Annotated in this window: 48 protein-coding genes (1 of these 48 only partly in view); 24 read left to right on the forward strand and 24 right to left on the reverse strand. The window is 66.5% G+C overall.

The window, feature by feature from the left end; translation table 11 throughout:
- The first annotated feature begins 118 nt into the window (after positions 1-118).
- On the forward strand, positions 119-2,875 hold the full coding sequence (ppc, locus tag R4P95_RS09785; protein ID WP_317744992.1) for a phosphoenolpyruvate carboxylase: 2,757 nt from the start codon (positions 119-121) through the stop codon (positions 2,873-2,875).
- A gap of 324 nt (positions 2,876-3,199) precedes the next feature.
- Here ppc and pgl read toward each other — a convergent pair whose 3' ends face one another.
- Genes pgl through tkt form a run of 5 tightly spaced genes read right to left on the reverse strand, consistent with a single transcriptional unit; the run spans position 3,200 to position 9,637 of the window.
- A complete protein-coding gene (pgl, locus tag R4P95_RS09790; RefSeq protein WP_213571980.1) occupies positions 3,200-3,943 on the reverse strand; it encodes a 6-phosphogluconolactonase in 744 nt (247 codons plus the stop codon).
- A complete protein-coding gene (gene opcA, locus R4P95_RS09795) occupies positions 3,936-4,847 on the reverse strand; it encodes a glucose-6-phosphate dehydrogenase assembly protein OpcA (protein WP_213571981.1) in 912 nt (303 codons plus the stop codon). Before opcA ends, pgl begins: the two co-directional genes overlap by 8 nt.
- Positions 4,848-6,392 carry a glucose-6-phosphate dehydrogenase gene (gene zwf, locus R4P95_RS09800; RefSeq protein ID WP_213571982.1) on the reverse strand — a complete coding sequence of 515 codons (1,545 nt, stop codon included), beginning with the start codon at positions 6,390-6,392 and terminating at the stop codon, positions 4,848-4,850. It lies immediately after the preceding gene.
- A 3-nt stretch (positions 6,393-6,395) separates the two neighbouring features.
- Complete coding sequence (gene tal / locus R4P95_RS09805) at positions 6,396-7,520, reverse strand: transaldolase (RefSeq protein ID WP_317744991.1); 1,125 nt, start codon at positions 7,518-7,520, stop codon at positions 6,396-6,398.
- 8 nt (positions 7,521-7,528) lie between these two features.
- A complete protein-coding gene (gene tkt, locus R4P95_RS09810; RefSeq protein ID WP_213571984.1) occupies positions 7,529-9,637 on the reverse strand; it encodes a transketolase in 2,109 nt (702 codons plus the stop codon).
- A 215-nt stretch (positions 9,638-9,852) separates the two neighbouring features.
- On the opposite strand from tkt, the gene R4P95_RS09815 reads away from it, so the two are divergent.
- A complete protein-coding gene (locus R4P95_RS09815; protein ID WP_213571985.1) occupies positions 9,853-10,836 on the forward strand; it encodes a heme o synthase in 984 nt (327 codons plus the stop codon).
- Between the two features lie 10 nt (positions 10,837-10,846).
- On the opposite strand, the gene R4P95_RS09820 is transcribed toward R4P95_RS09815, so the two are convergent.
- A complete protein-coding gene (locus tag R4P95_RS09820) occupies positions 10,847-11,812 on the reverse strand; it encodes a quinone oxidoreductase (RefSeq protein ID WP_317744990.1) in 966 nt (321 codons plus the stop codon).
- Positions 11,813-11,887: 75 nt separating this feature from the next.
- On the opposite strand from R4P95_RS09820, the gene R4P95_RS09825 reads away from it, so the two are divergent.
- Complete coding sequence (locus R4P95_RS09825) at positions 11,888-12,253, forward strand: hypothetical protein (protein ID WP_109330218.1); 366 nt, start codon at positions 11,888-11,890, stop codon at positions 12,251-12,253.
- Here R4P95_RS09825 and R4P95_RS09830 read toward each other — a convergent pair.
- The 5 genes from R4P95_RS09830 to mptB form a co-directional block, all read right to left on the reverse strand.
- The gene (locus R4P95_RS09830) at positions 12,250-13,212 is read right to left on the reverse strand and encodes a COX15/CtaA family protein (RefSeq protein WP_213571987.1); all 963 of its coding nucleotides are present in this window, start codon (positions 13,210-13,212) and stop codon (positions 12,250-12,252) included. The two genes, R4P95_RS09825 and R4P95_RS09830, sit on opposite strands and share 4 nt — an antisense overlap.
- 108 nt (positions 13,213-13,320) lie before the next feature.
- A complete protein-coding gene (locus R4P95_RS09835; RefSeq protein WP_213577965.1) occupies positions 13,321-14,766 on the reverse strand; it encodes a hypothetical protein in 1,446 nt (481 codons plus the stop codon).
- A 2-nt stretch (positions 14,767-14,768) separates the two neighbouring features.
- The gene (locus R4P95_RS09840) at positions 14,769-15,569 is read right to left on the reverse strand and encodes an ABC transporter permease (protein WP_213571988.1); all 801 of its coding nucleotides are present in this window, start codon (positions 15,567-15,569) and stop codon (positions 14,769-14,771) included.
- Entirely contained in the window at positions 15,566-16,504 is a 939-nt protein-coding gene (locus R4P95_RS09845) for an ABC transporter ATP-binding protein (RefSeq protein ID WP_109330210.1), read from the reverse strand. The genes R4P95_RS09840 and R4P95_RS09845 overlap by 4 nt, the downstream gene beginning before the upstream one ends.
- Before the next feature lie 6 nt (positions 16,505-16,510).
- On the reverse strand, positions 16,511-18,295 hold the full coding sequence (gene mptB, locus R4P95_RS09850) for a polyprenol phosphomannose-dependent alpha 1,6 mannosyltransferase MptB (RefSeq protein WP_397517636.1): 1,785 nt from the start codon (positions 18,293-18,295) through the stop codon (positions 16,511-16,513).
- A 132-nt stretch (positions 18,296-18,427) separates the two neighbouring features.
- Here mptB and R4P95_RS09855 point away from each other — a divergent pair, with 132 nt between their 5' ends.
- The 7 genes from R4P95_RS09855 (at position 18,428) to R4P95_RS09885 (ending at position 24,967) form a co-directional block, all read left to right on the forward strand.
- Entirely contained in the window at positions 18,428-19,177 is a 750-nt protein-coding gene (locus R4P95_RS09855; RefSeq protein WP_283254004.1) for a helix-turn-helix transcriptional regulator, read from the forward strand.
- Between the two features lie 82 nt (positions 19,178-19,259).
- Entirely contained in the window at positions 19,260-20,720 is a 1,461-nt protein-coding gene (gene sufB, locus R4P95_RS09860) for a Fe-S cluster assembly protein SufB (protein ID WP_213571990.1), read from the forward strand.
- Positions 20,720-21,949, forward strand: a complete 1,230-nt coding sequence (gene sufD, locus R4P95_RS09865) for a Fe-S cluster assembly protein SufD (RefSeq protein WP_213571991.1) — start codon at positions 20,720-20,722, stop codon at positions 21,947-21,949. Before sufB ends, sufD begins: the two co-directional genes overlap by 1 nt.
- Before the next feature lie 41 nt (positions 21,950-21,990).
- A complete protein-coding gene (sufC, locus tag R4P95_RS09870) occupies positions 21,991-22,797 on the forward strand; it encodes a Fe-S cluster assembly ATPase SufC (RefSeq protein WP_159922627.1) in 807 nt (268 codons plus the stop codon).
- Between the two features lie 6 nt (positions 22,798-22,803).
- Positions 22,804-24,063 carry a cysteine desulfurase gene (locus tag R4P95_RS09875; protein ID WP_213571992.1) on the forward strand — a complete coding sequence of 420 codons (1,260 nt, stop codon included), beginning with the start codon at positions 22,804-22,806 and terminating at the stop codon, positions 24,061-24,063.
- Positions 24,060-24,557, forward strand: coding sequence for a Fe-S cluster assembly sulfur transfer protein SufU (gene sufU, locus R4P95_RS09880; protein ID WP_213571993.1), 498 nt, complete (start codon positions 24,060-24,062; stop codon positions 24,555-24,557). The genes R4P95_RS09875 and sufU overlap by 4 nt, the downstream gene beginning before the upstream one ends.
- Positions 24,554-24,967, forward strand: a complete 414-nt coding sequence (locus R4P95_RS09885; RefSeq protein ID WP_213571994.1) for a metal-sulfur cluster assembly factor — start codon at positions 24,554-24,556, stop codon at positions 24,965-24,967. Before sufU ends, R4P95_RS09885 begins: the two co-directional genes overlap by 4 nt.
- 66 nt (positions 24,968-25,033) lie before the next feature.
- On the opposite strand, the gene R4P95_RS09890 is transcribed toward R4P95_RS09885, so the two are convergent.
- Both R4P95_RS09890 and R4P95_RS09895 read right to left on the reverse strand, forming a co-directional pair.
- Positions 25,034-25,927: a Ku protein gene (locus tag R4P95_RS09890; RefSeq protein ID WP_213571995.1), complete on the reverse strand. Its 894-nt coding sequence runs from the start codon at positions 25,925-25,927 to the stop codon at positions 25,034-25,036.
- Positions 25,928-25,958: 31 nt separating this feature from the next.
- Positions 25,959-27,107, reverse strand: a complete 1,149-nt coding sequence (locus R4P95_RS09895) for a lycopene cyclase family protein (RefSeq protein ID WP_213571996.1) — start codon at positions 27,105-27,107, stop codon at positions 25,959-25,961.
- A gap of 881 nt (positions 27,108-27,988) precedes the next feature.
- Between R4P95_RS09895 and R4P95_RS09900 the strand changes: the two genes are divergently transcribed.
- Both R4P95_RS09900 and R4P95_RS09905 read left to right on the forward strand, forming a co-directional pair.
- Positions 27,989-29,620 (forward strand): ABC-F family ATP-binding cassette domain-containing protein, encoded by a 1,632-nt coding sequence (locus R4P95_RS09900; RefSeq protein ID WP_109335128.1) that lies wholly within the window; start codon positions 27,989-27,991, stop codon positions 29,618-29,620.
- Positions 29,621-29,692: 72 nt separating this feature from the next.
- Positions 29,693-29,908, forward strand: coding sequence for a helix-turn-helix domain-containing protein (locus tag R4P95_RS09905; protein WP_109335127.1), 216 nt, complete (start codon positions 29,693-29,695; stop codon positions 29,906-29,908).
- 15 nt (positions 29,909-29,923) lie between these two features.
- Here R4P95_RS09905 and R4P95_RS09910 read toward each other — a convergent pair whose 3' ends face one another.
- Entirely contained in the window at positions 29,924-30,490 is a 567-nt protein-coding gene (locus R4P95_RS09910) for a TetR/AcrR family transcriptional regulator (RefSeq protein WP_109330192.1), read from the reverse strand.
- 180 nt (positions 30,491-30,670) lie between these two features.
- On the reverse strand, positions 30,671-33,475 hold the full coding sequence (acnA, locus tag R4P95_RS09915) for an aconitate hydratase AcnA (RefSeq protein WP_213571998.1): 2,805 nt from the start codon (positions 33,473-33,475) through the stop codon (positions 30,671-30,673).
- A gap of 305 nt (positions 33,476-33,780) precedes the next feature.
- Here acnA and R4P95_RS09920 point away from each other — a divergent pair, with 305 nt between their 5' ends.
- From R4P95_RS09920 to R4P95_RS09955, 8 genes are all read left to right on the forward strand, one after another.
- Positions 33,781-34,386, forward strand: coding sequence for a DUF6676 family protein (locus tag R4P95_RS09920; RefSeq protein WP_213571999.1), 606 nt, complete (start codon positions 33,781-33,783; stop codon positions 34,384-34,386).
- 409 nt (positions 34,387-34,795) lie between these two features.
- Entirely contained in the window at positions 34,796-36,316 is a 1,521-nt protein-coding gene (locus R4P95_RS09925) for an NlpC/P60 family protein (RefSeq protein ID WP_249354652.1), read from the forward strand.
- Between the two features lie 129 nt (positions 36,317-36,445).
- Positions 36,446-37,690, forward strand: a complete 1,245-nt coding sequence (locus tag R4P95_RS09930; protein ID WP_397517635.1) for an AAA family ATPase — start codon at positions 36,446-36,448, stop codon at positions 37,688-37,690.
- Positions 37,687-38,661, forward strand: a complete 975-nt coding sequence (locus tag R4P95_RS09935) for a DUF58 domain-containing protein (protein ID WP_317744989.1) — start codon at positions 37,687-37,689, stop codon at positions 38,659-38,661. The genes R4P95_RS09930 and R4P95_RS09935 overlap by 4 nt, the downstream gene beginning before the upstream one ends.
- Complete coding sequence (locus R4P95_RS09940) at positions 38,658-39,638, forward strand: VWA domain-containing protein (RefSeq protein WP_159922606.1); 981 nt, start codon at positions 38,658-38,660, stop codon at positions 39,636-39,638. Before R4P95_RS09935 ends, R4P95_RS09940 begins: the two co-directional genes overlap by 4 nt.
- Before the next feature lie 57 nt (positions 39,639-39,695).
- Positions 39,696-40,445, forward strand: coding sequence for a 3-oxoacyl-ACP reductase FabG1 (gene fabG1, locus R4P95_RS09945; protein ID WP_317756800.1), 750 nt, complete (start codon positions 39,696-39,698; stop codon positions 40,443-40,445).
- Positions 40,446-40,490: 45 nt separating this feature from the next.
- Positions 40,491-41,288, forward strand: a complete 798-nt coding sequence (gene inhA / locus R4P95_RS09950) for an NADH-dependent enoyl-ACP reductase InhA (RefSeq protein ID WP_213572000.1) — start codon at positions 40,491-40,493, stop codon at positions 41,286-41,288.
- Between the two features lie 48 nt (positions 41,289-41,336).
- Positions 41,337-42,422, forward strand: coding sequence for a ferrochelatase (locus tag R4P95_RS09955; RefSeq protein WP_213572001.1), 1,086 nt, complete (start codon positions 41,337-41,339; stop codon positions 42,420-42,422).
- Here the strand turns inward: R4P95_RS09955 and R4P95_RS09960 are convergent.
- Positions 42,388-43,197 carry a hypothetical protein gene (locus tag R4P95_RS09960; RefSeq protein ID WP_213572002.1) on the reverse strand — a complete coding sequence of 270 codons (810 nt, stop codon included), beginning with the start codon at positions 43,195-43,197 and terminating at the stop codon, positions 42,388-42,390. The genes R4P95_RS09955 and R4P95_RS09960 overlap by 35 nt on opposite strands.
- A 67-nt stretch (positions 43,198-43,264) precedes the next feature.
- Here R4P95_RS09960 and R4P95_RS09965 point away from each other — a divergent pair, with 67 nt between their 5' ends.
- Genes R4P95_RS09965 through R4P95_RS09975 form a run of 3 tightly spaced genes read left to right on the forward strand, consistent with a single transcriptional unit; the run spans position 43,265 to position 45,738 of the window.
- Positions 43,265-44,104, forward strand: coding sequence for a DUF3097 domain-containing protein (locus R4P95_RS09965; RefSeq protein WP_317744988.1), 840 nt, complete (start codon positions 43,265-43,267; stop codon positions 44,102-44,104).
- Positions 44,105-44,112: 8 nt separating this feature from the next.
- A complete protein-coding gene (locus R4P95_RS09970; RefSeq protein WP_159922598.1) occupies positions 44,113-44,544 on the forward strand; it encodes an NfeD family protein in 432 nt (143 codons plus the stop codon).
- Positions 44,545-45,738 (forward strand): SPFH domain-containing protein, encoded by a 1,194-nt coding sequence (locus R4P95_RS09975; protein ID WP_213572004.1) that lies wholly within the window; start codon positions 44,545-44,547, stop codon positions 45,736-45,738.
- On the opposite strand, the gene R4P95_RS09980 is transcribed toward R4P95_RS09975, so the two are convergent.
- From R4P95_RS09980 to R4P95_RS10015, 8 genes are all read right to left on the reverse strand, one after another.
- The gene (locus R4P95_RS09980) at positions 45,647-47,917 is read right to left on the reverse strand and encodes an MMPL family transporter (protein WP_317744987.1); all 2,271 of its coding nucleotides are present in this window, start codon (positions 47,915-47,917) and stop codon (positions 45,647-45,649) included. The genes R4P95_RS09975 and R4P95_RS09980 overlap by 92 nt on opposite strands.
- Positions 47,911-48,684 carry a thioesterase II family protein gene (locus R4P95_RS09985; RefSeq protein ID WP_317744986.1) on the reverse strand — a complete coding sequence of 258 codons (774 nt, stop codon included), beginning with the start codon at positions 48,682-48,684 and terminating at the stop codon, positions 47,911-47,913. Before R4P95_RS09985 ends, R4P95_RS09980 begins: the two co-directional genes overlap by 7 nt.
- Positions 48,685-48,688: 4 nt before the next feature.
- Positions 48,689-53,047, reverse strand: coding sequence for a type I polyketide synthase (locus R4P95_RS09990; protein WP_317744985.1), 4,359 nt, complete (start codon positions 53,045-53,047; stop codon positions 48,689-48,691).
- Positions 53,044-53,328 (reverse strand): acyl carrier protein, encoded by a 285-nt coding sequence (locus R4P95_RS09995; protein WP_213572008.1) that lies wholly within the window; start codon positions 53,326-53,328, stop codon positions 53,044-53,046. The genes R4P95_RS09990 and R4P95_RS09995 overlap by 4 nt, the downstream gene beginning before the upstream one ends.
- A gap of 37 nt (positions 53,329-53,365) precedes the next feature.
- Positions 53,366-55,198 carry a fatty acyl-AMP ligase gene (locus tag R4P95_RS10000; protein WP_317744984.1) on the reverse strand — a complete coding sequence of 611 codons (1,833 nt, stop codon included), beginning with the start codon at positions 55,196-55,198 and terminating at the stop codon, positions 53,366-53,368.
- 150 nt (positions 55,199-55,348) lie between these two features.
- A complete protein-coding gene (locus R4P95_RS10005) occupies positions 55,349-55,876 on the reverse strand; it encodes a hypothetical protein (protein ID WP_213572009.1) in 528 nt (175 codons plus the stop codon).
- Positions 55,873-56,454: a hypothetical protein gene (locus R4P95_RS10010; RefSeq protein ID WP_109330161.1), complete on the reverse strand. Its 582-nt coding sequence runs from the start codon at positions 56,452-56,454 to the stop codon at positions 55,873-55,875. The genes R4P95_RS10005 and R4P95_RS10010 overlap by 4 nt, the downstream gene beginning before the upstream one ends.
- A 59-nt stretch (positions 56,455-56,513) precedes the next feature.
- Entirely contained in the window at positions 56,514-57,209 is a 696-nt protein-coding gene (locus R4P95_RS10015) for a TVP38/TMEM64 family protein (RefSeq protein WP_249353724.1), read from the reverse strand.
- A gap of 401 nt (positions 57,210-57,610) precedes the next feature.
- On the opposite strand from R4P95_RS10015, the gene mutA reads away from it, so the two are divergent.
- Positions 57,611-57,671 carry the beginning of a methylmalonyl-CoA mutase small subunit gene (gene mutA, locus R4P95_RS10020; RefSeq protein ID WP_213572011.1) on the forward strand. It continues 1,856 nt past the right edge of the window, so 61 of the gene's 1,917 nt are visible here — the first part of the coding sequence; the start codon lies at positions 57,611-57,613; its stop codon lies off the right edge, out of view.

Here is a 57,671-nt window from a genome sequence, read left to right on the forward strand (position 1 = left end):
GACCCCGCAGTTTCATCGTGCGGACCCCGCAGTTTCATCGTGCGGACCCCGCAGTTTCATCGTGCGGACCCCGCAGTTTCATCGTGCGGACCCCGCAGTGGCAGTCGATACTGGGTGCATGACCGAAACCCCCCGTGAAGCCACCGAACCACTCCGCGAAGACATTCGGCTGCTCGGCGGCATTCTCGGTCAGATCGTCCGCGAACAGGCCGGCGACAACATCTTCGATCTCGTGGAGAAGGCCCGGGTCGAATCGTTCCGTGTTCGGCGTTCGGAAATCGACCGCGCCGAACTGGCCGACATGTTCACGCACGTCGCCACCGGGGACACCATCCCCGTCATCCGCGCCTTCAGCCATTTCGCTCTTCTCGCAAACCTCGCCGAGGACATTCACCGGGAACGCCGCCGGGCTGTGCACGTGGCAGCAGGCGAACCGGCTCCCGACAGCACTCTCGCGGCCACGTTCGCGAAGCTCGATGCCGCCGACCTCGACCGAGAAGTGGTCGCGACAGCCCTACGTGGGGCGCTCGTCTCACCGGTGATCACTGCCCACCCCACCGAAACGCGTCGACGGACGGTGTTCGACACCCAGACGCGGATCACTGAGTTGATGCGGTTCCGGGAGCGGACCGCGCTCACCGAGTCGGAAATCGCCGACGTCGACGTGCGGCTTCGGCGCCAAATCCTCACCCTGTGGCAGACCGCACTGATCCGGCTGTCCCGCTTGCGTATTCAGGACGAGATCGAAGTCGGACTGCGCTATTACGACGCCGCGCTCTTCGAGGTCGTGCCCGCGATCAATGCCGAACTCCGCAACACCCTCCAAGCCCGGTGGCCCGACACCGATCTCGGGCGGGAACCCATTCTCCGGCCGGGGTCGTGGATCGGTGGCGACCGGGACGGCAATCCCAACGTCACCGCGGACGTCGTCCGGGAGGCGACGAGCCGCGCCGCCGCAACCGCCGTCGAGCATCATCTGTGCGAACTCGCGACGCTCGAACGGGAACTGTCGATGTCTGCCCGCCTGGTAACGGTCACTCCCGACCTCGATCTTCTGGCAGCCGCCTCGCAGGACGACTCACCGTTCCGTGCCGACGAGCCGTACCGGCGTGCGGTCCGCGGGATCCGTGGCCGACTGACCGCCACCGCGCTCCGTATCCTCGGGGAGATGCCCGCGTACGCCCTCGACCTCGGGCTCGCGCCCTACGACTCACCGCGGGAAATGCTCCACGAACTCGATGTGGTCGACGAGTCCCTGCGCCGCGGCGGCGACGGCACGATCGCCGACGACGGCCTCGCCCGCCTCCGCGAATCGGTGGACGTGTTCGGGTTCCATCTCTCGGGCCTCGACATGCGCCAGAACTCGGAGGTGGACGAAACGGTCGTCGCCGAACTGCTCGCCTGGGCCGGCGTGCATCCCGACTACACGTCGCTGTCCGAGGACGAACGGGTGGAGTTGCTCACCGCGGAGCTGTCGACGAGGCGCCCACTGACGGCAGCGAAGGCGGAGTTCAGCGAGCTGACCACCAAGGAGCTCGCCATCCTCGAGGCCGGGGCCGAGGCGGTGCGGACGCTCGGGTCCGGAGCGGTGCCCAATTACATCATCAGTATGTGTACCTCGGTCAGCGACATGCTCGAGGCGGCGATCCTGCTGAAGGAAGTGGGGCTGTTCGATCCCGGGCCGGGGGAGAACCCGTCGTGTCCGGTGGGGATCGTGCCGCTCTTCGAGACGATCGAGGACCTCCAGCACGGCGCGTCCACGCTCGAGGCGACACTCGCGATTCCGCTTTACCGCGCCCTCGTGGCGTCCCGGGGCGACTCGCAGGAAGTGATGCTCGGATACTCCGATTCCAACAAGGACGGCGGGTATCTCGCTGCGAACTGGGCGCTGTACCGGGCCGAGCTCGACCTGGTGGAGGCGGCCCGGAAAACGGGAATACGATTGCGCCTCTTCCACGGTCGCGGTGGCACCGTCGGGCGTGGCGGCGGACCCAGCTACGAGGCGATCCTCGCGCAACCGCCGGGAGCCGTCGCAGGCTCCCTGCGGATCACCGAGCAGGGCGAGGTGATCGCCGCCAAGTACGCGGAACCCCGGCTCGCGCAGCGGAACCTCGAAACACTTCTCGCCGCAACCCTCGAGGCCACCCTGCTCGACGTGGAGGGACTCGGCGCCGCCGCCGAACCCGCCTACCGCGTCCTCGACGAACTCGCCGCACTCGCGCGCCGTGCGTACAGCGAACTTGTCCATGACACACCAGGATTCGTTCAGTACTTCGAGATGTCGACGCCCGTCGCGGAGATCGGGGCCCTCAACATCGGCAGTCGGCCCGCGTCCCGGAAGCAGACGACATCGATCGCCGACCTGCGCGCGATCCCTTGGGTGCTGTCCTGGAGCCAGTCGCGGGTGATGCTGCCAGGGTGGTACGGCACCGGCTCCGCGTTCGAGCAGTGGACCGCCGGCGACCCCGAGAAGGTTGCCACCCTGTCACGGCTCTATGACACGTGGCCTTTCTTCCGCACGGTCCTGTCGAACCTGGCGATGGTGATGTCCAAATCCGACATGGGTCTGGCGGCACGCTATTCGGAGTTGGTTCCCGACGAGGGGCTGCGGCAACGGGTGTTCGGGAAGATCACCGAGGAGCACGAACGCACCATCCGGATGTACAAGACGATCACAGGAAACGACACGTTGTTCGCCGACAACCCGGGGCTCGAACGGTCGGTGCACAATCGCTTTCCGTACCTCGAACCACTGAACCACCTTCAGGTGGAGTTGCTGCGCCGATACCGTGCCGGCGACGACAGCGACCAGACCCGCCGCGGTATCCAGCTCACGATGAACGGGCTGGCCACCGCGCTCCGGAACAGCGGTTAGCTGTCCTGCACCAACGCCGCCACGCGACTTTCGGTCCGGGGGAACCGATTGTCGGCCCACCGCGTCAAACGGGGAAAGGGGTCGAAACGGGACAGACCGTGACCCTCTCGAGGCGGAATGGGGTTACAGGATGGGGCGCTGCGCGGGGAAACCTCAGCACTGGCGAGGGGGCTTCGGACAGAGGGGGACGGGTCGGTCGAGCGCGCACCGCGGCGGCCGGATCAGTACCGCATGCCACGTGACGCGGATCGAGGCGGAGAAGGGCCCTCGTCCCTCGGCGACGTTGCCGGCCGAGGACGACGAGGATCCCCACCTGTGAATGGATCAGCTCGGCAGTCGGGATGCGGCCGAAGAATCGAGCAGCCAACGTGTGGCGGTCAGTCCCCGCGCGCCGGAGGCTGGTATCTCCACCGGGGGTGCGCCCGCGACGGCGGCGGCCACCGCCTCGGCCTTGGCTTCCCCGGAGACGACCAGCCACACTTCGTCGGCGTGTCGCACAGCGGGAAGGGTGAGGGTGATGCGCACGGGCGGCGGCTTGGGGGAGTCCGTCACCGCAACGACGAATCGGTGTTCTTCGCGTACCGCGTCGGTGTCGGGGAAGAGGGAGTTGACGTGACCCTCGCCGCCCATTCCGAGGAGGTGGACATCGAACACCGGAACCTGCTTGCCGTCGGCGTGCGCGCCCAGTACTTGCGCGTAGGCGACCGCAGCGGCCTCTGGGTCGTCGGTGTAGATACCGTCGGACACGGGCATCGTGTGGACCCGGTCGGGGTCGACATCGACGTGGTCGAGGAGCGCGGCCTGCGCCTGCACGTCGTTGCGTTCCGGATCGCCGGTGGGCAGAAATCGTTCGTCGCCCCAATAGATGTCGAGTTCACGCCAGTCGATGTCACCGGGATTCTTCCGCACCTCCTCGAGCATCCCGATCCCGGTTCCGCCACCGGTGAGAACCACCGACGCCGACCCACGAGATTTCTGGGCGGCGACGACCGTGTCGACGAAACGTCGGGCGGCCGCAGCCACCAGCGTGTCCGTGTCGGGATGGACCTCTACGTGAATGTCACTCATACGTCACCTTCGTCAGGCCGGACAATGCGGCTTCGTAGACCTCGTCGGCGTCGAGTCGGCGCAGTTCCTCCGCCAGGCAGTCGCGCGTTTCCCGTCGGCCGAGGGCCACCAGCGCATCCGGTTTCCCGGTCCGCGACAGTGTGGCGGTCGTTCCCGTTTGAGGACGACTGATGGTCAGCGATCCGCCGTCGGCAAAGGTCAATTCCACGAACAGCGGGCCGGTCCTGCGGCTCACCGGTATGTCGACCCGGCTCGCCAACCACCCGGCGATCAGATCGACAGCGGGTTCGTCCACCAGACCCGACACCACGGCGGAGGTGATCGCCGAGTGCGGCGGCTGATCGACCGCGGACGTGAGCAGCGCGCGCCAGTACGTGATGCGACTCCATGCGAGATCTGAGTCACCGGACGTGTACGACGTGAGCCGGCCCTTGATCTCCGCCGTCGGATCGTCGCGGCCCGTGGCGTCGGTGATGCGCCGGATCGCAAGCCTGCCTACGGGGTCCTGTGCAGGAACGGCCGGAGCGATCTCGGGCCACCAGACGACCACAGGTGTGTCCGGCAGGAGGAAGGGGACCACCACGCTGCTTTCGTGGTCGGCCAATTCGCCGAAGAGCCGGAGCACGACGACCTCGGATGCGCCGGCGTCGCCACCGACACGGATCTGAGCGTCCAACCGCGCCGCCGCTTCCCGCTCACCGCGGGCCACGACGATCACACGGCAGGGATGTTCCCGGCTCGCCTCGTTGGCGGCATCGATGATGTACTCGGAGTTGTCGCTGTCGCGCGTGCACACCACGAGGGTGAGCACGCGGCCGAGCGTGACAGCACCGCCGGTCTTACGTAGCTCGACCAGCTTCTTGTTGACCTGGCCGGTGGTAGTCGAGGGAATGTCGATGATCATCTACGGCCTTCTCCATTCGCGGCCGGTGCGGCGCATCATCTCGTCCGCCGAGTGTGGGCCCCACGTTCCGGCCTCGTAGGGTTCCGGTTTGCCCTCCGCGGCCCAGTGCGCGAGTACCGGATCGAGGATCTCCCACGACAGCTCGACTTCCGCATTGACGGGGAAGAGCGACGGCTCACCGAGCAACATGTCGAGAATGAGACGTTCGTACGCTTCCGGAGACGACTCGGTGAAGGCCTGCCCGTAGCTGAAGTCCATGTTGACGTCCCGGACTTCCATGCTCGACCCTGGAACCTTGGACCCGAATCTCATAGTCACACCCTCGTCCGGCTGCACCCGGATGACGAGAGCATTCTGGCCGAGTTCCTCCGTCATCGTCTGGTCGAACGGAAGGTGCGGTGCACGCTTGAACACGACGGCGATCTCGGTGACCCGCCTGCCCAGTCGCTTTCCGGTTCGCAGATAGAAGGGCACTCCCGCCCACCGCCGGGTATCGACCTCGAGCGTGATCGCGGCGAAAGTCTCGGTAGTGGAGTCGGCAGCGAAACCCTCCTCCTCCAGCAGACCGACCACCGGAAGCCCGCCCTGCCAGCCGCCGGCGTACTGGCCGCGGGCGGTGGTTTCGTCGAGCGGCTCCGCGAGCCGGGTTGCTGAGAGAACTTTGATCTTCTCCGCCTGCAGTTCGGACGGTTCGAAACTGATCGGCTCCTCCATCGCGGTGAAGGCGAGGAGTTGAAGGAGATGGTTCTGGATGACGTCGCGCGCCGCCCCGATTCCGTCGTAGTAGCCGGCCCGTCCACCGAGACCGATGTCCTCGGCCATCGTGATCTGGACGTGGTCCACGTAGTGGGCGTTCCAGATCGGATCGAACAATTGGTTGGCGAATCGCAGTGCCAGGATGTTCTGAACGGTTTCCTTGCCCAGGTAGTGATCGATCCGGAAGACGGTGTCCTCGGGGAAGACCTGGTTCACGACCGTGTTGAGCTCGCGAGCGCTGTCGAGATCGTGGCCGAACGGCTTCTCGATCACTACTCGTTTCCACTGGCCCTCGTCGGACTGGGCGAGCCCGGCTTCCGACAACTGTTTGAGAACCACCGGGAACGCGGCCGGCGGAATCGCGAGGTAGAACCCGTGATTGCCGCCGGACCCACGTTCGCGGTCGAGCGTGTCGAGGGTGGACGCAAGCTCCGAGAACGATGCCGGGTCGTCGAAGGAGCCTTGCACGAACCGCAGGCCCTCCGACAGCCGATCCCACACATCTTCCCGGAACGGGGTGCGCGAATGCTCGCGCACCGCGTCGTGCACGACCTTGCCGAAATCCTGGTCGTCCCAGTCCCTCCGGGCGAACCCGACGAGGGCGAAGCCGGGGGGAAGGAGACCACGATTGGCCAAGTCGTAGACGGCCGGCATCAGCTTGCGCCGCGCGAGGTCGCCGGTGACACCGAAGATCACCAGCGCACACGGCCCGGCGATGCGCGGTAGGCGCTTGTCCCTACCGTCGCGGAGCGGATTGACCCAATCGTCTGACGCTGCGGGCACCCTCACGAATCAGCTCTTCTGCCCTGCTGTACGGAGCTGCTCCGCCGTGGCCTCGAGCAGCTCGTTCCACGACACCTCGAACTTGTCGACACCCTCGTTCTCGAGGACGAGGAAGACGTCGGTCAAGTCGACGCCGACGGCGGCGATCTTGTCGAAGACCTCCTGCGACTGCGCTCCGGTGCCGGACACCGTGTCACCGGTGATGTCACCGTGGTCGGCGACGGCGTCGAGCGTCTTCTCGGGCATGGTGTTCACCGTGTTCGGTGCCACCAGCTCGGTGACGTAGAGAGTGTCGGCGTAGTCGGGGTTCTTGACACCCGTCGACGCCCAGAGCGGACGCTGGGGCCGCGCGCCGTCGCCGAGAAGCCCCTGGAACCGCGGCTGGACCTCGAACACCTGCTGGTAGGCCGCGTACGCCAGTCGTGCGTTGGCGAGCGCCGCCTTGCCGCGGAGTGCGAGTGCCTCCGGCGTACCGATCGCCTCGAGTCGCTTGTCGATCTCGGTGTCGACGCGGGAGACGAAGAACGACGCGACCGAGTGGATGCGGGAGAGGTCGTGTCCTGCTGCCTTGGCCGCCTCGAGCCCGTCGAGGTAGGCGCCCATGACGAGTTCGTACCGCTCGACCGAGAAGATCAGGGTGACGTTGACGCTGATGCCTTCGCCGATGACCTTCGCGATGGCGGGGATGCCGGCCTCGGTGGCCGGGATCTTGATGAACACGTTGGGCCGGTCGACGATCTTCCACAGCTCCACCGCTTGCGCGACGGTCTTGTCGGCGTCGTCCGCCAGCCGCGGATCCACCTCGATGGAGACCCGGCCGTCGACTCCGTGGCTCGCTTCGTACTGCGGGGCGAGGATGTCGCAGGCGGCGCGCACGTCGTCGGTGGTGACCGTGCGGATGGTGGCTTCGACGTCGGCGCCGCGCTCGGCCAGCTCGTTGACCTGCGCGTCGTAGACGTGGCCCTTGCTCAGCGCGGCCTGGAAGATGGACGGGTTGGTGGTGACGCCGACGACACTCTTGGTGGCGACGAGTTCGGCCAGGTTGCCCGACTCGATGCGGTCACGCGAGAGGTCGTCCAGCCACACGGAGACCCCGGCCTCGGAGAGCTTCTGAAGATTCGGATTCTGAGTCATGACGTTTTCTATCCCTTCACTCGGGAGAGCGAGCGCTGTGCGGCCGCGGTGACGGCTTCGTCGGTGAAACCGAACTCGCGGAACAAGGTCTTGTAGTCGGCAGAGGCGCCGAAGTGCTCGATCGAGACGATTTCGCCGTCCGAGCCGACGAAGCGGTACCACGGCATCGCGATGCCGGCCTCGACGGCGACGCGGGCCTTGACGGTCGGAGGCAGCACACCGTCCCGATAGGCCTCGTCCTGGGCGTCGAACCACTCGACGCACGGCATCGACACCACCCGCGTGGGAATGCCCTCGGCCTCGAGGGTCTCGCGGGCAGCCACGGCGATCTGGAGTTCGGAACCGGTGCCGATCAGGATGACCTCGGGAACACCGGAGGAGGCATCGGCGAGGACGTACCCACCACGGGACACTCCCTCGTAGCTGGTTCCTTCGAGGACGGGCAGATCCTGGCGAGTCAAGGCCAGGCCGGAGGGCGCGCGGGTCGCCTCGTCGGCGCCCTTCTCGAGGACGGCCCGCCACGCGTGGGCGGTTTCGTTGGCATCACCGGGGCGCACGACATTCAGGCCCGGGATGGCGCGCAGCGCGGCGAGGTGCTCGATCGGCTGGTGGGTCGGGCCGTCTTCGCCCAGACCGATGGAATCGTGAGTCCAGACGTAGGTGACCGGGGTCTTCATGATTGCCGCAAGCCGCACGGCGGGACGCATGTAGTCGCTGAACACCAGGAAGGTGCCGCCGTAGGGGCGGGTAGGCCCGTGCAGGGCGATGCCGTTGAGGATCGACCCCATCGCGTGCTCGCGGACACCGAAGTGCAGGGTCCGGCCGTAGGGGTCGGCGTTCCACATCGACGTGGAGATGGAGGCGGGGCCGAACGAGTCGGACCCCTTGATGGTGGTGTTGTTGCTTTCGGCGAGGTCGGCGGAACCGCCCCAGAGTTCCGGGAGCACCGGGCCGACAGCGTTCAGGACCGCTGCGGACGCCTTGCGGGTGGCGACACCCTTGGGGTCCGGCTCCCAGGTCGGAAGTACGTCGGCCCAGCCGGCGGGCAGGTCGCGACCGGTGAGGCGGTCGAGGAGCTTCTTGCCCTCGGGGGCGCGCACAGCCCACTCGTCGAAGCCGGCCTGCCACTCCTTGTGCGCCTGGGCGCCGCGCTCGACGACCTTGCGGGTGTGCGCGATGACCTCGTCGGTGACCTCGAACGTCTTGTCGGGGTCGAAGCCGAGTGCCGTCTTCACTGCGGCAACCTCGTCGGCGCCGAGCGCCGCACCGTGGGCGGCACCCGTGTTCATCTTGGTGGGCGCCGGGTAGCCGATGATGGTGCGCAACAGGATCAGTGACGGGCGGTCCAGGACGTCGCGAGCCTTCTGAAGCGCTTCCTCGATCGCGACGACGTTCTCGCCGCCCTCGACGACCTGGACATGCCAGCCGTACGCCTCGTAACGAGCGGCGGTGTCCTCGGACAAGGCGATCGCGGTGTCGTCCTCGATGGAGATCTTGTTGTCGTCGTAGATCAGGGTGAGGTTGCCCAGCTGCTGGACGCCGGCGATCGACGACGCCTCGGAGGTCACACCTTCTTCGATGTCACCGTCGGAGGCGATGACGTAGATGTGGTGATCGAACGGGCTCTCACCGGGTGCGGGCTCCGGGTCGAACAGGCCACGTTCGCGGCGAGCCGCCATCGCCATGCCGACGGCAGAGGCCAGACCCTGACCGAGTGGACCGGTGGTGATCTCCACGCCGCGGGTGTGACCGTGCTCGGGGTGTCCCGGGGTCTTCGAGCCCCACGTGCGCAGCTGCTTCAGGTCGTCGAGTTCGAGGCCGTAACCGGCGAGGTAGAGCTGGATGTAGAGCGTCAGGCTCGAATGCCCACAGGAGAGGACGAAACGATCGCGGCCGATCCAGTCGGCGTCGGTGGGGTCGTGGCGCATGACGCGCTGGAAGAGCGTGTAAGCGAGGGGTGCGAGGCTCATGGCAGTGCCGGGGTGGCCGTTACCCACCTTCTGCACCGCGTCCGCGGCGAGTACGCGGATGGTGTCGACGGCCTTGGTGTCCAGTTCGGTCCAGTCTGCTGGGTGAACCGGTTGCGTGAGGACGTGGATGTCGTCTGTGATCGACACGGGCAGAAGTCTCCTGACATGGGTGAACGTGGAGCCTGAGGATGCGTGAGCCTCTTGTGCCACCCCAGCCTAGTGTGCAGTCCTATCCGGGTCGATTCGGTTCGTGCAATAGGGCGGTCTACCATCGGTTGTAGTAGACCCGGCTGCCTTTGGGCGGCGTGCGGGCAGACACCCGGCTATCAGATGTGGAATTACGCGTGGTGCGAGGAGAGAACGTGCGGACAGGGCATCAGCCGAGCGGACACGGCTTCGGTAGCCCCAGCGCCGCCCCCCGCGTGACCAACACTCGCACGGTGATCGGCCGCGCCACGGGCAAGGTTCTGGCCTATATCGCGCTCACCAAACCGCGGGTCATCGAGCTCCTCCTCGTGGCCACCATTCCTGCGATCCTCCTCGCGGATCGCGGCAACGTCGACATCCTGCTCATCCTGAGCACACTGTTCGGCGGCTGGATGGGCGCGGCGAGCGCGAACGCGCTCAACTGCGTCGTCGACGCCGACATCGACAAGGTCATGAAACGCACGGCCCGCCGCCCGCTGGCGCGCGAAGCTGTGCCCACGTCGCACGCCTTCGTGTTCGGCATGACCCTCGGTCTCGCGTCGTTCCTGTGGTTGTGGTGGCGGGCCAATCTCCTCTCCGGGTGCCTGGTCGTTCTCACCATCGCGTTCTACGTGCTGATCTACACCATGGTGCTCAAGCGTCGGACCTGGCAGAACGTCGTGTGGGGCGGCGCGGCCGGCTGCATGCCCGTAATGGTCGGATGGTCGGCCGTCACCGGCTCGCTCGACTGGGAACCACTCGTCCTGTTCCTCGTCATCTTCTTCTGGACGCCGCCGCACACCTGGGCGCTTGCAATGCGCTACAAGGAGGATTACAAGGCGGCGGGCGTGCCCATGCTCCCGGTCATCGCGACCGAGGAGCACGTCACCAAACAAATCCTGCTGTACAGCTGGGCAATGGTCGTCACGTCCCTTGCGCTGGTACCCGCAGCGGGGGTCGTGTACGCCGCCGTCACACTCGTCGCCGGCGCCTGGTTCCTCCTGATGGCGCACCAGCTGTATCGCAGCGTGCGAGGCGGAGCGGCCGTGAAGCCGCTCCGGCTCTTCCTGCAGTCCAACAACTACCTGGCCGTCGTCTTCGTCGGTCTGGCTGTCGACTCCGTTCTCGGGCTGCCGACCGTCAGCAGCTTGTTCACCTGATCTGTCCCGGTCAGGGCCGAAGCACGATCGACCCCGTCGTCGCCCGTCCCTCCAGATCGCGGTGTGCATCTGCCGCTCGCTCGAGCGGGTATTCGGCGCCGACCCGCACTGTCAGCGCGCCGTCCGCCACACCCGCGAAGACGTCGCCCGCTCGCCACACCAATTCCTCGCGGTCGCGGATGTGATGCGCCAGCGTCGGGCGGGTCAGGAACAGCGAGCCTGCCGGATTGAGCCGTTGCGGGTCGAACGGCGGCACCGGACCGCTCGCGGCACCGAACAGTGCGAGCGTGCCCCGGATGCGGACCGAAGCCAGGCTCGCCTCGAATGTCGAGGCGCCGACGCCGTCGTAGGCGGCCGCGACGCCCTCACCGCCGGTCAGCTCCCGCACCCGGGCGGCGATGTCCTCGTCGTATCGCAGTACTTCCTGCGCGCCCGCGCTCCGGGAAATCTCTTCCTTCGTATCCGATGACACCGTCGTGATGACGCGCGCCCCGAGACGGGTCGCGATCTGGGTCAGCAGCAGGCCCACACCACCCGCTCCGGCATGTACCAGCACGGTGTCCCCTTCGCGGATGGGGTAGGTGGAGTACGCCAGGTAGTGCGCCGTCATGCCCTGCAACAACGCGGACGCAGCCTGCGATGCCGGCACGACGTCGGGGACGGCGATCGCTGCTGCGGCCGGCACCCGCACTTTTTCGGCGTAACTACCGGGAGCGGCGCACCAGGCCACTCTGTCCCCGGGCTCGAAGTCCGTCACCTCGGTGCCTACCGACTCCACCACACCGGAGCCTTCGTCACCGGGAACGTAGGGGAGCGTGCGCGGGTAGAGGCCGGACCTGAAGTAGGTGTCGATGTAGTTGATGCCGATCGCCTCGGTGCGAACGAGGAGATCCGAGGACCCGATCCGAGGTTCGGGGACGTCGGCCGGTTCGAGGACGTCGGGACCACCGAGACGTGAAACCTGTATTGCGCGCATGGTTTCTGTTCTACACGTGCGACCAGCCCGGAGCCTGACCGGCAGGTGGCGGCTACCGCCCAGTATTCTCAGGGCATGAGTACCGATACCCACGCCGAAGAGGCGTCAGCCGGCGCGGCGCCTTCACTGCCGTCCCACACGGTCGATGCAATCAAGAAGTTCGTCAGCGAGCACGGTGGTTCCGCCAGCGCCGTGATCCAGCCGGTCGGTCTCGCCAGTGTCCGGATCACGCTCGTCGGAGCCGACGGCATCCTCGGCGATCAGTTGGTGAACGATCTGGCAACCGCAAACGCAGTGGTCGCCGCTGTCGACAACGTGACGATCGGCGAATGGGACCGGTCCCTCACCAGCATCGTGACTCCCCGGAAGGGGCACTTCCAGAAGATGGCCGGCTGGGTCGCGCGGCAGACACGATTCCCCAAGGCGCGTAACGAGCGTTAAACCCTTGCCGTCGCGGGCTGCGGAACGTGCTCCCTGGTGCGTCCCGCAGCCCACACCGCGGCCGTGGCTGCGGTGCACAGCCCAGCCCCGGCCACATGGAAGGCGACGAGGGCGGCGGGAACGTCTGTGAAGAACTGCACGACTCCGATCAGCGCCTGCGCCACCACGAGGGCGAGCAGGACCTGCAGTCGGACCTTCACCGTGCGGTCGGCCCCCACGGCATAGAGGCCGAAACACAGGCCGACCAGCAATGCGAGGTAGCCGACCAGCAACTGCGAGTGCAGGTGCACGAGGGTGACGATTTCCACTTGGAGGCGGGGAACGACGCGATCCAGACTCTTGTCACCAGCGTGCGGGCCGGCTCCGGTGACGAGGGTTCCGGCGACCAGTACTCCGGCCAGCGCGACACCGGACAGTGCAGTGAGCCACCTCAGCGGCGCGGGAATCGCGGCGATGACGTGGCCGTCGTCGGGTTCGGAGATTTTTGCATACATGACGGTGGCAACCCAGACCATCGCCATGGAGACGAGGAGATGCACTGCGACCGTCCACCAGAGCAGGCCGGTCAAGACGGTCACGCCGCCGATGACGGCTTGCACCACCGTGCCGAGCGGCATGAGCCAGGCGTAGACAAGCACTTCCTTGCGGCGGCGTGCGCGAGTCACTGCCAGGACGATCAGTGCGGCGGCGACCACGACGACGAAAGTGAGCATCCGGTTGCCGAATTCGACGGCCTGATGGAGCACCGCGACCTCACCGTGCCCGACCGGGACGAAACTTCCCGGAAAACACTGCGGCCAGGTGGGGCAACCGAGGCCTGAGGCCGTGACCCGCACTACGGCGCCGGTGACGGCGATTCCGCCCTGCGTGAGGATCACCGCGAAGGCGATGACACGCTGCACGGCGAGCGACGGAAGTGGGAGTCGGTCGACCAGGCTCAGAAACCCGCGAGATAGCACGATGTCGATGGTAGAGGGCGATCAACTACACGCTGTCGTTGGGCTGGGGGTCGAGAACTCGGTTCGTCGTCGCACCGCTTTCGCGCCGGCACCTCCGGCGACGGCGAGCTACTCCGCGCGGATGCGCAGTATGCCGGTCACGGTGCCCTGCCAGAAGTCACCGGTGTCGGTGACGAGACCGGACATCTGGAGGGTGTCGTTGACGGCTGTGCCCGGCAGTGGACTGGTGTGTTCGAGCGACCCGTCGGCGGGATCGATCACGGCGAAGGAGAAGCCGTCCAGCGGTGTGGTGACCGCAGGGCCTTCACGGATCACTGTGTAGAGGTGGCCGTCGCCGGTCGAGAGGCGGGGGACCGCAGCGCTGCGGACGTCGTTGCTCCATACCTCGTGACAACCGATGGGATCGATGTCGATCCGGGCCATACCCCCGGTGAAGGGCGCACTCGCGGGTTCGGCCGGACCGGCACCGTCGGGAACCACCGGATACGGGTAACCGTAGGTTCCGGCCACGTACACCGAGTTGCCGACACCGACAGGAGAGTTCTCGCTTCCGCCGGGATCGGCCAGCACGGGCAGGGTGCACACCTCGTCGCCGGACTCGGTGTGGAACACGCGCAGCTGCGCGCGGGGCTGGGCGTTGTCCACGATCGCGACGAAATCGCTGCCGGTGGACGGCCCGAAATAGGTGGGAGTGGAACCGGTACCCCAGCTGAGCTGTCCCGGATTGCGGGAGCCGCCTCGGTCGTAGTCGCGCCGCCAGTCGAGGTGAAGGTCACCGTCACGGAGGGACCATTGGTAGAGCGCGTGTGTGCTGGCCACGGCGGTTCCGGCGGGTGAGCTGGAAATGCTGTTCTGTACCTCCTCTCCGGCGGGAAGGGCGCGAGCATGGGCGATGCCTGCGCGGTCTACCGCACCGACCACTCCGCCTCCGGTGGCGAACCACACGTTGCCGTTCCAGTCGGGCGTCAGGCCGGTCACGTTGTCGCCCGGGGGGACGCTGCCGGACAGGTCGACCCGGGAATCAACGGTGAGCCGCCAGGCGCCGCCGGCGTCCCTCGAGTGGCCGAGTCGTAGGAGTTGCCGGTTACCGTCGACCACGACCAGGCGATTGTCGTTGTCGAGATACGCGTAGACGCCGCCGAGGAGACTGCCTTTCGCGAGTTCGAATCGAGCGAGCGAGCGACCGAACGGTGCAGCCGGGGCTGCCGGGTCGATGAGGTGAACCGTGGGAACCTGCCCGGCCACTGCGGTGCAGAGTGCGACGACGAGCCGGTCGGATCCCTGGAGCAAGGTCGGGCAGGCCGATACCAGCGGATACGCGGAGAGCGAATGCCGACCGGTGCCGGGGCCTGGAAGCGGGGTGACGTCCGTGGAACCGGCGTCACCGTGCATGGTCGAGGTGCCTGCTGGGCCCAGATACGGATTCGGTGGTGCCGGCGGCCCCCAGTGAGGTGCGGCACCGGCGGGCGGAGCGACACAGGCCAGCAGCGCACCCAGCACCACGAGAACTGTCGCAGCGGAACGGGCCCGACCTGAGATTCGGCGCGCGAACATCCTCATGTGAACCGAAACGTCCTCGCCGCGAGAACCCCGGCGGCGACGCCCCATACCAGGAGAACAACGACGCTGACTACGTCGATCGCTCCTCTGAGCGCGGCGTCCAACGCCAGGGCAAGAGCGCCGGACGGGATCAGCCTGGCGCCTGTGTGAAGGAACGCGGAGAGCTCACCGGTGACGAAGACGACGCTTCCCACGCCGATCATGATGAACCACAGAATGTTCGCCAATGCCAGAACGATCTCGGCCCGCAGCGTTCCGCCCAGGAGTAGTCCCATGGCGGCGAAGGTCACCGTGCCCAGCGCGATGACCACCGCCCCGAGTGCCAGTCCCCACACGCTCGGCCGCCATCCGAGGGCGGCGCCGATCGCACCCAGCAGAACCGACTGCAGTGCCACGACGAGGACGACCGCGGCGCTTTTTCCCGCAATGATTCCCCAGGTAGGAAGGGGAGTGGCGCCCAACCGCTTGAGGGCGCCGTAGCGGCGGTCGAAGCCGACTGCGATTGCCTGGCCTGTGAAGGCGGTGGACATGACGGCCACCATCATCACAGCCGGGACCACCTTGTCGACCCGGGTCGCTCCGAGATCACCGATAGGCAATAGACACAGACCGACCAGCAAGGTGATCGGGATGAACATCGTCAGCAGAAGCTGTTCGCCGTTGCGCAGCAGGAGCTTCAGTTCGAGAACGGTTTGTGCTCGAAGCATGACTGCGGCCGAGCTGGGACGCGGATCGGGGGAAAAAGTGCCCGGCGCGAATCGGTTGTCCGTCAGACGGTCGCTGGCGTTCATGGTCATCCCCTCAGTTCCCGGCCGGTGAGTTCGAGGAACACGTCTTCGAGACTGCGCTGGTCGACCCGGATGTCATGGATCAATGCGCCGAGATCAGCGCACCAGGAGGCGACCGCGGCCACCACGGCCGGATCGATCGGGCCCTCCACAAGGTAGGTCCCCGGTGTGGACTCGAAGACACGGAACGTGTCCGGAAGAGTGAGCCGGGCGAGGTCGAGGCCGGCCGGCGCGGTAAGTCGGAGCTGCCCCTCGGCGCCGCGGCTCGTCACCTCGCTTGGCGTGCCGGCCGCCACGACCGACCCGTGGTCGATGATGACGAGTTGATCCGCGAGTTCTTCGGCTTCATCCATGACGTGCGTCGTCAACAGCACACCGACTCCATCGCGGCGCAGGGCGTCGATGAGTTCCCACACCATCAGCCTCGCCTGGGCGTCGAGCCCGGCGGTCGGTTCGTCGAGGAATACCAGTTCGGGGCGACCGACCAGGGCGCACGCCAACGACAACCGTTGCTGCTGCCCACCCGACAACCGGCGGTACGGGGTACGACGGGAATCCTCGAGACCCAGGCTGCGCAACAGCCAGTCGGGGTCGAGCGGATCCGCGGAGTAAGCGGCGACGAGGTCGAGCATCTCCCCGGCCCGCGACCCCGGGTAGGCGCCGCCACCTTGCAGCATCACGCCGATCCGTGCGCGGACCTTCCCCGCGTCGGCGATCGGGTCGAGGCCGAGTACCTGGACGCGTCCACTGTCGGGCCGGACGAAGCCCTCACACATCTCGACCGTGGTGGTCTTGCCTGCCCCGTTCGGACCCAGCAGTGCAACGACCTGCGCCTGTTCGACGAGCAGATCGAGGTTGTTCACTGCCCGCACGCCGTCGAAGGTCTTCACCACGCCTTCGAGGCGTACAGCGGGTTGCGCCGATCCGGGCGTTCGCGAGGTCACGGGGAATCAGCGTAAGCCTTGGCCTGGTGTGACCCGGCCGGTGCCCCGGCTTTCGGCGTCGGCGCCTGCGGCGGGCTGTCGGAGTGTGCCGGCGACGGCGCGGACAGGCTCCGGCCCGACACGCCAGGGCAGCCGGTTGCGCGTGATGACGATCAAAGTTCCCGCCGTGAAGACGGTCGCGATGGCCGCCTGGACGATGACGAACGGCTGGTACTCGCCGCCGTTGGGCATCAGGATGACGCTGACCACCGAGGAGAACGCAATGGCGGGCACCCGGAAGGCCGGTGCCGTCGCCCACGCCGCGAGCGGGAGGACTGCCCACAGGAGATACCAGGGCTGTACCACCGGGAACAGCAATACCACCGCCCCGAGCGACACACCGAGTGCGCCGACCGGATGGATGCGTCCCATGAGGACGGCCACCAGCATGCGGAGCGTGATGAACGCGGCCACTACCGACGCGATCGGCCGGGTGAGACTCAACACCGCGGTCGTGTGGTCGCCGAGGCCGAGGAGGACCCCGGCGAGTCCGGTGCCCAGGCCGAGAAGGGTGGGGATCGACATCCAGCTGCGAACCGCATTCGCCGTCCCGAGCGTGTGGACCCACCCGATCCCGAGCCCGCTGGATGTGCTGATGGCGAGTGTGACGACGAGTGCGACGCCGCCGAGCAGGGCTGCCGCGGTGAGTACCGCTCGCAGGTTCGCACCCCAGCGCCGCGCCAACGCCATCCCGACGAAGCCCAGTGCCAGCAGGGACGGGATCTTGATCGTCGACGACAGGGCGATGAGCGCCGCGCCCGACAGCAGCAGTAGTAGTGATCGGCCGCGAATCGGTCCGGCGTGTTCGATGGACCGCAGCGCGAGTTCGATGCCCGCGAGCATCAATCCGAGCATCAAGGCCTCGTTGTGGATGCCGGCGACGAGGTGGAACAGCAGGAGTGGGTTGGCGGCGCCCAGCCACAACGCGCTCACCTCGGCGACGCCGCAGCGCCGCGCCAGCCGCGGTAGTGCCCACACGATCATCGCTACGCCGGCCAGTGCGAGCAGCCGGTGCAGGAAGATGCCGGCGACGATGTTGTCATCGGTCAGAGCACTGATTCCCCGGCCCATCCAGAGGAACAGAGGACCGTACGGTGCGGGGGTGTCGCGCCAGATGGTGGGAACGGTCCGGGTGAGGACGTGGTCGACGCCGAGTGCGCCCGCCGGACCGATGGCATACGGATCGAGCCCCCGTGACGCAATCTCACTCTGCGCGAGGTAGGAGTAGACGTCCTTGCTGAACATCGGGGGCGCCACGGACAGTGGGATCACCCACAAGAGCAGGGTGCGATCGAGTTGCGAGCGGTTCAACCGCCGGACCGGACCTGACTGCAGGTTGCCGATCGCGAATCGCCCCAGCAGCAGCCAGGCGAGGACGATCATCACGGTTCCGGTCATGGTCAGTGTCAGTGCGACACTCGGGATTCTCGCCGGAAGGCCGATGAATCGCAGCCCTTGCACAGGGTTCTGCAGCACCGGTTGGGCGCCGGCGCCGAGCGCACCCACCGCCATCAACACGGCTCCGGTGGCGCCGAATCTGCGAATTCCGCGCAGCTGCGCGGTTTCCTGCGTGTTGAGTCCGGCGGTTTCCACCTCGTCACCGTGGAGAACGGCTGCGACGGACGGACGGGGCGACCGGCCGTCGATTCCCAGTGCCCGGCGTCCGAGTTCGGCGGAGTGTCGGAGAGCCACGCGAGCCGCGCGGATCGGCTGGACGCGGGACGAGTCCGGGTTCTCGGGGATCTGCGGCACACAGGAAGCGTAGCGGTGGTTCGAACACAGTTCGTCCGGCCAGTATTCCCGCCGGGAACGGGTACATAATCACAGGTGTAAGGCAGGGCACCCTTAGTAGACCTGCGGTCGGAATTCCGTCACACTGGTGTTGTGAAAACGGATGCGACGACCCGAGCGAGCAAGGAAAGCGCTGTTCAGGCGCGTTCCTCCGCGCTGTCGGCCGGTACCGCATCTCCCGTCGCCGCGGGCCACGAAGGCCACACCAGGGCGGCCGTGGTGAAGCTCTTGCTCGAGGACGGGCCTATTACCGCGTCGGAGATCGGCACTCGGCTCGGTCTCAGTGCCGCGGGTGTACGTCGCCACCTCGACGCGCTCCTGGAGTCGGGCGAGGCCCGGGAAGCGTCCGCAGGTGCGGCGCGCCATCGTGGTCGCGGACGCCCTGCCAAATACTTCCAGATCACCGCCAAGGGTCGCGGGCGGCTCGGCCACGCCTATGACGATCTTGCCGGTGCAGCGATGCGTCAACTGCGCGAAGTTGGTGGAGACGCTGCGATCACCGACTTTGCCCGGCGCCGCGTCCAGGCAATCGTCGGTGAGGTCGAGCCCGCCTCCGCTCAGACCCCCGAGGATCTCGAACAGACCGCGGATGCCATTGCGGATGCGTTCACGAGCGCCGGATTCGCGGCGTCCACGCGCCCGGTCGGAAACGGTGTCCAGATCTGCCAGCACCACTGCCCGGTCTCGCATGTCGCCGAGGAGTTCCCCGAATTGTGCGACGCCGAGCAGGAAGCGTTCGCGCAGTTACTGGGCACACACGTTCAGCGGCTCGCCACCATCGCGAACGGTGACTGCGCCTGCACCACGCACGTTCCACTCGTACCGCCGGCGGGGCCGAAATAGTGCCGCCGATACACCCCATAGCCACCGATCCCCGGCGACCAGCCCTCGCCGGTCACGTAACAAGACTCCGGAAGGAGCTCGCATGACCGTCACATCAGACCAGGTGACATCCGCTGCGTCGGCAAATGCCGAGCCGCTCACGCAGGAAGAGACCATCGCCTCACTCGGGCATTACGGGTACGGCTGGTCCGATTCGGACGCGGCAGGTGCCAGCGCCAAGCGCGGTCTGTCCGAGGACGTCGTGCGCGACATCTCCGCGAAGAAGAGCGAGCCCGACTGGATGCTGGACATCCGCCTGCGCGCGCTGAAGACCTTCGACAAGAAGCCGATGCCGAACTGGGGTTCCAACCTCGAGGGCATCCACTTCGACAACATCAAGTACTTCGTGCGCTCGAGCGAGAAGCAGGCCGAGAGCTGGGAAGACCTGCCCGAGGACATCAAGAACACGTACGACAGGCTGGGCATCCCCGAGGCGGAGAAGCAGCGCCTCGTGGCAGGTGTCGCAGCACAGTACGAGTCCGAGGTGGTGTACCACTCGATCCGTGAAGACCTCGAGTCGCAGGGTGTGATCTTCCTCGACACCGACACCGGATTGAAGCAGCACCCCGAGCTCTTCCGTGAGTACTTCGGCACGGTCATTCCCGCCGGTGACAACAAGTTCTCCGCCCTGAACACGGCCGTCTGGTCGGGTGGATCGTTCATCTATGTGCCGCCGGGCGTGCACGTGGACATCCCGCTTCAGGCGTATTTCCGTATCAACACGGAGAACATGGGCCAGTTCGAGCGAACACTGATCATCGTCGACGAAGGTGCGTCGGTGCACTATGTCGAGGGTTGCACTGCGCCGATCTACAAGTCGGATTCGCTGCACTCCGCCGTGGTCGAGATCATCGTGAAGAAGGGCGGCCACTGCCGCTACACGACCATCCAGAACTGGTCGAACAATGTCTACAACCTGGTGACCAAGCGCACCAAGGTGGAAGCCGGCGGATCCATGGAATGGGTCGACGGCAACATCGGCTCCAAGGTCACGATGAAGTACCCGGCCGTGTGGATGATGGGCGAGCACGCTCGTGGCGAGGTTCTCTCCGTGGCGTTCGCGGGAGAGGGACAGCACCAGGACACCGGTGCGAAGATGCTCCACCTCGCGCCCCATACGTCGTCCACCATCATCAGCAAATCGGTGGCTCGCGGCGGTGGGCGTGCGTCCTACCGCGGACTCGTTCAGGTCAACAAGGGAGCGTACGGGTCGAAGTCGACCGTCAAGTGTGACGCTCTGTTGGTCGATCAGATCAGCCGTAGCGACACCTACCCCTACGTCGACATCCGCGAGGACGACGTGACGATGGGCCACGAGGCGACCGTCTCCAAGGTGAGCGACGACCAACTGTTCTACCTCATGAGCCGCGGGCTGACCGAGGACGAGGCCATGGCAACCGTGGTGCGCGGCTTCGTCGAGCCGATCGCCAAGGAGCTCCCGATGGAGTATGCCCTGGAACTGAACCGCCTGATCGAACTGCAGATGGAAGGGGCGGTGGGTTAGTGACCACGCCAGAAACCGGTGTTGAGAAGCTCGGCGTCGAAGGCGCTGTCGCGGGAGAGAATCCGCGGATAGGGCGAACCGCGACCGGCTCGCCGATCGTTAACAAGGGTGAGGTTTTCACCTCCTTCGACGTCAAAGCCTTCGAAGTTCCGGGGGGTCGCGACGAGGTCTGGCGATTCACTCCGCTGCGTCGCCTGCGCGGGTTGCACGACGGAACGGCCGTCGCGAACGGTGCCGTCACAGTTGATGTCGCGGCTCCGGACACGGTGCAGGTCGAGACCGTCGGCCGAGACGATTCCCGGCTCGGCAAGGCCGGCGTGCCCGCCGACCGTGTCGCCGCGCAGGCGTACTCGGGATTCGAGTCGGCCACCGTCGTGACCGTCGGCCGTGAGGTCGAGGTTCCCGAGACGATCAACATCACGGTCACGGGTCCCGGTGAAGGCAACGTGGCGTTCGGCCACCTGCAGATCCGGCTCGAGGCGTTCGCCAAGGCCACTGTCGTGCTCGACCAACGGGGCAGCGGAACCTTCGCCGAGAACGTCGAGTTCGTTCTCGGCGACAGCGCCCGCCTCACCGTTGTCGCCGTGCAGGACTGGGCCGACGACGCCGTCCACGTGGCAGCGCACCACGCGCTCCTCGGGCGCGATGCGGTGCTGCGGCACAACGCGGTCAGCCTCGGTGGAGACTTGGTGCGTCTGTCTGCAACCGTCAAGTACGACGGTCCCGGTGGCGATGCCGAACTGCTCGGCCTGTACTTCGCCGATGCCGGACAGCACTTCGAGCAGCGCCTGCTGGTGGATCATTCACAGCCCCACTGCAAGTCGAATGTGGTGTACAAGGGTGCGCTGCAGGGCGACCCGAACTCGGGCAAACCCGACGCGCACACCGTGTGGATCGGCGACGTGCTGATCCGGGCAGCTGCCGAGGGTACGGACACGTTCGAGCTGAATCGCAACCTCGTCCTCACCGACGGAGCGCGAGCCGACTCGGTCCCGAACCTCGAGATCGAGACCGGCGAGATCGTCGGCGCCGGGCACGCGAGTGCCACCGGTCGATTCGACGACGAGCAGCTGTTCTACCTCCGCGCCCGGGGTATCCCGGAAGACCAGGCGAGGCGACTCGTCGTGCGTGGGTTCTTCCACGAAATCATCAACAAGATCGCCGTCGCCGAGATCCGCGAGCGTCTAGAAGCCGCCGTCGAGGCCGAACTCGCCGCAGTCGGCGTCTGACGCGGCTCGACCACTACTGCCCATTTCTTCGAAGGATTCCCATGTCTACCCCTGACGCTTCCCCCGAAATCTCTGTCCTGGAAATCAAGGACCTCCACGTCGACGTTGCGAACACCGACGAGAACGCGGAACCCATCAACATTCTCAAGGGCGTCAACCTGACGGTGCGCTCCGGCGAGACCCACGCGATCATGGGGCCCAACGGCTCCGGCAAGTCGACGCTGTCTTACGCCATCGCCGGGCACCCCAAGTACCAGGTGACCTCCGGGTCGATCACCCTCAACGGTGAGAATGTCCTCGAGATGACAGTCGACGAGCGTGCCCGCGCAGGCCTGTTCCTCGCCATGCAGTACCCGGTCGAGGTTCCCGGTGTGTCGATGTCCAACTTCCTTCGTACCGCGGCCACCGCCGTGCGCGGGGAGGCGCCGAAGCTGCGCCACTGGGTGAAGGAAGTCAAGGAGGCTCTCACCGAGCTCGACATCGACCCGTCCTTCGGGGAGCGCAGCGTCAACGAAGGGTTCTCGGGTGGCGAGAAGAAGCGTCACGAGATCCTGCAGCTCGGTCTCCTGAAGCCGAAGATCGCGATTCTCGACGAGACCGACTCAGGCCTCGACGTGGACGCTCTGCGTGTCGTCTCCGAGGGAGTCAACCGCTACAAGGAGCGCGACCACGGCGGAATCCTGCTCATCACGCACTACACCCGCATTCTGCGGTACATCAAGCCCGAATACGTGCACGTGTTCGTCGGCGGACGTGTCGTCGAGTCGGGCGGGCCGGAACTGGCCGACGAGCTCGAGGCCAACGGCTACGAGCGCTTCACCCAGGCTGCCGCAACGCAAGGAGCATAAACGCAGATGACCACCTCGGTGAGCGTGTTCGACGTCACCAGGATCCGGGAGGATTTCCCGATCCTGGCTCGAACGGTGCGCGACGGAAAACCGCTGGTGTACCTCGATTCGGGCGCGACATCGCAGCGCCCGACTCAGGTGCTCGACGCCGAGAGGGAGTTTCTGACGACCTGTAATGCGGCGGTGCACCGCGGCGCGCACCAACTCGCGGAGGAGGCCACCGATGCCTACGAGAACGCGCGTGCGGCCATCGCGGCGTTCGTCGGTGCAGACAGCGACGAATTGGTGTTCACCAAGAACGCGACGGAGTCGCTGAACCTCGTCACGCACGTGCTCGGTGACGACCGCTTCGATCGGCACGTCGGACCGGGCGACGAGATCGTGATCACCGAACTCGAACACCACGCGAACCTTGTGCCCTGGCAGGAACTTGCCCGGCGCACGGGCGCCACGCTGCGCTGGTACGGAGTCACCGACGACGGTCGGATCGATCTCGACTCCCTCGAGTTGACCGAGGCCGTCAAGGTCATCGCGTTCACGCACCAGTCGAACGTCACGGGAGCAGTCGCGCCGGTCGAGGAGCTGGTCCGGCGTGCCCGCGCCGTCGGCGCTCTCGTCGTGCTGGACGCATGCCAATCTGTGCCGCACATGGCTGTCGACTTCCATGCGCTCGGTGTCGACTACGCGGCGTTCTCCGGTCACAAGATGCTCGGGCCTTCCGGGGTGGGCGTTCTCTACGGCAAGCGCGAGCTGCTCAACGCGATGCCGCCGTTCATCACCGGCGGATCGATGATCGAGACCGTCACCATGGAGCGCACGACATACGCGCCACCGCCGCAGCGGTTCGAGGCGGGCGTGCCCATGACGTCGCAGGTAGTCGGTCTCGGCGCAGCGGTGCGCTACCTCGAGGACATCGGGATGGACGCCGTCGCGGCGCACGAGCACACGCTCGTCGGAGCCACGCTCGAGGCTCTCGGAGCCATCGACGGAGTACGGATCATCGGTCCGACCTCGTCAGCGGACCGGGGTGGCGCCGTCTCCTTCGTGGTCGACGGGATTCACGCACACGATCTCGGCCAGATTCTGGACGACGAGGGCGTGGCCATCCGCGTCGGACACCATTGCGCGTGGCCACTGCACCGGAGGTTCGGAGTCGCAGCCACCGCCCGGGCGTCGTTCGCGCTGTACAACACACTCGACGAGGTCGCGGCGCTGGCTGCTGCGATCCGTCGAGCGCAGGACTTCTTCGGGGAGGCGCCCGCGTGAGAATGGAACAGATGTACCAGGAAGTGATCCTGGACCATTACAAGCACCCTCACGGTCGCGGCCTGCGGGAGCCGTTCGGTGCGGAGGTGCACCACGTAAATCCCACGTGCGGCGACGAAGTGACCTTGCGGGTGCACGTGACCGATGACGGCACGGTCGCCGACGTGTCCTACGACGGTCAGGGTTGTTCCATCAGCCAGGCATCCACCTCCGTTCTCACCGATCAGGTCGTGGGAATGCCGGTGGACCGGGCGTTGCAGACGGTCGCGGCGTTCAGCGAGATGGTCGGCAGTCGCGGTACCGTCGAGGGAGACGAGGACGTCCTCGGTGACGGCATCGCCTTCGTCGGCGTCTCGAAGTACCCGGCCCGCGTCAAATGCGCGCTGCTGGGATGGATGGCATTCAAGGACGCCGTTGTTCAGATTGTGGCCGAGAAAGATTCGGTCGCGACAGAAGACGGCGAACCAGCTCGAATCGGAGGACAGGCATCATGAGCGAGACGCAGACCCCGGATACGGATGTCGCTGCCGGAACGGAGCAGCCGACTGCCGACCAGGCCGAGAAAACCTCCACCGCAGGGGTGGTTCCCGCCCCTGAGCGGCTCGAGGAACTCGAGGAGGCGATGCGCGACGTCGTCGATCCGGAGCTCGGCATCAACGTCGTCGATCTGGGACTCGTCTACGGCATCACCGAAGACGAGGACGTGGTCATTCTCGACATGACCCTCACCTCGGCGGCGTGCCCGCTGACCGACGTCATCGAGGATCAGGCGCGTGGCGCACTGGTGCGCAGCGGCTTGTGCAACGACTTGCGGATCAACTGGGTGTGGCTGCCGCCGTGGGGTCCGGACAAGATCACGGAGGACGGGCGCGAGCAACTACGCGCTCTCGGCTTCACCGTCTGAGTTACCGTCATTCACGCGCAGGGCCCGGCGAGATCTTCTCGCCGGGCCCTGCGCGTGAATGCCCGTTCAAGCGCGCTTGCGCTCCGAGGCAGTGGACTTCGACGCGGTTTTCTTCGCCGCGGTCTTCGCGGGAGCTTTCTTGGCAGGCTTCTTCGCGGGAGCCGCCTTCTTGCCGGCGGCGTCGACACTGCGTTGTAGCGCTGCTACCAGGTCGACCACCTCGGCGTCTTCGCCGGCCTTCTCGGTTTCCGCAACAGGAATGACTTTCTTGCCACCCGAGCTGATCATCTCGTCCAGCAGCTCCCGTAGCTGAACCTGGTAGTCGTCGGTGAACTCGGTGGGATCGAAATCCTCGGCCATGCTGTCGACCAGCGTTTCCGCCATCGCCAGTTCTTTCGCCTTCGGTTTGTCGACGTTGTCGAGCGACGGAAAGGACGCTTCACGTACTTCGTCGGGCCACAGCAGCGTCTGAATGACCAGGACGCCGTCCCGGGAGCGCATCGCCGCCAGACGAGTGCGTTGACGCAGCGTGAAGTGCACGAGCGCCGTACGGTCGCTTTCGGAGAGCGCGGTCGCCAGCAGCACGTACGCCTTCGGCGAGCTGGAATCCGGTTCGAGGTAATAGCTCTTTTCGAACAGAATGGGATCTATCTGATCGGTGGGGACGAATTGCAACACCGGAATTTCGTGTTTCTCGGCGGCGGGAAGCTTCCCGAAGTCGTCGTCCGTCAGGACTACTCGGACACCGTCGTCGGAATCGTAGGCCTTGTCGATATCGGCGTACTGAACGACATTGCCGCATTCTGTGCACACCCGGTTGTATTTGATCCGCCCGCCGTCCTTGGCATGGACCTGGTGAAACTTGATGTCGTGATCCTCGGTTGCCGAATACACCTTGACCGGCACGTTGACGAGACCGAACGCTATCGAGCCCTTCCATATCGACCGCATGCGTTCCATAATGGTCCCCTTTCAGGCTTCGCGCGACACTTCATCGAACTTCCCGGGGAAGCACCGAGCGCAGCATTGCACCGCGAATATCCGCGGACGAAGCGAGGAACATCCGTCGCATGGCCGACAACGTCGCGGCCGGATGTGCACGGTCGGACAGATAGGCCACCTGTACATGCGGGGGAAGATCGAAAAAATGCTCGAAGAATTCCGGTACCGATTCCGCGTCGAGTCGGAGGAGTGCGCGTAACCCGATCGACCGCAGCGACGCCACTGTTCGTGCCCTCCAGGGCCAGAGCCGGCCCGAAGTGCCCTCCACGAGGTCGCGGGTCAGGGCGTCCGCGCAACTGAGCGATGCGGCAACGCTGTATCCGGTGCCCGGATGCATCAGGCCTGCACGGGCGCCGAAACGGACCTGCCCCGATCCCACCGTACGGCCGGCGTCTTGGGGCGGTTCGACCGCAAACCGGACGCGTTCCACGTTGGAGCGTGGCGGAACGGAAACTCCGCGGTGTCGCAGCCGCCGGTGGAGCCTTGTCGCGAGCTCCGACACCGGTAGAGCTGGACGACCGACGAGACATGTTTCCTCGAGAAGGAACCGATCGGCGGACAGCGGCACGGCGTAGAGAAAGGACGGCGGATCTGACGACGAGGTGCCGTTGTCGGTTCGCCAGTCCATGAACAGGGCGCGCTCGCCGTCCAGAGCGCCGGCCGCCGTGCCCGTGTCGACTACAACGCCGTACGCGGTCTGCTGGGCAAGGTCGGGGCTGTCTCCGGTCCCGCGCGCGTCCACCACCACGCGCGCGTCCACGGTCGTCCCGTCACCGAGGAACACGGAAGTGGGGGAGAGGTCGACTGCTTTACCTGCGATTACGGTCGCTGTTCCGTCTGACAGCATTGACTGCAGCAAAGGTGTATTCAAGACACAGTAGGTGCGGCTTATTGCCTGTCGGCGTGTAGTCCATGCCGTCGGCCGAGGGGTCCGGGTAGCGATCGATGCTTCCGGCAACCAGTGGGGGAGCTCGTCCTCCCACGCACCGTAGGTCGCGGTCCAGCTACGCCGAGGGTGGGGGTCGATCGCCACCACGGCGAGGCCACGGAGTGCCGCCCGGTACGCGAGTGCGCGGCCGGCAGGGCCGAGCCCGACGATCGCGACGTCCCAGTTCGGCGGATGTGATGTGGCTGCCACAGTGCCAGCTTTTCATGAACACCGGGGTGAGAGCGCTTTCGAGTCCGCCCAGGACGGAACGCCCGAATTACCCGATTACGGAAGTTGTAAACGTCCAGATGCGGGGCAGTAGCGGCACCCATTCGACATCGCTGCACCTTACGTATATCACCAGTCCGAAAAGCCACTGCCGGTGCCGGACCTGAATGGGGGAGGCCGAAGGCGCACGCGCTGCATTGCCGGCGGGGTAGGGGAGTCAGCAGTGCAGTAGTCGCGCCGACGCGACAGCGGACCTCTTGCGCTTGCCGTGCGTCGGCACGGCGAGCGCAAGAAGGCATTTTGCGGAGGTGACTTCGTCGAATCCACCGTACGACTCGGAACGGGACGGAACACCTTAATATCCCGAATTTATATCACGGCCCACCTATTCTTGAACCATCATCATCACCCTCAGAAGCCCCATTTCCGACTCGACGTACTACCGCCAGCATCAGCAATGACCGCCCCCGTGTCTGTTCGCTCGGCGGCGTCGCTCTGTACTCGAAGTGTGGCAGTGCGGCGGCCTACGCCGTGCGGCCCTACGGAATGCTGCCGTCTGGGGGAGATGCAACGGCACCGATCTGAGAGCTAGCGGTTCCGGTTTGCGGGCCGTGATCACGACGTCAGCGCCCGCGGCCGAGCAACTCTGCCGATCCCTCGGCTCGCGCCCGTCATGAGGGCGGTGAGTTCCGTGTAGATCCTTCGAGGAGTCCACTCCTGTGTCCGTTGCCATGGGCGCGCGTTAGCGGAATCACTGGTGCGCGTGTTCTGGCTGGGTCGAAGCTCGAGGTAAAATTACGGGTTCGTGCGTTCTGCGCGCGCCTCTCTCATCGAAATTTTGAGCTTTTTTCCTAGGAGTTTTGTTGATCACCGCTACCGACCTGGAAGTTCGAGCCGGAGTGCGGACGTTGCTGTCTGCGCCCGGGCCGGCCTTGCGGGTGCAGCCCGGCGACCGGATCGGTCTGGTCGGCCGTAACGGTGCCGGTAAGACGACGACGCTTCGCATCCTCGCCGGGGAGGGCGAACCCTACGCCGGTTCCGTCGTCCGGACCGGCGACCTCGGTTACCTCCCGCAGGATCCCAAGGAGGGCGATCTCGACGTTCTCGCGAAAGATCGCGTTCTGTCGGCGCGGGGCCTCGATGCGTTGCTGCGTGACATGGAGAAGCAGCAGATTCTGATGGCCGAAGTGGTCGACGACGCCGAACGGGACAAAGCCGTGCGCAAGTACGGGAATCTCGAGGAACGGTTCTCCGCGCTGGGCGGATACGAAGCGGAGAGCGAAGCAGCGCGTATCTGCAACAGTCTCGGTCTCGCCGACCGCATCCTCGGCCAGCAGCTGCACACCCTGTCGGGCGGGCAACGCCGCCGTGTCGAGTTGGCCCGGATTCTGTTCGCGGCCTCGGATGGCAGCGGCGGACGGTCGGACACGACGCTTCTGCTCGACGAGCCGACCAACCACCTCGACGCCGATTCCATCACGTGGCTGCGCGGGTTCCTGCAGAGCCACGAGGGTGGACTGATCGTGATCAGCCACGATGTCGAACTGCTCAACGACGTCGTCAACCGGGTGTGGTTCCTCGACGCCGTGCGCGGTGAGGCAGACGTCTACAACATGACCTGGAAGAAGTATCTCGACGCGCGGGCCACGGACGAGCAGCGTCGGCGCCGTGAGCGGGCCAACGCCGAGAAGAAGGCCGGTGCCCTGCGCGCTCAGGCCGCGAAGCTGGGCGCGAAGGCCACGAAGGCCGTTGCTGCGCAGAACATGGCGAAGCGCGCCGACAAGATGATGTCCGAGCTCGACGCCGAACGGGTTTCCGACAAGGTTGCTCGCATTCGGTTCCCCGAACCCGCTGCCTGCGGGAAGACGCCGTTGATGGCGGAGAACCTGACCAAGGTCTACGGTTCCCTCGAGATTTTCACCGGAGTGGATCTCGCGATCGACCGGGGCTCCCGCGTGGTGGTCCTGGGCCTCAACGGTGCCGGTAAGACCACGTTGCTACGCATTCTGGGTGGCGTCGAGACACCGGACGCCGGCGGGCTCGTCCCCGGGCACGGGTTGAAGATCGGGTACTTCGCGCAGGAGCACGACACACTCGACGACAACGCCTCGGTGTGGGAGAACATCCGCCACGCGGCGCCCGACACGGGGGAGCAGGAGCTGCGTTCGCTGCTCGGTGCGTTCATGTTCACCGGTCCGCAGCTCGAGCAGCCCGCCGGCACGTTGTCCGGGGGTGAGAAGACCCGTCTCGCGTTGGCGGGTCTGGTGTCGTCGTCGGCCAATGTGCTGTTGCTCGACGAGCCCACCAACAACCTCGATCCGGTATCGCGCGAACAGGTTCTGGATGCCCTCCGCAGCTACACGGGCGCTGTGGTGCTGGTGACACACGACCCGGGTGCGGCGGAGGCGCTCGACCCGGAACGGGTCATCCTGCTACCGGACGGCACCGAAGACCACTGGTCTCAGGAGTATCTGGAACTGATCCAGCTCGCCTGACGTGCGTTGATCCCGTCGCGGCGACGTTCTACCGTGGAAGCCACCACCGTCGCTCGTCGACTGGAGGAATGCATGGCTGACATCGGTGTTTTCGCCAAGAGTGCTCGCATCACGGGGTCGCCCCGCGCCGATCTGCAAGCGGAGTTGAAGGATCGGTACCAGGCCGGTGCGAGTATTCGCTCGCTCGCCCGGGAGATGGGACGTTCGTACGGGTTTGTACGGAACATGCTCGCCGAGTCGCATGTAGAGCTGCGGGGGAGGGGTGGGGCGCACCGCCGCCCGACCTGAGAATTCCTTCGGGGTTCAGTCCCGGCGCCGGACCGATTCCTCGACGAGGTCGAGGACGGCGGAGAGATTGTCGCCTGCCTGTCCCGACGCGATTCGTGCGACCAGTCCGTCGAGAACGAGATCCAGATATCCGATCAGGACGTCGGTGGGCACGTCGTCGCGCAGACGTCCGGCGGACTTCTGCCGTGCGAGGCGCGCCATGGTGGCCTCGGTCAGTTCAGCTGAGCGCTGTGACCAGCTTCGGCGGAAATCGGCGTCGTTGCGCAGGCGGCGGGCGATCTCGAGCCGGGTGCCGAGCCAGTCGAACTGGTCGGGTTGAGCGAGCATGTCGCGCATGACCTGAACGAGGCCCTCTTGCGCGACGACGTCGGCCATCCTCGTTGCGTCCTCGTGTGCGAGCGCGAGGAACAATCCGTCCTTGTCCTTGAAGTGGTGGAAGATCGCTCCGCGCGACAGGCCGGTCACTTCTTCGAGCCTGCGGACCGTGGCACCGTCGTATCCGTATTCCGCAAAGCATCGGCGGGCGCCGTCCAGAATCTGACTGCGCCGTGCCGCGAGATGGTCTTCACTGACCTTGGGCACAGGCACCCTTCCTTCGTTTGGGTGCCTGTGAACACTTTCGGCCGTGGGCGAGGTAACTCACGTCGTGCGCAAAGCGCTCACGACCACTCCGTCGGCAAGACGGTCGACTATCGGTGGTCGTGAGCGCTTTGTGCCTGTCTAGGTCGAAAGTGCTCACAGGCGCGGAGCGCCTAGTGCGCCTCAGCTCTTGATCATGTTGCGGAGCACGTACTGCAGGATGCCGCCGTTGCGGTAGTAGTCGGCCTCACCGGGGGTGTCGATACGAACGACAGCGTCGAAGACGACCTTTTCGCCGTTTTCACGGGTTGCCGTGACCTTGACGGTCTTCGGCGTGACACCCTCGTTGAGCTTCTCGACGCCTTCGATGTCGAAGACCTCGGTGCCGTTCAGCTTCAGCGACGCGGCGGACTCGCCGGCCGGGAACTGCAGCGGAATGACGCCCATGCCGATGAGGTTGGAGCGGTGGATGCGCTCGAACGACTCGGTGATGACGGCCTTGACGCCGAGGAGGCTGGTGCCCTTGGCCGCCCAGTCACGTGACGATCCGGAGCCGTACTCCTTGCCGCCCAGGACGACGAGTGGAATACCCGCGGCCTGGTAGTTCTGCGACGCGTCGTAGATGAAGGCCTGCGGTCCACCGTCCTGGGTGAAGTCGCGGGTGTAGCCACCGGAGACGTCGTCGAGGAGCTGGTTGCGCAGACGGATGTTCGCGAACGTTCCGCGGATCATAACCTCGTGGTTGCCGCGACGCGAGCCGTAGGAGTTGTAGTCCTTACGGTCGATGCCGTTCGCGTCGAGGTACTGCGACGCGGGCGTTCCCGCCTTGATGTTGCCGGCAGGGGAGATGTGGTCCGTGGTGACCGAGTCGCCCAGGAGCGCGAGGACGCGGGCGCCCGTGATGTCGCTGACCGGGGTGGGCTCCTTCGGCATTCCGTCGAAGTACGGTGGCTTCCGCACGTAGGTGGAATCCTCGGCCCACTCGAAGGTCTTGCCCTCGGGGGTGGGCAGACCACGCCAGCGCTCGTCGCCCTTGAAGACGTCGGCGTAACCCTTGACGTACATCTCCTGGCTGATCGAGGAGTTGATCGTCTCCTGGATCTCCTGGGGGGAGGGCCAGATGTCCTTCAGGAACACGTCGTTGCCGTCGGTGTCCTGACCGAGGGCGTCGTGCTCGAAGTCGAAGTCCATGGTGCCTGCCAGCGCGTAGGCGATGACCAGCGGGGGAGATGCGAGGTAGTTCATCTTCACGTCGGGGGAGATGCGTCCCTCGAAGTTGCGGTTGCCGGACAGCACCGCGGTGGCGGTGAGGTCATTGTCCTGGATGGCCTGCGAGATCTGCTCGTCGAGCGGTCCGGAGTTTCCGATGCAGGTGGCGCAGCCGTAGCCGACCAGGAAGAAGCCGAGCTTCTCGAGGTACGGCCACAGGCCCGACTTGTTGTAGTAGTCGGTGACGACCTGCGAACCGGGGGCCATGGACGTCTTGACCCAAGGCTTGGCGGACAGCCCCTTCTCGACGGCGTTGCGGGCGAGCAGTGCCGCACCGAGCATGACCGACGGGTTGGAGGTGTTGGTGCACGAGGTGATCGAGGCGATCACGACGGCGCCGTGGTCGAGGACGAATTCGCCCTTCTCCTCGGAGACGACCTTGATCGGCTTGCTCGGACGTCCCTGGGACCCGTTGGCTGCGGATTGCACGTCGACGGCACCGTCGTCGGCAAACGACAGGGCGGCGGGGTCGCTTGCGGGGAACGACTCCTCGACGGCCTCGTCGAGCTGTGAGTGGCCCGTGGGGTAGTTCTCCTCCACGTAGTTGTGGATGTCCTTGCGGAACGCAGTCTTCGACTCCGACAACAGGATCCGGTCCTGCGGGCGCTTCGGGCCGGCGATGGACGGGACCACGTCACCGAGGTCGAGTTCGAGGTACTCGGAGTACTCGGGCTCACGGTCGGCGTCGTGCCACAGGCCCTGTTCCTTGGCGTAGGCCTCGACGAGCGCGAGCTGCTCGTCGGTGCGGCCGGTGAGACGGAGGTAGCTGACGGTCTCGGCGTCGATCGGGAAGATCGCGGCGGTGGAACCGAACTCCGGGCTCATGTTGCCCAGAGTTGCGCGGTTGGCGAGGGGAACCTCGGCCACACCCTTGCCGTAGAACTCGACGAACTTGCCGACGACGCCGTGCTTGCGCAGCATGTCGGTGACAGTGAGAACCACGTCGGTGGCGGTGACGCCCGGCTTGATCTCACCGGTCAGCTTGAAGCCGACGACGCGCGGGATCAGCATGGACACGGGCTGGCCCAGCATGGCCGCCTCGGCCTCGATGCCGCCGACGCCCCAGCCCAGCACGCCCAGGCCGTTGACCATGGTGGTGTGCGAGTCGGTGCCGACGCAGGTGTCGGGGTACGCCTGGCCGTTCCGAACCATGACGGTGCGTGCCAGGTGCTCGATGTTGACCTGGTGGACGATGCCCGTTCCCGGGGGGACGACCTTGAAGTCGTCGAATGCGCCCTGACCCCAGCGCAGGAACTGGTAGCGCTCACCGTTGCGCTGGTATTCGATGTCGACGTTGCGCTCGAAGGCGTCGGCGCGGCCTGCGACGTCGATGATGACCGAGTGGTCGATGACCATCTCGGCGGGCGCAAGGGGGTTCACCTTGTCGGGGTCGCCGCCGAGTGCGGTGACCGCTTCGCGCATGGTGGCGAGGTCCACGATGCAGGGAACGCCGGTGAAGTCCTGCATGATCACGCGGGCAGGCGTGAACTGGATCTCGACGTTCGGCTCAGCCGACGGGTCCCAGCTCGCGATGGCGCGGATGTGGTCGGCGGTGATGTTCGCGCCGTCCTCGGTACGAAGCAGGTTCTCGGCGAGAACCTTCAGTGCATAGGGAAGTTTTTCGGTACCGGGCACGGCCGAGAGGCGGAAGATCTCGTAGGAGTTCTCACCGACCTCGAGGGTGCCTTTGGCGCCGAACGAATCAATACTCGTGCTCACGTCAGCTCCACTCGTCTATGAGGGTCGCCGCCGACGGGGCTGTGTCGACGGCTGGAGGCACTGCGGGCAGGCTGATCCGGGCGCGCTGTGGTGCTAGCGATGAACGGACTCGGCTGATACCGCGGTACCTCCGATAGTCTAACAGTACGCTTGTCCTGTGAGAATTCGGGGCGGGAAAGCTCCCGTCACCTCCCGATCTCAGCAGACACCGCCGAGCCGTGCAGCCGGATGGAACGAAACATCGCCCTGTCCTCACGTAGTGTTCACGCGAGGCTCCACGTTCCTACAGCAAACCCGGATGAGAGATGTCTGCCCCAATCGCCACCGTGCTTCCCTCCAGTGCCGCACTTCCCGCCCCGACGGCTCTGCCGTTGTCGGCGGATCTTCCGGAAGACCTCGATGTGGCGGACGTGGTCACCGATGTGTCCGACGACGGTGTCTCGGCGCCGGCCGACGAAGTGAGCGACCTCGTCACTGTTGTCGATCGTGCCGCCGATCACGGCATCGAGCTGAGCATCGTGGTTCTGGACGCGGATCCGGAACGCGTCTCGCAACTACGCGACCTCGCGACCGAGGTCGGTCAGGAAGAAGGCGGCACCGTTCTCGTTCTGAGTCCTAGCTGGGTCGGAACGTACAGCGACTCGATCAGCCGGGTCTTGCTCGAATCGGGCCAGGACCGCACCTATACCAGCGACCCGGTGGTGGCGGCCGATCAGTTCGTGGACGAGATCGTCGCGCCGGGACCCCCGTGGGCGCTGATGACGGCACTGATCGTGGCCGTTGTCGCTGTCGCCGCGGCAGCGACGTTCTATGCGAAGTCACGCCGGCGCGTCTCCCCGGACTCGGCGCCGCGGGACGGAAGTGGCGCCGCCGCGTCGACGTCCGCACCTGTCGAGCATCCGAAACCGTGACCGACGCATAGATTCACCTCTTCGCGGCGGCGCATTCGATCCGCTTCGGCCTCGATCGTCTCTGCCTGCACCGATGGCCGACAGCAGCCCCCGATCGTGTTCTTTCCACATTTCCGCTGGTCAAATTACCCATGTGTTATTTGTGACTAAAGTTTCCATAGAGTCCGCAAGTGTCGTACGGTGCATTTGGCGCTCTTGGGGAAGAAGTGTCGCAGGCGGTGCATTGACGTCATTGGTGACGGCAATTTTCGTGTCGATCGGTGTCGTCCGAGTCACGGAAACGATGTGGCTTGCCGGATCTCCTTCCCCCCAACGAGCACGGCGCGGCGCGCCACTTCGCGTGGAGCGCGGTTGCGTGTTCGGTGCAGAACCGAGGGAGAGAGTTGTGAAGCGACAAGCACGAGGTGGACTGGGGCACCGTGGCTTCTCCCGCAGGCGACATCGAGCTGTACGCCTCATCATCGGGCTGGGCATCGTCGCGGCGCTGGTGGGAAGCACTCCGGGCTTGGCGGCCGCGGTTCCCCCTCCGCCGCCCAATCCGTCCGATTCCGACCTCGCTCAGGCCGGCGCCCGAGTAGCCGCGGGCGTCGGGCAGGTGAGCGATCTCATCAACCGGGTGGCTTCTGCCGACCAGCAACTCGCCCAGCTCGACAACGAGGTGGCGATCAAACGGGAAGACGTCAATCGCGCTCTGGTGGATCTACAGAACGCGCGTGGTGCCGCCGACCTTGCGGCGCGGGTCGTCGGGGCGTCACAGCAGGCACTGCGCGACGCGGGCGCGCAGATCGAGCTCGCCCAGAAGGACTTCGACAAGTACGCCCGGTCGAGCTACACCCAGGGCACCAACGTCTCGTCGATCTCGACCTATCTCGGAGCGAAGGGACCCGGCGACGTCCTGGACCGTGCACAGGTGTTGAAGCTTCTGGCGGCGAGCCAGAACGCGGTACTCGAAGGACTGCAGCGGGCGCGGACGGAGCAGGCGAACAGGGACTCCTCGGCCCGCGAGGCGAAGCAGCAGGCGGATGTCGCAGCCGAGCAGGCCGAGGCGAAGAAGTCACTTGCCGAGCAGGCCATCGCCATCGCCCGGGCGGCCTTGCAAGATCAGGCAGCCAAGAAGGCGCAGATCGAAAGCGAACGAGCATCCGCGCAGGCCCAGTTGGAAGCAGCTCGCGGCAGCGTCGCAGGACTGCAAGGCCAGCGTGAGGCCTACGCGGCGTGGGACGAGCAGCGGCGGGCCGAGGAAGCTCAGAGGGCAGCTGTCGCCGCGGCGGCCCGTGAGGCGGCCGCGCAGGCCGCAGCGCGGGTGGCGGCCAACGAAGCGGCGCGCGAACGCGCAGCGGCCCTCTCTGCCGGTCAGCGGGCGCACACCGCCATCGAGGAGGACTCGACCGAGGAGGGCGAGGACTACTCCGCCGATGACGAGACGTCGACCGGCGAGTACGACGAAGAGACCACGACTGACGAGTCCGACAGCGAGTCGTCGAACAGTGGCTCCGGCCTTACCGGCAGCGCCGCGATCGAGACGGTGATCGACCGGGGGCTTTCCCAGATCGGTGTCGAGTACGCGTGGGGCGGCGGCGACGAGAACGGGCCGACCAAAGGCATTCGCGACGGGGGTGTCGCCGACAGTTACGGCGATTTCAACAAGGTGGGTTTCGACTGCTCGGGTCTGATGATCTACGCCTTCGCGGGCATCGGGATTTCATTGCCGCACTACACGGGGTACCAGTACACGGCCGGTGAACAGGTGCCCTCGGAGGAGATGCAGCGCGGCGACATGATCTTCTACGGCCCCAACGCCAGTCAGCACGTCGCCCTGTACCTCGGTGACAACGAAATGCTCGAGGCTCCGCAGTCCGGATCCACCGTCCGGATTTCGCCCGTGCGGTGGGATGGCATGACCCCCTACGCTGTGCGTATGGTCTCGTAAGCCATGGTGTCGACGAAGTAGTTCGCAGTGCGGATCGTGCTTGGTTGCGGCGGGGGTTGCTTGCACCTGGAATAGTTGAGCAAGTACGTGAACGGGCGGAACGATCTAGGTGAAAGCGGTGGATTCTTGGTGACCTCACGTGATGATGCGGTATCGGAGGGCGCAGCCCGGAAGGAGACGCTCGCGAAGGCGTCGCCGGACGGAGTGAAGAATGGTGGCACGGCCAACGGGTCGGGCCCTCAGACCGCTCCCGGCGCGGCGAGTGCATCCGTGCAGAACGCCGCCCCGAAGACTGCGACAAACGCCGTCGCGCCCAGCCTCGCCGCGGACGTTCAGACGTTGGAACGCGCGATCTACGAGGTCAAGCGGGTGATCGTGGGTCAGGACCGCTTGGTGGAACGGATCCTCGTCGGTCTGCTCGCCAAGGGGCATGTGCTCCTCGAAGGTGTGCCGGGCGTCGCGAAGACGCTCGCCGTCGAGACGTTCGCGAAGGTGGTCGGCGGTTCCTTCTCGCGCGTCCAGTTCACGCCCGACCTCGTGCCCACCGACCTCATCGGTACGCGCATCTACCGGCAGGGCCGGGAGGAATTCGACACCGAACTCGGTCCGGTCGTCGCCAATTTCGTACTCGCCGACGAGATCAACCGGGCGCCCGCGAAGGTGCAGTCGGCCCTTCTCGAGGTCATGGCGGAGCGGCACGTTTCGATCGGTGGCAAGCGGTACCACATGCCGGACCCCTTCCTGGTGATGGCCACCCAGAACCCGATCGAGAACGAGGGCGTCTATCCGCTGCCGGAGGCGCAGCGCGACCGGTTCCTGTTCAAGATTCTCGTCGACTACCCCTCGGTGGAGGAGGAGCGCGAAATCGTCTACCGCATGGGTGTCGCGGCGCCGGAGCCGCAACAGGTCCTCGATCCCGAGGAATTGGTCCGTCTGCAGAAGGTTGCCAGTGGTGTGTTCGTGCATCATGCGCTCGTCGACTATGTCGTGCGGGTGATCGCGGCCACCCGTACCCCGGCACAGTTCGGCCTCGCCGATGTCGACGGCTGGATCGCGTACGGAGCTTCGCCGCGTGCCACTCTCGGCATCATCTCGTCGGCGCGGGCACTGGCACTTCTGCGGGGGCGTGACTACGTCGTGCCGCAGGACGTTCTGGAGGTCATTCCGGACGTGCTGCGTCACCGCCTCGTTCTGTCCTACGACGCCCTGGCCGACGAGGTGTCCCCGGACGACGTCATCTCACGGGTTCTGCAGACCGTGGGGCTCCCGCAGATCGCCGCTCAGCCCACTGCGCAGGTCGCTCCGGCCGGGCATCCCGGACCAGGTCCGGTTGCGTCTGTGCCCGGACCGACGGCAATGAGCCAGCCACGGTGAGTGCGCGTACTGCCGGTGCGCAGAGCGCCGGCCCACCGCCGTCCTTTCGTTCCGGCGAGCTGCGCGACCCGAAACTGTCTGCTGCGCTGCGAACCTTGGAGCTCACCGTTCGTCGACGCCTCGACGGGGTTCTGCACGGGGATCATCTCGGTCTGATTCCCGGGCCGGGCTCCGAACCGGGTGATGCCCGCGAATACCAGCCCGGCGACGACGTCCGCCAGATGGACTGGTCGGTCACCGCGCGGACCACGCATCCGCATGTTCGCCAGTCGGTGGCCGACCGCGAACTCGAGACGTGGATGGTGATCGACCTGTCCTCGAGCCTCGACTTCGGCACGGCCGGTTGCGAGAAACGGGACCTCGTCGTGGCAGCTGCGGCTGCTGTCACCCACTTGACCAGTGGTGGGGGCAACCGGGTCGGTGCCATCGTGGCCACCGGCGCACAGACCACCCGTATCCCTGCGCGCGGTGGCCGCATTCACGCCCAGGCCATGCTGCGGCAGATCGCGACCACCCCGCACGCCCCGGACGGTGTCCGGGGTGACTTGCAGAGCGCGGTGGAGTCGCTGCGCCGGCCTCAGCGGCGCCGGGGCCTCGCAGTCGTCGTCAGCGACTTTCTGGGGCCGATCGACTGGGAACGGTCACTGCGGGCAATCTCGGGTCGCCATGACGTCCTCGGCGTGGAGGTGCTCGATCCGCGAGATCTGGAACTACCCGACATAGGGGATGTAGTGCTGCACGATCCGGAGTCCGGACGGACCCGCGAATTCTCGATCACACCGCAGCTCCGCGCGGATTTCGCGCGGGCCGCGGAAGAACATCGCCTGCAGGTGCAGCAATCGTTGCGACGTTGCGGCGCACCGGTGCTCAGTCTGCGGACGGACCGGGACTGGATCGCGGACGTCGTCCGGTTCGTTTCGGCGCGTAAGCACAGTTTCGGAACTGCGACGACGCAGAGGGCTCGCCGGTGAGCCTTTCTCAATTCACCTCGCCGTGGTGGCTGCTCTTCCTCCTCGTCGTGGCTGCGTTGGTGGCCGGGTATGTGTGGGTGCAGCGGCAACGGCACAAGCACACCCTGCGGTTCACGAACTTCGCGTTGCTCGAGAAGGTGGCGCCGTCCAGACCGGGCCGCATTCGCCACGTTCCGGCGTTGCTGATGGTGCTGGCGCTGGTGTTCTTCAGCGTCGCGCTCGCCGGACCCACCGAGGACAAGCGGGTTCCGCGTAACCGGGCCACCGTGATTCTCGTCATCGACGTCTCGCTCTCGATGAAGGCAACCGATGTGGAACCGACCCGGTTGGCCGCCGCCCAGGATGCGGCGAAGTCGTTCGCCGACGGCCTGACCCCGGGCATCAACCTGGGTCTCGTCGCCTTCGCGGGTACGGCGTCGGTGCTCGTCTCGCCGACGACCAATCGGGAAGCGACGAAGGTTGCCATCGACAATCTGCAGTTGAGTGAGCGCACCGCGACGGGGGAGGCGATCTTCACGTCGCTGCAATCGATCGAGACGTTGGCAGCGGTGCTCGGCGGCAGCGATCAGGCCCCGCCGGCCCGCATAGTGTTGCTGTCGGACGGTAAACAGACGGTGCCCGAGAATCCGGACGATCCCCGTGGCGGTTTCACTGCGGCGCGCCAGGCCAAGGAGAAGGACGTACCGATTTCGACCATCTCCTTCGGGACCAGCTACGGCAAGGTCGAGATCGAGGACGAGCGGATTCCGGTGCCGGTCGACGACCCATCTCTGCGGGAAATTGCTTCCCTGTCCGGCGGAAGCTTCTTCACCGCGTCCAGCCTCGAGGAGTTGCGTGACGTCTACGACACCCTCGAGGAACAGATCGGATTCGAGACCACCCGTGGCGATGCCAGCCGGCCCTGGCTGGTGCTCGGGGTCCTGTCGGCGACCGCCGGGCTGATCCTTGCACTTGTTCTGCGTCAACGCCTGCCTTGACGTTCCGTTCGGACCGGCGTTTTCTTCCAGCGATTTCGAACAGATAGGTTGTTCCCCATGTCTAACCCAGAATCTACTGACTCGTCGGTAAGGACGGTGTCCTCTCCTCGCTCGGTGCTGGTCACCGGCGGTAACCGCGGGATCGGTCTCGCCGTCGCTCAGCGTCTCGCGGCGGACGGCCACAAGGTCGCCGTCACGCACCGCGGTTCGGGTGCGCCCGACGGGCTCTTCGCCGTTCAGTGCGACGTCACCGACGCCGAGTCGATCGACCGCGCCTTCAAGGAAGTGGAAGAGCATCAGGGTCCGGTAGAGGTACTGGTCGCGAACGCGGGGATCACCGACGACACCCTCATCATGCGGATGTCGGAGGAGCAGTTCACGAGCGTCGTGGACGCCAACCTCACCGGTGCGTTCCGGGTCGCCAAGCGGGCTACCCGGTCGATGCTGCGGGCCCGTTGGGGCCGTTTCGTGTTCCTGGGTTCCGTCGTCGGTCTCGCGGGCGGACGCGGCCAGGTGAACTATGCGGCCTCCAAGGCCGGTGTGGTCGGCATCGCGCGGTCCCTCACCCGCGAGTTGGGTTCTCGATCGATCACCGCGAACGTGGTCGCCCCTGGGTTCATCGACACCGACATGACGGCAGCGATGGAGGACAAGTACCGGGACATGGCCGTGCAGGCCATCCCGTTGCAGCGCGTCGGCCAGCCGGAGGACGTGGCCGCGGTGGTCAGCTTCCTGGCGTCCGACGATTCGGCCTACGTGTCCGGCGCGGTCATCCCCGTCGACGGCGGCCTGGGCATGGGTCACTGACCCACCCACTTCACTTCCCGGACTTTTCCTACAGGAGGACACCTCATGGGCGGATTGCTCGAAGGTAAGACCATTCTCGTCACCGGCATCATCACCGACGCGTCCATCGCCTTTCACGTGGCGAAGGTGGCGCAGGAGCAGGGCGCGAAGGTGATCATCACCGGGTTCGACCGTCTCCGGTTGATCGACCGGATCGCGCAGCGCCTGCCGCAGCCGGTGCCGCCGGCCGTCGAACTGAACGTGCAGGACACCGCTCACCTCGAGTCGCTCGCCGATCGGGTTCGCGAACTCGCCCCGGAGGGTATCGACGGTGTGGTGCACTCCATCGCCTTTGCGCCGCGGTCCTGCCTGGGCAGCCCGTTCTTCGATGCACCGTGGTCGGACGTCGGGGTCGCTTTCGAGGTGTCCGCCTACTCGTACGCGTCGGTGGCCAAGGCGCTGCTTCCGGTGCTGAACGACGGCGCGTCGATCGTCGGTATGGATTTCGACCCGGCGCGGGCCGTGCCGTTCTACAACTGGATGGGTGTGGCGAAGGCGACGCTCGAGTCGGTCAACCGCTATGTGGCCAAGGAGGTGGGCGAGCGCGGGATTCGCTCCAACCTGGTCGCCGCAGGACCCATCAAGACGCTCGCCGCCAAGGCGATCGCCGGCAGCGCCACCGGACCGGCCGAAGAGATGAACAAGCTGAACACCGCCTGGTCCGACCGGGCGCCGATCGGCTGGAACGTCGACGATCCGGAGCCGGTCGCGAAGACCGTGTGCACCGTCCTGTCCGACTGGCTGCCCGGCACCACGGCGTCGATCATCTACGTCGACGGTGGCGCCCACGCGATGGCCGGATAGCAGGACCCGCAGTAAGGATCACCGACGGCAGCGCGCAGGATTGGCACCATGGTCCAGAAACGGGAAACAGAGTTCGATGCCCTTCTCGTGTTGTCGTTCGGCGGTCCCGAAAAGCCTGAGGACGTGCGCCCCTTCCTCGAGAATGTGACCCGGGGAAGGGGAGTGCCGCCGGAGCGGCTCGACGCGGTGGCCGAGCACTATCTTCACTTCGGCGGTGTGTCGCCGATCAACGCGCTCAATCGCGACATCATCGCCCGGGTCGAGGCGGCGCTGTCCGAAGCCGGTGTCGATCTGCCCGTCTATTTCGGGAACCGCAACTGGCACCCGATGGTCGAGGACACGGTGGCGCAGATGGCCGCGGACGGTGTCCGGTCGGCCTTGGTGTTTCCCACGTCGGCGTGGGGCGGGTATTCGGGTTGCCGTCAGTATCACGAGGACATCGCACGGGCGCGTGCCGCCTTCGGGGATGCGGCACCTCACTTGGTGAAGCTGCGCCAGTACTACGACCATCCCCTCCTGATCGACGCGTTCGCCGATGCGGTGCGGGAGGCGACCACGCAGCTTCCGGCCGAGACCCGCGCCGGCGCCCGTCTGGTTTTCACGGCGCATTCGGTACCTGTCGCCGCGGATGCCAACGCCGGCCCTCCCGACGAGGGCGGCAATCTGTACAGCAGGCAGGTGGCCGAGGCGGCACGGCTGATCGCGAACGCTGCCGGCTTCGGCGACTTCGACCTGGTGTGGCAGTCCCGGTCGGGCCCGCCCCAGGTGCCGTGGCTCGAGCCGGATATCTGTGATCACCTCGAGGCTCTGGCGGCCCAGGGAGTGCGTTCGGTCATCAATTGCCCCGTGGGTTTCGTGTCGGACCATCTCGAGGTCGTGTGGGACCTCGACACGGAGGCCCGCGAAAAGGCGGCCGACGTGGGTATCGACTTCGTGCGCGCGGCCACTCCGGGTACGGATCCTCGTTTCGCCGCACTCGTGCTGGAACTGATGGGCGAGCACCTCGACGGTAGACCGGCCCGGCGACTCGGTACCGAACCGCTCCTCGGTTCCACTTCCGACGGCAGGTCCTGTGCTGTCGACTGCTGCAAGGCCGTGGTCAGGCCGGCCGGGCGTCCCGCGCACACGCATTGATTGCGGCGGTGCGGGCTGAACGCACGGCGGAACGCAGTGGGCGAAGCAGGTCCTCGAGGGAGGCTGCGGCCGATGCGGTGACGGTCCGGGCGGGCGCCATCTGCTCGGCGACGGTGAGGATGGCGGCCACCTGATCCGCGGAGTCCAGGATTCGGAGGGCGCGCGCCGGGATGGTGGCCGGGTACCGGTGCAGCGCCGACTCGGCCAGCGCATCCGCGATGAGGGCGCGCGGGTCGGCGCCGAAGCCGGAATCGAGCATGTGCAGGGTTTCGAGCGCTGCGGCGGCGTCGCGCACCGTTTCCCGCATGGTGAATTCGGCCTCGCCGAGACCGGTGTGATGAGCGTCGACGGGGAGCTGTTCGAGGCAGGAGACGGTCCAGCGCAGCACGTCGGGTCCTTCCACGTGGGGTACCAGACCCGTTCCGGGACGGCCCTGGGGCCCGATGAGGATGCCTTCGCCGGCACTGACCGCTGCGGCCGCGAAGGTGGTTCCTGCGGGGATGCCGCGCACGTCGCCCGGGCCGGGTAGAACGAGTCGGATCTCGGTGTCCGGCTCGGAGACGGCGCGGCGGATCGTCTGCAACAACGCCGCGGCACCTCGGTCCTGCGGGTCGGGCCAGGGCAGCCCGGTGCGTCCGGCCGTCACATGGTCACCCGCGCAGACCAGATGCATCGGCGCCCATGCATGCAGTGCGTCGATGACGTCGTCGGGTGCACTGTTCCCGGCGAGCCAGGAACTGGCCCACACGGTGAGAGTGGCGCTGGGTGAAGTCACGATAAACGAGCATATGTCGGCGTGGCGGGGTGTGTGTAACGGCACCTCTGGCATAGCGTCAGCGCCCGTGAGCGGAGGCGACAGATACGGCGACATCTTTTCCGGACACCCGCGGACCAGGAAGCCGGTGACGCCCACGGTGGCCGCGGAACGGGATCTGGTGGTCGAGGATGCGGGCACCGGGTTCTGCGGGGCGGTGGTGGGGTTCGAGCGAACCTACGACGGTGACTTCGTCCGGCTCGAGGACGGAGCGCGGCGTACCCGGTTGTTCGCGATGCGAGAAGCCGCGTTCCTGATCGACGGGAAGCCGGTCACGTTGGTGCGGCCCGCGGCGAAGCCGGCCGGACCCGTGCGAACGAGGTCCGCATCGGGATCGACCAAAGTCGAAGGTCTGCGGGCCCGCACCGCGCTGGCCAGCCGGATCTGGGTGGAGGGTGTCCACGACGCGGCACTCGTCGAGCGGGTGTGGGGTCACGACCTGCGCGTCGAGGGTGTCGTCGTCGAGCATCTCGAGGGCTTGGACAATCTCGCGGAACGGCTGGCAGAGTTCCGGCCCGGGCCCGGCCGGCGCGTCGGCGTTCTGGTCGACCATCTGGTGACCGGGTCGAAGGAGACACAGCTGACGAAGGGACTCGGCCCGAATGTGCTGGTGACGGGGCATCCCTTCATCGACGTGTGGGAAGCGGTGCGTCCCAGCGCGGTCGGGATCGAGGCATGGCCGAAGATCCCGCGCGGTGAGGACTGGAAGACCGGGGTGTGCCGGGAGCTGGGCTGGGGCACGCCGCGCGACGGCTGGCGTCGGGTCTATTCGGCGGTCGACAGTTTCCGTGACCTCGAAGCTCCGCTGATCGGGGCGGTCGAACAGCTGGTCGACTTCGTCACCGCCCCACACCCAGGTTCTGGTTAGATGGTGTTGTGGCTGCATTGATTTGGCTGGTAGCGGGTGTCCTGCTCGCTGCAGCGGAAGCATTGACGGGGGACTTCTTCCTCCTCATGCTGGCCGGCGGTGCCCTCGCCACGGCCGGGGTCACCGCAGTCACCGACTTCCCCGTGTGGGTCGATGCGGTGTTGTTCGGCGTTCTCTCTCTCGTGCTGATCCTCGGAGTGCGGCCGGTGTTGTTGCGTAAGTTCGCGACCCCGCCGTCGACGCCGATGGGGATCGAGGCGCTCACCGGAAAACAGGCGCTGGTTCTCGAGGAAGTCGCGGAGCACGCGGGACAGATCAAGCTCGGCGGTGACGTGTGGACTGCGCGTCCGCTCGACAGCACCGAGGTATATCCACCGGGAACGACCGTGACGGTGATGCAAATAGACGGCGCTACCGCCGTCGTGTGGAGGGGACCGTAGATGGCAGCACTCATCGTGTTGGTCGTGCTCGTATTGTTCGTCGCTCTGGTGGTGGCCAAATCGGTGGCTCTGGTGCCGCAGGCCGAGGCCGCAGTGATCGAGCGGCTCGGCCGGTATTCGAGGACGGTGTCGGGACAGCTGACGTTCCTCATCCCGTTCGCGGACCGCATCCGGGCCAAGGTGGATCTGCGCGAGCGCGTGGTGTCGTTCCCGCCGCAGCCGGTGATCACCCAGGACAACCTGACTCTGTCCATCGACACGGTGGTGTACTTCCAGGTCACCAATCCGCAGGCCGCGGTGTACGAGATCAGCAACTACATCGTCGGTGTCGAGCAGCTGACCACCACCACGCTCCGCAACGTCGTCGGTGGCATGACTCTGGAAGAGACGCTGACGTCGCGGGACTCGATCAACGGGCAGCTACGGGGTGTGCTCGACGAGGCCACCGGCCGGTGGGGGCTTCGGGTCGCCCGAGTCGAGCTCAAGAGTATCGATCCGCCACCCTCGATTCAGGAGTCGATGGAAAAGCAGATGAAGGCGGACCGCGAGAAGCGGGCCACCATTCTGACCGCCGAGGGACACCGCGAGTCGGCCATCAAGACCGCCGAGGGCGACAAGCAGTCCCGGATCCTCGCCGCGGAGGGCGCCAAGCAGGCGTCGATCCTCACCGCCGAGGGGGAGCGGCAGTCCCGGATCTTGCGCGCGCAGGGTGAACGGGCGGCCAAATACCTTCAGGCGCAGGGTCAGGCGAAGGCCATCGAGAAGGTGTTCGCCGCGATCAAGGCGGGAAAACCGACCCCTGAGCTGCTCGCGTACCAGTATCTGCAGACGCTGCCGCAGATGGCGCAGGGCGACGCGAACAAGGTGTGGTTGGTGCCCAGCGACTTCGGTGACGCGCTCAAGGGATTCGCGAAGACCCTCGGAGCTCAGGGCCAGGACGGCGTGTTCCGGTACGAGCCGTCCACGGCGGACGAGGATCTACCGAAGCCGGAGGACGACTCCGACGAGGTCGCCGAGTGGTTCGAAACCAAGTCCGACCCGGCCATTGCCCGGGCGGTGCGCGCCGCAGAGGTGGAGGCGCGTCAGCCCGTCGACGGTCCGCTCACGAAGATTGGTGGGGCCGAGGAGCATTCGCTCGGGCCGAGTGCGGCGCCGGGACAGCTTCCGCCGCCGGTGCCGCCGCAGGATCGGTGACCTCGGGCGGGCCGGACCCCGGGGTGTCGCTCAGCCCGATGCGGGTATGCAGCCACCGCAGCGGGCGCGGCGCCCACCAGTTCAGGTCGCCGGCGATCTGCATGAACGCCGGTACCAGGACACCGCGGATCAGTGTGGCATCGACGATGATGGCGAGCGCGGTGCCGATCCCGAACATCTGCATGAACGACAGGCCGGTGGAGAACGACAGCAGCGTCACCGTGAGCAGTGCCGCCGCGCTGCTGACGATGCGACCGACGCGGCCGAGTCCCTCGATGGTCGCCTCGGTTGTACTCGCGCCGGCGTCATGGGCTTCCTTGATGCGGCTGAGTAGGAAAATCTCATAGTCCACGGACAGCGCGAAGGCGATGCAGCACAACAGCACCACCATGCCGATGTTCAATGGGGCGGGCGTCGCGCCGGTGAGCCAGGCGAGGTGGCCGTCCTGGAACACCCACACCATCGCACCCACGACGGCCGACAGTGTGAACACGTTGAGCACCAACGCCTTCAGCGGCAGGATGACGCTTCCGGTGAACAAGAACAGCAGCACGAAAGTCGCGACCGCCATCAGACCGATGGCCAGAGGTAGCCGGTCCATGATGGCGGTGCGACTGTCGATGAGCGTGGCGGTGGGTCCGCCGACCGCAAGGTCGTCTCCGGTTACCGCGGGCAGGTCTCTGATCGCGCGGACCAGGTCCTGCGCGGCCTCCGACTGGGCGCCGACCGAGGGCTGCACGAGCAGGAAACCGGCCTCTCCCGCTGCGAACCGAGCGCTCTCAGGTCCCGGGCCGAGGACCAGATCCCCCTTCTCGTAGCGGCCGAACACGCCGTCGACCCGGGCGACGTCGGTCATGGTGGAGATCTCCCGGGCGAGTGGCCCGTGGGACCTTCCGTCCTGCGGGGTCGGCACCGTCACGGCGTCGGCGCCGCCGGCGGAATAGTTCTCTCGGATGTCGACGGTGACCTGGCGGGCCGCCGACCCGCCGGGCAGGGCGCGCTCGTCCGGTGTCGCATACTGCGCGTGGAGGAACGGGATTCCCAGCACCAGCAGGAGTGCGACGACGGGAAGCGCTGTTCGCACCGGTCTACGGGTGACCGCAGCCGCGGTTCGCCGCCAGAACAGCGAGTCGGATGCCGGTGTTTTCTTCCGTCGGAGCACCGTCAACCGGTCTACCCGGGTTCCGAGCACAGCGAGCAGCGCGGGTAACACCACGACGGCGCCCAGCGCCGCAACGGCGACCACCGCCATCGCGGCCAGACCGACCGATCGCAGGAAGTAGGTGGGGAACACCAGCATTCCGGTCATCGCGACCATGACCGTCGCGGCGCTGAACACGATGGTGCGCCCGGCCGTCGTCACCGTGTCGACGACCGCTTCCTGGGGATCGCGGCCGGCGGCTCGTTCTTCACGGAACCGGGAGACCAGGAGCAATCCGAAGTCGATCGCCAGGCCCAGCCCGAACGCGGTGGCCACGGTGAGCGCGTACACCGAGACATCGGTGATCTGGGCGAGACCGAAGAGCACCACCATCGTCGCGAGGATCGAGATGATACCCAGGGTCAACGGCAGGAGCGCGGCCACCACGCTGCCGAACGCCACCACGAGCAGGACGAGTGTTGCCGGGACGGCGATCGATTCGGCCAGGAGGAGATCGTCGGCGACCTGCTGCTCGATGGCGTCGGTCAGGCCCAGCTTGCCGCCGGCGACCACCTCGATCGCGGGGTCGTCGGACGGCAATGCCTCGACGAGCGTGTGGGTGCGCCGCGCCGCCTGCTCCGGGTTACCCCCGACGTGCAGCAGCAACAGAGCCGAGCGTCCGTCGGTGCTGCGGAGCTCGGCGGAATTCGCTACCCAGTAGGAGGCCACTTCGGTGATGTCCGGTTCCGACGTGATCGACCGTCGCAATTGTTGTGCGGCTGCGGCGACGTCCGGGGTGTTCACGTCGCCGCTGCGCGCCGTGACCTGGAGCACCAGATTCGGACTCGCGGTGCCGAACTCCGCCTCGAGGAATCGCTCCGCTTGCGCAGACTCGGAGCCTGGGTCGTCGAAACCGCCCACTTTCAGGTGCTCGGACACCCCCGCCCCGAAAATTGCGGACAGTACGAGGAGGGCGACCGCGACTGCCAGGACGCGGCGCGGGAAGGACACGATGAGGGTGGCGAGGCGCCTCAGCACGACGCTACCGCTTCGTCACGGCCGGTCATCGGGGCGTAGCGCCGCAGCAACGGCCGCAGCAGACGGAACAGCTGTTCGGGGGACTGCGTGAGGTAGAAGTGGTCGCCCGCGAGAATCTGCACTTCGCACGGCTGTGTGGTGTGACGGTTCCAGGCGTGCAGGTCGTGTTCGTTGACGAGCGGATCGGCGTCCGCCCCGAAGAGATGCATCGGGCATTCGAGCGGCGGGTCACCGGGGTCGACGTAGTTGCAGCAGACGCGCAGATCGTCGCGCACCACCGGAAGCCAGTGCCGCACCCAATCGGGCCAGTCCAGGAACTCGGCCGGAACACCACCCACATCGCGAAGGAACTGGATCAAGGTGGTGTCGTCCAGGCTGTCGACCGGTGGGAACGGTGCGGGAAGGTGCGGCGCCCCGTATCCCGACAGCAGCAGGGCCCTGGGCAGGAGACGATGCCGGGATCGACGCCGGCAGGCCAGCCGATAGGCCACGAGCGCGCCCAGGCTGTGTCCGAAGAAGAGGTGCGGAACCGTCAGGGCGTCGTCGAGTTCGGACTCCAGGTCGGTGAGGAGGGACTCGAGGTCGACGAATCGAGTTTCTCCGGCGCGGCCCTCCCGGCCGGGCAGCTGCACGGGCCACACCGAGGCGTAGGGATGCAGTGCACGATGCCAGGGGCGGTACATCGACGACCCGCCACCGGCGTGATGGAAGCAGAACAGGCGTAGTGCCGCGTCGGCCCCGGGCTGGTCGAGATAGCGGCTGTGCATGGCACTAGTCGCCGTCCCGGAGTGCAGCGAGTTCTTCGGCCAGAGTTTTCACCGTGTAGCGGATCTGGTCCTCGGAGTGGCACGAGGTGACAAAGAATCTCAGCCGCGCCAGGTCCTCGGGTACGGCGGGATAGAGAATGGGGTTCACGTTGATTCCGCGCTCCAGCAGCCTGTTCGACAACTTCAGCGTTTTCAGCGAGTCACCGACGATGCAGGGAATGACAGGCGTGTCCCGCGTGTCACCGGTATCGATGCCGGCCTCGGTGGCCAGTGAGAGGAACAGCTGCGCATTGTGTCGCAGCAGGTCGAGCACCTCCGGCTGGGCGCGCATCTGACGAATCGCGGCCAGTGATGCCGCGGCATTCATGGGTGTCATGCCGACGCTGTAGACGAAGCCGGGGGTGGTGTATTTGAGGAACTGGATCAGCTCGGAACTCCCGGCTACGTATCCGCCGCAGCCGGCCAGCGCTTTCGACATGGTGCCGGACCACAACTCGACATCACCGCGGTCGACACCGAAATGTTCGCCGATACCGCCGCCGGTTGCCCCGAGCACCCCGATGCTGTGCGCCTCGTCGATCATCATCAGCGCCTGATGCTTCTTCTTCACCGCGATCATGGCGGGAAGGTCGGGGATATCGCCGTCCTGGCTGTACACGCCCTCGATGAGGATGAGGACCCGCCGGTACTGCGGCCGGATCGCGGTGAGCAGGGCGTCGAGCGCATCGTGGTCGTTGTGCGGGAACGGACGGCGGGTGGCGCCGGACAGTGTGCAGCCCTGCAGGATGCTGTCGTGCGCCAGGCTGTCGTGAATGACGAGGTCGCCTTCACCGACGAGGTGCCCGATCACGGTCACGTTGGTGGCGTGCCCACTGACCAGGACGATGGCGTCCTCGGTGCCGAGTAGTGCGGCGAGTTCGGTCTCGAGCTCGCGGTGGACCGGCTTGTCGCCGGAGAGCAGCCGGCTGGCCGAGCACGAACTGCCGTAGCGGGCGACGGCGTCCTGTACGGCGGCGACCACGGCGGGATGGCCGGACATGCCGAGGTAGTTGTAGCTGGAGAAGTTGAGAACTTCGTTCCCGCCGATGATCGAGGTGTCGCGGGTGACCCCGTCGTTGATCAGGAAGTACGGGTTGGTGACGCCGAACCCTTCGGTCATGGTCAGGCGCTCGGAAAGTGCCTTGACCTCGGGAAAGTCGGAGATGCGGTACTCGGGCCGGACCATGCGGGGGGCGGTCGCGGGGCCCGCCGACGCCACCGCAGGTTCGGGGGTCGGGGCAGCGGCCGGCGACGTTGCCGGTTGCAACTGCGTGGTCACGTGGTCGATCAGGTCGCCGAGGGTCGTCGACGGCGAGAACCACTCCGGGTCGATGACCAGTTCCGGGAAGGTTCGCCTCAGCCCACTGAAGAGGTCGGCGACCATGATCGAGTCGAATCCGAGGTCGCCGACGATGGTGTGTGCGGTCCGCAACGACCCGGCCGGAAACCCGCTGACACGCGCCGCCTCGCCGCGGATTCCCTCGGCAATCTCCCCGGAAACGCGTTCGCGGGTGGCGGTGTCGGCGTGGGGTGTCGTCAACGCGGGCGTCGAGATGTCGGCACCGTTATGAGCGACGGCGGCGAGGACGGCGGCCTGCTCCCGGAACAGTGCAATCAGGTGCTCCATGGTGGAGTCCTCCGCTTTCGGTGCGTCGGTGATCGGCGTGGTGGGCGGTTGAGCGTCGGCCGCCTCGGTCGCTGTGGTCACCCCGACAGTGGTGGAAACCGACGTCCAGAAGCGGGCGGTGGTTGCGAAGGAGTAGCCGGGCAGTCGTCGGCGCACACGCGCGCCCGGTTCGTAGAGCGCATCCCAGTTGGGGTCGACACCGTCCCGGTACAGGGCAGCGACGGTGTCGGTGAGCTCGTGACCGGTGGCCGCCGGGCCGGGGCACGGTAGGAGGTACTTCGCGGCGAGTTCGGGATGAGCGCGGGTGAGGATCGGCGCCAGGACCCGTGCGGGTCCCACCTCGATCAGATGCGTCGGTTCGGACGCCACCGCGGCAGTGGCCGCGTCCGCGAACTGCACCGTCGCCTCGATGTGGTCGGTCCAATAGGTGGCATCCATCGGTTCGTCCACGTCGAGTAGCCGTCCGTGCACGGTGGAGAAGATCGGGATGGTCGGTGTCCGGTAGGTGCAGCCGGCCGCGACCTCGGCGAAGGCGTCGGACACGGGCCTCATCAGCGGCGAGTGGAACGCGTGGGAGACGGCGAGAGGCCGGACCGCGAAACCCTTCCCGGCCAGACACTTTCGGATCACCTCGAGTGCGCCCGCCGACCCGGACAGCACCAGGTCCCGTGGCCCGTTCACCGCTGCCAGCGCGACCGACGGTTCACCGGCGAGGAGATCGGCGACCTCCTCCCGGGCGGCGCGCACGGCCAGCATCGCACCGCCCTCGGGCAACTGCTGCATGAGCCGCCCCCGGGCGGTGATGAGGCGGCACGCGTCGTCCAGGTCGAAAACGCCGGCCAGCGCCGCGGCCGCGTATTCGCCGACGCTGTGGCCGACCAGCCACGCGGGCTCGATGCCGATCTCGGCGAGCACTCGCGCCAGCGCGTACTCCACGGCGAAGAGAGCGGGCTGCGCGAACTCGGTTCGACGGATGTCGTCGTCACCGGCGTCGAGCAGCAGCGCGCGGACCGATCGGCCCAGATGCGGTGCCATCTGCTCGTCCACGTCCGCCAAGGCGAGTCGGTACGCCGCGGACTGCTCGTGCAGCTGACGCGACATTCCCGGGTACTGTGCGCCCTGACCGGTGAAGAGCCAGCCGGTGCTCACCGGCCGTGCGGTTCCGGACGACACCTCGAGCAGGCCGGGGTCGGTCGTAAGCTTGCGCAGGGCGGACACGGCCTCGTCGCGGTCCTGTACGGGCACCGCAAGGCGGTGGCGTCCGGAGGCTTTCACCCGGTTGGAGGTCCAGCACACCCTGGCCAGTTCGGTAGCGGGGCGGGTGGCGAGATGGTCGGCGAGGACGGCGGCGTTGCGTCGCAGGCCCTCGCTGTTGTTCGACGCCAGGGTGAGTACGCCGCCGCCGACGACGCCCACCGGGACGGCCTCGTCGGCGGGCGCGGCGGCCAGGAGCAGGTGGGCGTTGGTGCCGCCGAGCCCGAAGCTGCTGACCGCACCGTAGACGTCGCCGTCGGGCAGGCTCATCGGCTCCTTTGCGAGACGGAGCCCGTTGTCGGCCAGTCGAAGTCGAGGGTTCTCGTCCTCCGCGCAGCGGGTGGGCGGTACCACACGGTGGTGCAGGGCCAGCGCTGCTTTGATCACCCCGGCCACCCCGGCCGCACCCTCCGTATGGCCGAGGTTGCCCTTGATCGATCCGATCGCGCACGGCTGCGGGCGGGGAACGCCGTGGAGGTGACCGAGTGCCTTGATCTCGATCATGTCGCCGAGCACGGTTCCGGTGCCGTGCGCTTCGACGAACGCGACGCGGTCCGGCGTCACCCCGCCGCGCCGATAGGTTTCGCCGATGACCTGCTGTTGGGCCCACCGGTTGGGTGCGGTGATTCCGTTGCTGCGGCCGTCGTTGTTGACCGCGCTCGCCTTGATCACCGCGTAGATCGGCAACCGCTCGGCCTGCGCGTCCTCGAGGCGGCGCAGCACGAGCACGGCGGCACCTTCACCCCGGCCGATACCGTTCGCCTTGGCGCTGAACGGTTTGCATCGTCCGTCCGGCGCCGACAGCCCGGCCTGGGTGTAGAAGACGTTCAAGGCGGGGGTGAGGGCGATATTGACGCCGCCTGCGAGCGCTTGTTCGCACTCGCCGGCGCGTAACGCCGCGCAGGCCAGGTGGACGGCGACCAGGGACGACGAACACGCGGTGTCGACCGCGATACTCGGGCCCTCGAGGTCCAGTTGATACGAGATTCGATTTGCGGTCATGAAGTAGCCGTTGCCACTTCCGAGTTGCGGCGTGATCCGCGAGAGGTCGCTCATCTGCAGATTCCACTCGTTGGCCATCACGCCGACGAATACGCCGGTGTTCGAACCGGCTTGGCCCCGCGGATCCAGGGTGGCGTCCTCGAGGGCGCGCCACGCCGTCTGCAGGAGCAGGCGTTGCTGCGGGTCCATGGCCTCGGCCTCGCGGGGGGCGATGCCGAAGAACTCGTGATCGAAAGCGTCTGCGTCGCTGAGGAATCCGCCGCTACGATTGTTGATCGCGCCCGGTCCACCCGCTTCGTTGTAGAAGTCGTTCGCGTGCCATCGGTCTTCGGGGACGTCGACGATTCCGTCGCCGCCGGCCATCAGCAGCCTCCAGAGCGCGTCGGCGTCCGTTGCCTGCGGGAATCGGCAGTCGAGGCCGACGATGGCGATGTCGGTCATGCGGCCCTCTCGTACCGGTCCTCGACTTCGGTGGTGATGAAGACAGCCATCTCGGCGATGGTGGGGTAGTCGAATACCACAGTGGGGTCCAGTTCGAGCTCCCACTGGTCTTCGATCTCGCCGCACAGGCTCACCGCAGACACCGATTCGATTCCCAGCTCGGCGAGCGGGATGTCTGGGTCGACATTGTGCACCGGCTGCTCTGTATAGAATGCCACCCTTCGGGTGAGCCAGTCGATAGCCGGGGTGAGGTCGCGGGTGGGGTTCACGAAAGCAGGCATGGGGACGTTTCCTTGTCGGCGAGGGTGGGGGTGGAGGTCAGGCGTGTGCAGGTGTGGCGGTTCGGCTGCGGAGGCCCTGGACCGCCGGATCGATTTCTTCGTGCAGCACCGCATCCACCCTGTTCTCGAGGAACGACGCGCGCATCGATCGGCGTTGAACCTTTCCGCTGGTGGTGCGGTGCACCCCGTGCCGATCTACCAGGACGACGCTCGGCGCCGGCACGTCGAAGGCCCGGGCGACGGAGAGTTTGATCTTTCGGGCGAGGTCCGTGATCGTCACGGTGTCGTTCGCTCCGTGACCCTGATCGAGCAACCCGGTCTTGACCTCGTGGATCACCAGGAGGCGCTCGTGGCGTCCGGTGTCCATGGAGAACACCACTCCGGCCGATCCGGTGAGGGCTGGATGCAGTTCGCGCACCGCCTCCTCGATGTCCTGGGGGTACAGGTTGCGTCCGTTGACGATCAGCAGGTCCTTGAGCCGGCCCGTGACAAAGATTTCACCGCCGACGGAAGCGCCGAGGTCACCGGTGCGCAGGAACGGCCCGTCCCCGCCGAGGGTGGTGGCGTGGAACTTCTCCTCGGTGTCCTCGGGCCGATTCCAATAGCCGGCGGTGACGCTGCCACCGCGGATCCACAGTTCCCCGACCCGGCCCTCGGGCAGCTCGTCGGTGGTGTCCGGATCGACGACGCGAATGTCCACACCGAATGCGCGGCCGCTGCTCACCAGTCGGGTGCCACCGGCCATCGGAGTGAGCTCGTTGCGCTCGAGTGCGGCCGGGTCGACATCGAGGTACACCGGCGGGCTGCCCACGGCTCCGGCGGTGGCGAGCAACGTCACCTCGGCCATTCCGTAAGCCGGGAAGAACGCGTCCGCCCGGAACCCGTAGGGCCGGAGCCGGTCGAGGACGGCCTCGAGGGTACGGGGGCGAATCGGTTCTGCCCCATTGAGAGCGACCCGCACCGAGGAGAGGTCCAGGCCGGTCAACTGGTCGTCGGGAATCCGGCGGGCGAGAAGGTCGTACGCGAAGTTCGGGCCGACGGTGATGTCGGCGCGGTAGCGATCGATCAACTGCAACCAGCGCACCGGGCGCTTGAGGAAGGTCATCGGCGACATGAAGGCAAGGTTGCTGCCGGCGTAGAGGGGGAGCAGCAGCATGCCGATCAGCCCCATGTCGTGGAAGTGTGGAAGCCAGCCCACAACGCTGCCGGCGTCGCCGTCTCTGATGGCCGCAGACATGGCCTCGATCATGGCCGCGGCGTTGTGCAGGAGGTTCCCGTGGGTCACCATCACGCCCTTGGGCTCACTGGTGGATCCCGAGGTGTACTGGAGTAAGGCGAGGGTGTCGCCGTCCAGTTCGGGCATCTGCCACTCGTCGGGGTCGCCGAGTTCGGCGGCGTCGGTCGACGCGACGGCGACCGTGCCGGTGAGTCCGGAGTCGCCGATCCACGCCGTCAGCAGTTCTTCGATCGCGGACGTGGTGAGCACCAGACCGACGTCGGCGTCCTCGAACATCGTGGCCACCCGCGCCATGCTGCGGGCGTCGTGCGGCACGGGGGCAGGTACGGCGACGACACCGGCGTACAGGCATCCGAGGAATGCGCGAAGGAAGTCGATGCCGTCGACGTACAGCAGCATCACCGGGCGGTGGGCCTCGGGCCGCGTCGACAACCACGACGCGATCGCCCGCGCATCCTGGTCCAACTGGCGGTAGGTGAGAACCTCTTCGACGAGTTCGCGGCCGACCTCGCGATGGTAGGTGTAGGAGCGTTCCTCACCGTAGGTGGCGGCCTGAGCTCGAACGTGTGACACGAAGTCGGAATGCACGTGATCTTCTCCCTCGAAGTGGACGATTCCTACTCTCGTCCGCATCGCCGGGGGATTCCATCAACCCCAGGGGTGGAATCACCCCCACCTCCGGTTGGTCTCGCGTCACCGTGGGATGGGCAGTGTCACCGGGCATTTGAGTGCCTCGAGAGGTTGATCGTTCTGTGCCGCAGGGCTTTTCGGTGAGGCCCCGGGCTAGGTGATGAGCGCCCGCCCGACGCCGCACACGGCGATGGCCCAGAGCACGCTGGTGAACGTGCCGATGATGAACTGCTCGGAGGCGTGTGGTTCGCGCAGTTCGGGGTAGCGGGCCAAGCTTTTGACGGCCAGGACCACGGCGATACCCTCCGGCCACCCGGCGAGGATCGCGGCGGCGACGGCGGCACGCTCGAGCAGTCCGATCACCCGACCGCCTCGCAATGGGCCCGCCTCGGGCCGGGGGTCGTCACCGGAATCGGGCTGGCGCCGGGCGATCCTGAAGGCGGCGAGCACCATCGGCGCCCCGCCGGTGGTGGCCGCTGCTGCACACAGCACGAGCGTCGCACCCAGTGCGAAACCCTTCACCGGTGTGGTGGCGGAGCCGGCGACCGCGGCCACGGCGAGGGCGGCAAGCCCGACGAGTGGGGCCGCCCACTGGGACACCCAGCGGGGAACGCGCTGTGTGGCAAGCACCAGCGGTGCCAGCGCCGCGACGCCGAGGGCGAGGAGCGCGACCGCCGTCATGAATCCGCCTTCTGCAGGAGTCGTTCGGCCAGTCGGCGGCCTGCCGTCTCCACCTGCCACCCCGCGGTGGCGAGGCGTTGTGAGACGGCCTGCTTGCTGATGCCGAGTGTTTTAGCCGCCTCCGTCTGGGTGAGCCCGCGCCGCATCTGCGCGACAGCTTCGCGGCCTTCGTCGGTACGGCGGGTGAGGAGAACGGCGACGAGGGTGAGTGCGGTGTCGGCGTCCGCGGACAAGTCGGTGTCGGAACCCTCCACCGCAACCCGGCCCGGGGCACTTTTCGCCCGCTCGACGGCGACGCGGGCGAGTTCGAACGCCGGTCCTCGGCCGGCCCGCGTCTCGTCGGGAAGCGGTTCTTCCACGGCGCCGGCACCGATGCCGATGCTCCAGTGTTCGCGACCGACGAGGTCGAGGGCGAGAGCCACCACGGTCCCGGGATCTGCCACGACCGCCTGCATCTCGTCGCCGGCCGTGCGCTGAAACGGGCGGACGAGGCGGTGATCACCGAGTTCGGCGATCAGGTCGCCGACACGGTCGACGTCGCGGCGACTTCCGCGCTGGTCGACGGTGAGGACGAACATTCGTCAAGGCTAGAACCTGGAAACCTGTCTGTCAAGACTCGTAACTTGACATCGCCCGTTCAAGGATGAGGGATAGACACACCCTCGGTCAGCGGCAACTCCTCGGCATCGGATCGATCGAGGGGACGCCGAGAATCGACGATCAACCCGAGAATGCCGACGACGACGCACACACCGGACAGCAGGAGGAGGGCTGGATTCGTCTCGCCGCTCAGGGCGTCCCCGAGAACCACGATCCCCACCGTTCCGGGGAGGATGCCCACGACCGTGGCGAGCACGTAGGGGAGCAGCCGGATGGAGGAGACGCCGCTGCAGTAGTTGACCACGGAGAACGGGACGAATGCGATCAGCCGGAGAGAGCCGACGGCGAGCCACCCCCGTCGGGCGATCCGCTCGTCCACCCGCCGGATCGTCGGGCTGGAGATGCGTTGCCACACGACGTCCCGGCCGATGGCGCGCACCAGATACAGAGCCAGCACCGCGCTGACCGTTGCGGCCGCGACAGTGATCGCGATGCCGAGCCAGGCCCCGAACAGCAACCCGGCACTCAAGGTGAACACGGTGCGGGGGAACGGGAATATCGTCACCAGCGCATGCGCGACGAAGAAGACCAGCGGAAACGCCGGGCCCACCGACTGCGCCCATTCCCGGATCTGCAGAACGGACGGATGGGGTGCCACCACCGCGACGACCACCAGCACGATTGCCAGTGCGGCGACGCCGATGACCCTGCGGTTCCCCAGGCGTCTCTTCACAGGGCACCAGGCTACCCGGCCGGACCGCGAAGGGTCGTGCGAGGAAAACAGTCGAGAGCACGGTCGTAGCGGAAGCCGTCCCATCCGGACACCGCCGCCACGCAGGCGCGCCCCCGGCTCGCGGGCGACAATTCGGGCCAGCGCGGCGGCGGCCATCCTCCTACGATGGAGTAGTTCGCCGCGGAAAACGACCTCCCCTGACGGGCACGGTCAGCCGATAGAACCGATGAATGGCGGTGCCCTGGGCGTCGAACTCTTCCGGCGTCATGCTCATGACCTGAGGTTATCCATCATGTGGTGATCCTCACGATAGGAGAGCGGAGTCTGCGGCTAGCATCACACCAACACAACATATTGATCGATCGCTCATCAGGGCCATGCAGGGAGAGGAAGCGGACACCGTGTCATTAGCTTCAGAAACCGAGGAAGCTGCGCGGGCATATACCGACTGGCAGCGCTCCG

This window comes from Rhodococcus sp. IEGM 27, from assembly GCF_033142305.1.
GTDB classification, from domain to species: Bacteria; Actinomycetota; Actinomycetes; order Mycobacteriales; family Mycobacteriaceae; genus Rhodococcus_F; species Rhodococcus_F oxybenzonivorans.

What these genes read in the sequence shown, in the direction of transcription:
- R4P95_RS10000 (WP_317744984.1), bottom strand. Translation starts at nt 55,198, where the DNA reads ATGCGGACGAGAGTAGGAATCGTCCACTTCGAGGGAGAAGATCACGTG.
- R4P95_RS09820 (WP_317744990.1), bottom strand. Translation starts at nt 11,812, where the DNA reads ATGCGCGCAATACAGGTTTCACGTCTCGGTGGTCCCGACGTCCTCGAA.
- R4P95_RS09890 (WP_213571995.1), bottom strand. Translation starts at nt 25,927, where the DNA reads ATGGAACGCATGCGGTCGATATGGAAGGGCTCGATAGCGTTCGGTCTC.
- pgl (WP_213571980.1), bottom strand. Translation starts at nt 3,943, where the DNA reads ATGAGTGACATTCACGTAGAGGTCCATCCCGACACGGACACGCTGGTG.
- fabG1 (WP_317756800.1), top strand. Translation starts at nt 39,696, where the DNA reads ATGTCTAACCCAGAATCTACTGACTCGTCGGTAAGGACGGTGTCCTCT.
- R4P95_RS09985 (WP_317744986.1), bottom strand. Translation starts at nt 48,684, where the DNA reads ATGCACAGCCGCTATCTCGACCAGCCCGGGGCCGACGCGGCACTACGC.
- R4P95_RS09955 (WP_213572001.1), top strand. Translation starts at nt 41,337, where the DNA reads ATGGTCCAGAAACGGGAAACAGAGTTCGATGCCCTTCTCGTGTTGTCG.
- R4P95_RS09885 (WP_213571994.1), top strand. Translation starts at nt 24,554, where the DNA reads ATGAGCGAGACGCAGACCCCGGATACGGATGTCGCTGCCGGAACGGAG.
- R4P95_RS09920 (WP_213571999.1), top strand. Translation starts at nt 33,781, where the DNA reads ATGTCTGCCCCAATCGCCACCGTGCTTCCCTCCAGTGCCGCACTTCCC.
- sufC (WP_159922627.1), top strand. Translation starts at nt 21,991, where the DNA reads ATGTCTACCCCTGACGCTTCCCCCGAAATCTCTGTCCTGGAAATCAAG.
- opcA (WP_213571981.1), bottom strand. Translation starts at nt 4,847, where the DNA reads ATGATCATCGACATTCCCTCGACTACCACCGGCCAGGTCAACAAGAAG.
- sufB (WP_213571990.1), top strand. Translation starts at nt 19,260, where the DNA reads ATGACCGTCACATCAGACCAGGTGACATCCGCTGCGTCGGCAAATGCC.
- R4P95_RS09975 (WP_213572004.1), top strand. Translation starts at nt 44,545, where the DNA reads ATGGCAGCACTCATCGTGTTGGTCGTGCTCGTATTGTTCGTCGCTCTG.
- ppc (WP_317744992.1), top strand. Translation starts at nt 119, where the DNA reads ATGACCGAAACCCCCCGTGAAGCCACCGAACCACTCCGCGAAGACATT.
- R4P95_RS09990 (WP_317744985.1), bottom strand. Translation starts at nt 53,047, where the DNA reads ATGACCGACATCGCCATCGTCGGCCTCGACTGCCGATTCCCGCAGGCA.
- R4P95_RS09840 (WP_213571988.1), bottom strand. Translation starts at nt 15,569, where the DNA reads ATGACCATGAACGCCAGCGACCGTCTGACGGACAACCGATTCGCGCCG.
- R4P95_RS09995 (WP_213572008.1), bottom strand. Translation starts at nt 53,328, where the DNA reads ATGCCTGCTTTCGTGAACCCCACCCGCGACCTCACCCCGGCTATCGAC.
- R4P95_RS10010 (WP_109330161.1), bottom strand. Translation starts at nt 56,454, where the DNA reads ATGTTCGTCCTCACCGTCGACCAGCGCGGAAGTCGCCGCGACGTCGAC.
- tal (WP_317744991.1), bottom strand. Translation starts at nt 7,520, where the DNA reads ATGACTCAGAATCCGAATCTTCAGAAGCTCTCCGAGGCCGGGGTCTCC.
- R4P95_RS09905 (WP_109335127.1), top strand. Translation starts at nt 29,693, where the DNA reads ATGGCTGACATCGGTGTTTTCGCCAAGAGTGCTCGCATCACGGGGTCG.
- inhA (WP_213572000.1), top strand. Translation starts at nt 40,491, where the DNA reads ATGGGCGGATTGCTCGAAGGTAAGACCATTCTCGTCACCGGCATCATC.
- R4P95_RS09825 (WP_109330218.1), top strand. Translation starts at nt 11,888, where the DNA reads ATGAGTACCGATACCCACGCCGAAGAGGCGTCAGCCGGCGCGGCGCCT.
- R4P95_RS09835 (WP_213577965.1), bottom strand. Translation starts at nt 14,766, where the DNA reads ATGTTCGCGCGCCGAATCTCAGGTCGGGCCCGTTCCGCTGCGACAGTT.
- R4P95_RS09875 (WP_213571992.1), top strand. Translation starts at nt 22,804, where the DNA reads ATGACCACCTCGGTGAGCGTGTTCGACGTCACCAGGATCCGGGAGGAT.
- R4P95_RS10005 (WP_213572009.1), bottom strand. Translation starts at nt 55,876, where the DNA reads ATGACGGCGGTCGCGCTCCTCGCCCTCGGCGTCGCGGCGCTGGCACCG.